Origin of the sequence: Niallia sp. HCP3S3_B10 (assembly GCF_052064465.1) — a bacterium.
In the GTDB taxonomy this organism is placed as follows: Bacteria; Bacillota; Bacilli; order Bacillales; family Cytobacillaceae; genus Niallia; species Niallia hominis.
In genome coordinates, this window is record NZ_JBQHVO010000043.1 from 1 (window position 1) to 48,172 (window position 48,172).

Below are 48,172 nucleotides of genomic sequence, written 5' to 3' on the forward strand. Positions count from 1 at the left end.
GAGCCAGGATCAAACTCTCCAATAAAGAGTTGATTAGCTCATTGCTAAACTCTAGCTTTTTATTACTTGTTGTCATTCTATAACATTCGTTGTAAAACGATTATTGTTGACGTTTGTTTGTTCAGTTTTCAAAGAGCAATCTCACAAGAGACAACTTTCAAACAATAACACATTTTCACTTATTTAGTCAATATGTTTTTTAAAAGTTTTTTCAATGTTCTCTTGCTGACTTGTATTATTATAGCAACGTTTATACATGTATGCAATAGTTTTTTAAAAAGTTTTTCAAAAAGATTACGTATTTCTTTCTAATAGATTCTTTTTCACTTTGTCCATTTGTTCTATCGTATCATTTACCTACATTAATAGACATCCCTTTCTTAAGGGAATATCTATTTTCTCTATAAATTGCAAGGTGACTAATTCTCTGTTTTCTAATCTTTTTATCAATACTCTAAAATCTCTTCTATGAATAGATGTCTATTTTTTTCTAAATCAAGAATCAAATCATTTTGTAATGTTTTAACAAGCGGTCTTGTCGGAGTGCTACTTATAAATAAAATTTCTGCTTTTTCTCCATTGGATAATCTAATTTTGCTTCCTGTAGTAAATTGAGTAATAGCATTGCTTAGTGATTGTAATATAGTTAAATCAAATTTTCCAAAATGATCTTGATGCATTTGTTCCATTACACGAAAAGGAGATTGCTTCTTCCGATATAATCTCTCCGATGTCATTGCATGAAATGTATCAGCTACAGCTATAATCTTGGCAAAGGCATGTATCTTATTATCTGCATTCCCCATTGGATATCCGCTTCCATCAATTCTTTCATGATGCTGATAAATTGCAAGGCGCGTTTCATTTTTTAATAAAGTATGTTCAGGAATCATTTCTAAACTATATCTTGTATGTTTTTTCACTTCATTAAATTCTTCTTCTGTTAAAGGTTCTATCTTATTTAATAATCGTTGATTAATCTTAGCCATTCCAGCATCGCTTAAACAACCTGCTAGAGCAACTTGAATCATATCTCTATAGCTATAGTTCATTTTTTGCGCTATAAGTGCACTAATAACGGAAACTGCAATAGAGTGCTGATACAAATATTCCTTTTTGTTTGATAAGTGATAAAGAGAAAAAATTTCTTTTGAAACAGTTTCTAGTTCTTCTAATAATGGTAAAAGGATCGTTCTAACATTTGCTATATTCACTGGTAATCCAGATTGCCAAGAAATAAATTCCTTTTTATATAATTGAACCGTCTGCAAAAATAGAGACAAAAAATCATTTTTCTCTTCTTCTCTAGTTTGATTGTGAATAGATGGCGTAGATTCGATCATAATCGTACCATCTATTTGCGTATTTTCGATGGCAACTTCCTTTACTAAGAAAGCTTTTAATATCTTTATGTGTTCACCCGCTAATACCGTTCTCGCAGTAATTATTGGTCTATTTGTTCGTACATATATATCTTCTGCTAAAATACTTCCTGGATTTAACTCTTCCACATTTATAATCATTTGAAACCACCTTATAATAACGGACTTTTTTACTATTTTAATGTATTTTTTTTGAAATACAACCCCATTCAAATAAGACTATACACCTAAAATGATTTATAAATGATTTTTTTATAGCAATGCACGATGTTTTACGTAAATCTTAAAATATTTTTTTACCTCTAAAGAACATAAAAAAATGCCTTAAGGTTTCCCCTAAGACATTCAAAGTATATTACTCGTTTGAATCCGCATCATTTTCTAAAGACTCTTGTTGCGTTTCTTCAGAAAGTTCATCCGCTTCCTCTATTTCATCTTCTTTTTCTACAATAGCAACAGTAGCAACAAATTCATTCTCATTTTCATTTAATTTAATCAATCGAACACCTTGTGTGCTTCTGCCCATAGTTGAGATATCACTTACAGCCATTCTGATTAAAACGCCACCTGTTGTGATAATCATTAAATCTTCTTCCCCGTTCACTACTTTCATTGAAACAAGGGTTCCATTCTTATCGGTGATATTACATGTTTTGATCCCTTTTCCGCCTCTACCTTGAACTCTATATTCATTGATTGGCGTTCTTTTTCCGTATCCATATTTAGTTACAACTAGAATTTCGGAATTTTCTTCAAGTACTTCCATTCCTACCACTTCATCATCAGATGATAAAGTAATACCTTTTACCCCTGTTGCCGTTCTACCCATGGAACGTACATCTGTTTCTGGGAATCGAATAAGCAAACCATTTTTCGTTCCAATAATCATTTCCTTTGATCCATCTGTTAAGCGTACAGAGATTAACTCATCGCCCTCTCTTAAATTAACAGCGATTAGACCATTATTTCTTATATTAGCAAACGAAGATAATGGAGAACGTTTAGAGATTCCTTCTTTTGTGGTAAAGAATAGGTACCAATCATCTACAAATTCGGAAACAGGAATAATCGCATTTACCCACTCGTCTTTTTCCACACCTAAAAGGTTAATAATTGGGATACCTTTGGCTGTACGGCTGAATTCTGGAATTTCATACCCTTTCAAACGGTATACTTTCCCTTTATTCGTAAAGAATAGGATAGTATCATGGGTCGATGTGGAGCTTAGCTGTTCAACAAAGTCATCCTCATTTGTTCCCATTCCCTGAATTCCGCGTCCACCACGTCTTTGCGCTCGGTAAGTAGAAGCTGGTAGTCTCTTAATATAACCATTGTGAGTTAACGTAATGATAATATTTTCTTCCGGAATTAGATCTTCATCTTCTATTGTTTCAATTCCGCCAGCAACAATTTCTGTACGACGATTATCGTTAAAGCGCTCTTTTACTTCTAAAAGCTCTTCGCGGATAATTTCTAAGATTTTTTCTTCATCTGCTAGAATTGCTTTTAATTCAGCAATTAACTTCACTAATTCTCGATATTCGTCCTCGATTTTCTCTCTTTCCAAGCCAGTTAATCTTTGTAGACGCATATCTAGAATTGCTTGTGCTTGTTTTTCAGAAAGATTAAAATTCGTCATTAATCCTTCACGAGCAATATCTGTTGTACGAGAACTACGAATCAAGCTAATCACTTCATCTAAATGATCAAGCGCAATCCGCAAACCTTCTAAGATATGCGCTCTTGCTTCTGCTTTTCTTAATTCAAATTCTGTTCTTCTACGTATAATTACCTTTTGATGATCTAGATAATAAGCTAGACATTGTTTTAAGTTAAGTACCTTTGGTTGTCCATCTACTAGTGCAAGTAAATTGATACCAAAGCTTGTCTGCATAGCTGTATGCTTGTATAGGTTATTTAATAATACATTTGCATTTGCGTCTTTTCGAACTTCAATAACAATACGCATTCCAGTTCGGTCAGATTCGTCTCGTAAATCCGTGATGCCGTCAATTTTCTTATCACGTACTAGTTCTGCAATGCGTTCTACTAGTCTCGCTTTATTGACTTGATAAGGAATTTCTTTCACAATAATAACTTCCTTACCACTAGGCTTCACTTCAATTTCTACTCTAGCACGTAAAATAATAGAGCCTCTACCAGTTTCATACGCTTTTCTAATTCCACTTCTACCAACAATCATCCCATATGTAGGGAAGTCTGGTCCTGGTATGATTTCCATTAATTCAGGAATAGTGATATCTGGATTTTTACTAACTTCAAGAACACCGTCAATAATTTCTCCCAATTGATGTGGAGGAATATTGGTAGCCATTCCAACAGCTATCCCACTCGTACCATTTACAAGTAAATTGGGGAAACGAGAAGGTAATACTACTGGTTCTTTCTCTTCTCCATCAAAGTTTGGCTTATAATCAATTGTGTCTTTATTAATATCTCGCAATAACTCCATCGCTATTTTAGACATTCTAGCTTCTGTATAACGCATTGCCGCAGCTGAATCACCATCTACGGAACCAAAGTTTCCATGTCCATCAACGAGCATATAACGATAGTTGAAATCTTGTGCCATACGCACCATTGTTTCATAAACAGCACTATCACCATGTGGATGATACTTCCCGATTACTTCTCCAACAATACGTGCAGATTTCTTGAACGGTTTATCTGAGTGCATTCCAAGATCATGCATTGCATATAAAATACGTCGATGCACGGGCTTTAAGCCATCTCGTACATCTGGAAGTGCACGAGAAACAATAACACTCATCGCATAATCTAAAAAGGAATCACGCATTTCTTTACTTATATTTCTATCTTTAATTTGAGAATTTGGCATATCAGCCATGGAAAGGAACCTCCTTAAGAAAACATTAGATTTTCTGCCTCATCTTAACGAATAGACGTAAGAGAAAAAGTCAAGTCTAATCGAATTCCTCATAATTAATAGGAATAACTAACGTCTAAAGAAATACACAAGGTGCCAATTAAATCAGCACCAAATTTCTTTCCCTATCTTTTAAACATCTAGATTTTTAACATAAGTTGCATTTTCTTCGATAAAGTTTCTCCGTGGCTCTACTTTATCACCCATAAGCATTTCGAATGTTTCATCTGCTTCAATCACATCATCTAAGCTTACCTGTAAAAGTACCCTTTTCTCAGGATCCATTGTTGTATCCCATAATTGCTCTGCATTCATTTCCCCTAATCCTTTATAACGTTGAATATTCGGCTTAGGATTAGCTGGCAAGTTGCTTAAAACTTGTTGCAATTGCGGATCACTATAGGCATATTCAAGCTTTTTCCCTTGTTTAATACTATATAAAGGTGGCTGTGCAATATAGATGTAGCCAGCTTCAACTATTTTTCTCATATAACGATAGAAGAAGGTTAACAATAGTGTTCGAATATGTGCTCCATCGACATCGGCATCTGTCATAATGACAATTTTATGATATCTTGCTTTCGATATATCATAATCATCACCAATTCCAGTACCAATTGCAGTAATCATGGAACGAACTTCATTATTGGACAAAATCCGATCTAATCTCGCCTTTTCTACGTTAAGGATTTTCCCTCTTAAAGGAAGTATCGCTTGGAAATGACGATCTCTCCCTGATTTTGCGGAACCACCTGCAGAGTCACCCTCTACAATGAATAGTTCGCTAATTTTGGGATCTCTTGAGGAGCAATCTGCCAATTTACCAGGTAAACTCGAAACTTCCAGTGCACTTTTTCGACGTGTTAATTCTCTTGCCTTCTTTGCTGCTATTCTTGCTCGTAAAGCCATTTGACCTTTATCGACAATTTTGCGAGCTACTGTGGGATTTTCTAAAAGGAATTTCTCCAGATGTTCTGAAAATACAGTATCTGTAATGGCACGGACTTCTGAATTTCCTAATTTCGTTTTTGTTTGTCCTTCAAATTGTGGGTCTGGATGCTTAACGGAAACAATTGCAACGATTCCTTCCCTAACATCCTCTCCAGAAAGATTTACATCCGATTCCTTTAATAGGCTGTTTTTTCTTGCATAATCATTAATCACACGAGTAAGTGCTGTTTTGAAACCAGACTCATGCGTTCCACCTTCATGTGTATTAATATTGTTAGCAAATGAAAAAATATTTCCTGTATATCCATCATTATATTGGAAAGAGATTTCAATGTTTATACCGTCTTTTTCTCCTTCAATATAAATTGGTTCCTCGAAAAGCACCTCTTTATTTCGATTTAAATGCTCTACATAAGATTTTATACCACCCTCATAATGGTATTCTTTCCTTTTTTCCATTCCTTCACGCGCATCTTCAATGGTAATCCGAATATCGCGATTTAAGAAAGCAAGTTCTCTGATACGGTTGGCCAATATTTCAAAATCATACTCTAACGTTTCTTTAAAAATATCACCATCTGGCTTAAAACGAGTAGTTGTACCAGTACGGTCTGTTTCACCGATAATTTTTAAATCAGCAACAGGAACACCCTTTTGATATTTTTGGTAATAGACATTTCCATCACGATGAACAAAAACCTCTAATTCAGTTGAAAGAGCATTTACAACAGAAGCACCAACACCATGAAGTCCTCCAGAAACTTTATAGCCTCCACCGCCAAATTTTCCTCCGGCATGAAGAACAGTCATGATTACTTCTACAGCAGGTCTTCCCATTTTCTCCTGAATACCAACAGGAATTCCGCGCCCATTATCTTTAACAGTAATACTATTATCCTTTTCAATGATGACATTAATCTCATTACAAAAACCAGCTAATGCCTCATCGATACTGTTGTCGACAATTTCCCAAACTAAATGGTGCAGACCTCGACTACTTGTTGACCCAATATACATTCCTGGTCTTTTTCTAACAGCCTCTAGGCCCTCTAAAACCTGTATCTGACTTTCATCATAAGATTGTTGTTCAACTGGATTTTGTTCCGTTGACATATTGATCACCTAACTTTCCATTAACATCGAAAAATTTTAACATTATTTTTTTGCATCCATTAGTACTCTTGAACAGTTAACTGGACTGTTCGCTTTTTTAACGTATTAGAAGCAATCGGTGAAAAATAGATAGTATTCTTCGTAATTACAATAGATTTATAAGATGAACCTTTCCCATTAGTCATTGCTTTTTGTCTATCTAAAAATTCTTTTGAAATAGGAGATGACTCTACCGTTTGTTTATCTAGTATAGTAATAATTTCTGAAGTTCGCACAAGAATATTTTCTCCAATATGAACGTACACTTTTTCACCTCAAAGCTATTGAATCTTTTTAATCGTTCCTGATTCAACCTGAAAAGTTGCTGCTTCTTTTAAAGTATGATGGTCTATACCATCAACACTGGTTGTTGTAACAAAGGTCTGAACCTTTCCTTGAATGGTATTTAACAAATGAGATTGACGATAATCATCTAATTCAGAAAGCACATCATCTAAAAGTAGAATGGGATATTCTCGTATTTCTGAATAAATTAGTTCAATCTCTGCCATTTTAATGGATAACGCAGTTGTTCTTTGCTGTCCTTGTGAACCAAAAGTTTGCACATCTCTATTATTCACATAAAACAGCATATCATCACGATGAGGTCCAAATAAAGATATCCCTCGATCAATTTCTCTTTTTTTTAGACTTTGGAATTTTTCTTCGTATACACTCTTCATTTTCGACAAATCCTGATCTTCTGATACATCAACAGACGGTTTATAGCGAATTTCCAGTGTTTCTAGCCCCCGAGATATACCCTTATGAATCGGAACTGCCCACTTTTCCAGTAAGTGCAGGAATTCAAAACGCTTCGCTACCACTTTAACTGCCATATCTATAAATTGCTCTGTTAAAATCTCAAGCATTGTATGATCGGTTTGTTTATTTGTTTGTAGTTGTTTTAAGTAGGTATTTCGCTGGTGTAAAATTTTTTGATATTGTCCCATATCATGCAAATATATTGGTGATATTTGCCCTATTTCCATATCAATAAATCTTCTTCTAATTTGTGGGCTGCCTTTTACTAAGTTTAAATCTTCAGGTGCGAACATAACTACGTTCATATTGCCAATATATTGACTCAATTTCCGCTGCTCTATATGATTAAATTTTGCTTTTTTCCCTTTTTTGGCCACAACTAACTGCATGGGTACTTTCCCATGTGCTTTGACTAATCTACCTTCTATTTTAGCATACTCTTTGTCCCAATAAATAAGTTCTTTATCATTTGAGGTCCGATGAGATTTTGCCATTGCTAGAACATAGATAGATTCCATCACATTGGTTTTCCCTTGTGCATTTTCTCCTAGTATTACATTTACCTTATTCTCGAAAGAAATATCCAGTTCCTCATAATTCCGGTAATTTCTTAAAAGCAACTCATCAATATACATTTGGGTTCACCCTTTTTTATAAAACAGTGTACTTGCCAAATGAAGGAATATTAATTTCATCACCACTTCTTAACTTTCTGCCTCTGCGCTGATCCTGTTCCCCATTAACAAATACCTCATATTCCCCTAGGAACCATTTTGCCATTCCACCTGATTGTATTAACTCTGCTACTTTTAAAAATTGACCCAATGTAATGTAATCCGTATCAATCTTAATTTGATTATCCATTTTTTCACTCTCTCAACTTTAGTCGTATCTATCTATTCTACTAAATAATTAATTGATACACAAAGAAAAGTGTAATATTTCTATAAATAGATAGGTAATATTCTAAATAGTGGGGGGAAAACAGTTTAAATAACACTTATTCCCTCTAGTGCATATTCATACATCTGCTAAATATAAAGGAAATTGGGTGTTCATTAAAAAGAACACCCAATACTTTTAATAAGTTCTAACCGGTAATATAAGCTGTAAAGTGGAGTCATCATTTGTTGGATGAATAACAAACGGTCTCATCGCTCCAGTAAAACTAATTTTAACTTCAGATCCTTCAAGAACTTTTAATGCATCCATCATAAATTTCGCACTGAATGATATCTTTAACTCTTCCCCGCTAACAGATTCACTTACTAATTCTTCAATAACTTTCCCTATCTCAGGTGTAAAAGAAGAAATTTCTATTACATTTTCACCCATTGTCGAAAATTTAACGACATTATTTCGACCTTCACGCGCTAACAAAGAAGCACGATCAATTGATTGAAGAAATTCCTTAGAGTTTACAATGATATCTGTTTTACTTTCGGTTGGAATCAATCGATTTGTATCAGGGTAATTTCCTTCTAACAAACGAGAGAAGAAAAGAATATGCTTTGTTTTAAATAATATTTGATTTTCTGTTACTAGAATTTCAACTGGTTCATCATGGTCATCCAAAATACGATTGAGCTCATTTAAACTTTTTCCTGGAATAACAATATTAAAAGTTTGCTCTGTTTCTGTTTCTATTTTTGCCTTTCTTAAAGCAAGGCGATGACTATCTGTTGCAATACAGATCAGGTCGTTATTTTCAATTTTCCAGTTTACTCCTGTCAACACTGGTCGTGTTTCTGAGGTGGACACTGCAAAAACAGTTTGTTTAATAATATTTTTTAATAAATCTGTTGGGACTTTTATCGAATTTTGTTCCGCGATTTGAGGTAAATGCGGATATTCTTCTGAATCGAGCCCATTTAGATTAAATTCTGATTTTCCTGAACGGATAGTAGTTTGCAAATTATCAACGACAATTTCAACTTGGTTGGTAGGAAGCTTTTTTACAATCTCACTAAAGAACTTTGCTTGCAATACGATGGAACCGGCTTGTTGGATCTCCACAATTTCTTGTTCATCTTCTTCTTTAGGAATGAAAGATTCAATCGAAATATCGGAGTCACTTCCAGTTAATGTTACTCCTTCTTCACTTGCGACAATTTTGATACCAGTAAGAATAGGAATGGTTGTTCTACTAGTGATTGCTTTCATAACATCTTGCACACTTTGAACAAGATTCTCTTTTTGGATGATGAATTTCATTAATTAATCCTCCGATTTAAATAATTTTTAAATGCAGTTCTAACTGCTTTTTTTAATAATATATTGTTTTAAAAAATAGTAGTAAAAGTAGTAGGTCCTGTTAGTATGTGGATAACTAGGTTCAAGCAAGGAAACACAGTCTATCCACATGTTGATAGACTGTGTCTAAAGTAAGGTAAGTTATACACACTATCCTATCTAAACTTTTAAGAGTTCATTTATTTCTTTTAATTGCTTTTGAAGAAGTGAATCAGTTAAAAGCATTTTTGATATCTTTTCATGGGCATGAATAACAGTAGTATGATCTCGACCGCCAAACTCTTCACCGATTTTTGGTAAGGAGAAATCGGTTAATTCTCTTGATAGATACATAGCGATTTGTCTTGGAAATGCAATGGATTTTGTGCGTTTTTTTGCTTTAAAGTCCTCTAATTTAATATTAAACTGCTCTCCAACTATCTTTTGAATATCATGAATGGTTATTACTCGAGGTTTAGAGCTTGGAACAATATCCTTTAATGCTTCAGCTGCTAAATCAGCATTAATATCTTTATTAATTAAAGAAGAATAAGCAACAACGCGAATAAGTGCACCTTCTAACTCACGAATATTAGTATCAATTTGATTAGCAATATAAAGCATCACTTCATTTGGAATATCTAGTCCGTCGGCTTTAGCTTTTTTTCTCAAAATAGCAATCCGTGTCTCTAAGTCTGGTGGTGTAATATCTGTGATAAGACCCCATTCAAAGCGCGAGCGTAAGCGATCCTCTAGTGTTGGAATCTCTTTTGGAGGGCGGTCACTAGAGATGATAATTTGTTTGCTTTCCTCATGTAATGTGTTAAAAGTATGGAAAAATTCTTCTTGTGTTGATTCTTTTCCAGCAAGAAATTGAATATCATCTATTAAAAGTACATCTACATTTCGATATTTATCACGAAATTCGGCACCTTTGTTGTCACGGATACTATTAATAAATTCATTTGTGAATTTTTCAGAAGATAAATATACAACTTTAGCAGATGGATTATGATCTAAAACATAATGACCGATTGCATGCATTAAGTGCGTTTTTCCAAGTCCAACTCCTCCATAAATAAATAGAGGATTGTAGGCTTTTGCAGGCGCTTCGGCAACAGCAAGGGAAGCAGCGTGAGCAAAACGATTGCCAGATCCAATTACAAAAGTATCAAAAGTATACTTTGAATTTAAGATTGTTTGCTCAGTAACTTCCTCTTCCTTTTTCTTATGCTTTACAGAAATTTGCTGATCAAACTCCTCTTCTTTTTGATTCTGAGGAATAATAAATTTTACCAGAAGTTCTTCACCGGTAATTTCATATAGTATTTCAGCAATAAGCTGAGAATATCTTTCTTCTAACCAATCTCGTGCAAACTCATTAGGTGCTGTAACAACTAGTAAATCTCCCTGCAAAGAGTGGGCTTTTGTTGGTTTAAGCCATGTATCAAAACTGGGTTTGCTGATCTTTGTTTCAATCGTATTCAATGCATTATTCCAAAGATCTGTTATATTGTTCAAGTTATCCTCGCCTCCTTTACCTAAAGTTAAACGTTATTAGCCTTATTATTCTACTAACGAGCAGATCTATCTTAAACATGCAGAAAAAGACATATTTTCATGTCGAATTTGTTTAAAAAACTTCGTGATTACTTCAAAAAAGATCAAAAAACAAAAAAAGAGCCTTAAAGCCTTAAGATAAAACTTCTAAAAAAACAAAAAAATAGACCAATCGATGCAATAATCGCTTATAGGATTTTATTTGTTCGATGGCTAACCAACTTAAATAATTTTTTACAAAAGACCATATTTCTTTATCCAAATTGTCCAATTCCTACAAAATAGGAATCATAAAAAAAGATTTTAGACAAAATAGTGCACCCTTGTGCATGCCAATATACAAGATTACAAGGAGCTTGTCCTTTTCATATGTGGAAAAATATATTATAAGGAAGATTAGTGGTATTTCGACAGTATCCACGGATTGTGGACAACTCTGTTCAGACACATAGAATAAGATGTCCACAGTTTATCCACAGATTGTGGATAATATAGTTATGCACAGATTTTATTCAGATGTGAAAACAAAACTATAATATCAAAAATTCATAAGAACTGCAATGCTTTTTAATATCTTATCCACAAGATAACTAGGTTGTTAGTAATAAATGTCCACAAGGTATTAGTTTGTTGAAAAGTTGTAAATAACGATTGTGGAAAAAATAATCCCGTCGAAAATTATCCACAATCGTCGAAAAGATAGGAAAAACGACATAATAATAACTTGGTTTGTTTGAAAATATAATCAGAGCGAAGAGCTAGTTTTTCATTTTGAATTTTTATATCGTTTTTTTTACATAAAAATTGAAAGAAGAATTTTTGTAGAATAACCTAAATGATAAAAAATATTCGTTGGAAAATAGAATAGTTGGGAAGGATATGAAGTAGAATAGAAAATTATGTGGTATACTATTTTAATGACCTTAGAAATAGAAAGGGAAAGATCACTGAAGTTAACGTGATCTATAAATAATGAAAATAAAAATGAATAGTTGACAATTAATTATCTATGTTTATATAATTGTAAGGACTGTCTATAACAGCTATTCCTCAGGGAGGTGTCATATACAATGAAAAGAACTTATCAACCAAATAAACGTAAAAGAAGTAAAGTTCACGGATTCCGTAGCCGCATGAGCAGCTCAAATGGACGTAATGTCTTAGCTCGCCGTCGACGCAAAGGAAGAAAAGTATTATCAGCTTAGGCCACTGAAACGTCAGTGGTCTTTTTTCAATTAAAAGGGAAGGGAATGCTTTTAATAGAAGGACAGCCCTTCCTTTTTTTACAATATACTCATTTACTTACGTTATTATGCCTGTCTAATTTTCTTTCAAGGCTGTTTTTTTAAAATTGGTATTTTTCAATTGGGAAAAATTTATTAAAATAACTAGCAGTTGAGTTACGAAGACGCTAGGGGGAGCAGGGAGACCTAAAATTGGTTTTACCGAGGTGCTAAAGTCTACCCCTATGATAACCGGTGATAGGAAGGCTGCTGGTCACTGGCAACAAACTTTACGAAAAAGCCTCTTTTACAAAGAGAAGAATGTTAACTTGAAGGAATTGAAGGAGTTATAAACGTTGAGAAAAGAATTCAGAATAAAAAAAAATAAAGAATTTCAGTCGGTTTTTAAAAAAGGACAATCCTTTGCTAATCGGCAGTTTGTTATTTATAAATTGGAAAAAGTGGATCAAGAGCATTTCCGAATCGGCCTTTCTGTCAGCAAAAAGATTGGAAACGCAGTTAAGCGAAATCAGATAAAACGCTATATTAGACAAGCGTTCCTTGAATTTGAAGATAAGTTGGAAAATAAGTATGATTATGTCATAATTGTAAGAAAGCCTGTTGCTGATATGGGTTTTGAAGAAGTAAAAAAGAGTCTTATCCATATTTTAAAAATAGCAAGGGTTCTATCCAAAAAGAATTAAGAGGAAAATCGCAGTTAAGCGTTTCCTATGATTCGTTTATCGGTTACAATACTTAATAAGTTAGATTTGAAAATCATGTTAAACAGGAGGATTTGCAGCTTGAATAAGAAATTTTTATTGATAGTTGGTCTGCTTTTTTTAATGACCATTTTAACAGGATGTACAGAGTTTAATCAACCGATAACTTCTGAAAGTGATGGAATCTGGAATGAGTTCATCGTATATCCACTATCTCAACTGATAATAAAGACAGCAGCCTTTGCTGGAGGTAGTTATGGTATTTCCATTATTATCGTAACTATATTAGTTAGACTAGTTATATTGCCGCTTATGATTAAACAAACGAAAAATAGTAAAGCAATGCAAGCAATTCAGCCGCAGATGAAAGAACTGCAACAAAAATATAGCTCTAAAGATCAAAAGACACAACAAAAGCTCCAAGAAGAAACGATGAAGCTTTTCCAAGAAAATAAAGTAAACCCATTGTCAGGATGCTTCCCTCTAATAGTACAAATGCCGATACTGATTGGGTTTTATCATGCTATTTCTCGTACAAGAGAAATTGCTTCTCATGATTTCTTATGGTTCAGTCTAGGGCAGCCAGATCCAATTTACTTATTGCCAATCTTAGCTGGTGTAACGACATTTTTCCAAACAAAATTATCGATGGCTGGAGCACCGCCAAATCCACAAATGCAAATGATGGTTTGGATAATGCCAGTTATGATTTTAGTATTTGCTATTAATTTCCCTGCTGCATTATCACTTTACTGGGTAGTAGGTAATATCTTTACCATTATACAAACGTATTTTATTAAAGGTCCTGAAATTAAAAATGCTGGTCAAACTAGCAAAGCAGGAGGAGCGAAGAAGTGAAAGAAATTACTGCCGTAGGACAAACAGTCGACGCAGCAGTGGAGTCAGCTTTAGCTCAGCTTAAGACAACAAAGAATCAGGTTGAAGTCATTGTTGTTGATGAAGGAAGAAAAGGATTTCTCGGTTTTGGTTCTAGATCTGCGAAAGTAATAGTAAAGAAAAAGGTAGATCCAGTTGAATCCGTAAAAAATTTTTTAAAAGATGTTAGTGAAAAAATGGGCGTTCCTATTGAAATTCGAGTGAAGCAAAATGGAAAAAATATTCTATATGAATTATCTGGTGAAAAAATTGCTTTGCTGATAGGAAAAAGAGGACAAACTCTTAATTCTATTCAATATTTAGCACAATTGGTAATTAATAGAGAATCTACAGGATATTTTAAAGTGATATTAGATGCGGAAGGTTATCGAGAACGTAGAAAACAAGCTTTAATTCATTTAGCCGAAAGAATAGCCTATAAAGCGGTGAAGATTGGAAAAGAAATCCCGCTTGAACCGATGCCTGCAGATGAAAGAAAAACGATTCATGCTGCGCTGGTTTCCTTTAAAGGTGTAAAAACGTATTCCTCAGGAGAGGATGCGAAGCGACATATTATTGTTGCGCCAATAAGGGGAAAAAAATAGTTTTAAAAAAAGATCGTCTTTCCAAATGGGAAACGATCTTTTTTTTGTATAAAAATCTCCTCATCTTGTCTGCCTCTGCATGGCAATGTAATATTTTTTCAAAAAATTTTAAGCCTCCTAATGCATATATTCTAGCGAAATATTATGTTCGAATAATATTCTGTTTAAATAAAAATGAATAAGAAAAAAAGCATGCTCTTTGTTTCTCATTTTAGCTGTTAGGTAGATTGCTGAAGAACAGGATAATGGAAATAACACAAAAAAAGTGAAGTCCTTCGGTTTTGTAATTTTATTTTTCGTTTTATTGTTATTCACATGTGGATAAGATAGAATGGTATATAACGATAAAAGAGAATGTGGATAAGTGTGCGGATTTTTTTCTTTTTTTACATTTGTGGATATGTTAATCTAATCTAATGTAATCATGTCAAAGGTGAATACAATCATTTTATATAGATATTTTTTTTTGAATTGAGGTGAAAAAGATGGAATTGGATACAATTGCTGCGATATCGACTCCAATGGGTGAGGGAGCGATCGCAATTGTTCGAATGAGTGGTCCAGATTCAATTAAAATTGCAGACAAGCTCTTCAAAAGTATAGGTAATAAAAAGTTAATGGAGGTAGCAAGTCATACAATCAATTATGGGCATATTATAGATCCAGCAACAGACGAGGTTGTGGAAGAAGTAATGGTATCGTTGATGAGAGGACCGAAAACTTTTACCAAAGAGGATGTTATTGAAATTAACTGTCATGGCGGATTAGCTTCTGTAAATCGATTATTGCAATTGACAACTTCTTATGGTGCTAGAATTGCAGAACCTGGGGAATTTACCAAAAGGGCTTTTTTAAATGGACGAATCGATCTTTCTCAAGCAGAAGCGGTAATGGATTTAATAAGAGCTAAAACAGATCGTGCGATGAATGTTGCGCTTGGTCAAATGGAAGGAAGGTTATCAAAATTAATTAGACATTTGCGCCAAGAAATCTTAGAAACATTAGCACAAGTAGAGGTTAATATTGATTATCCAGAATACGATGATGTAGAAGAAATGACACAAAAAGTCATGATTGAAAAATCGGCGTATATCAAAACAGAGATTGAAAAGCTATTACAGACCTCTCAACAAGGTAAGATTCTCCGCGAAGGACTGGCAACCGTTATTGTTGGCAGACCGAATGTTGGAAAATCCTCTTTATTGAACAGTTTAGTACAAGAAAATAAAGCAATCGTAACAGACATTCCAGGTACAACGAGAGATGTAATTGAAGAATATGTGAATGTACGCGGAGTTCCACTTCGTTTGCTAGATACAGCAGGAATTCGGGAAACAGAAGATATCGTAGAACGAATTGGCGTCGAAAAGTCACGAAAAGTGTTAAGAGAAGCGGATTTAATTTTACTTGTCCTAAATTATGCAGATGAATTAACCGAAGAGGATAAGAATATCTTCAAGGCTACAGAAGGCATGGATTATATAGTAATCGTCAATAAAACAGATTTACCTCAAAAAATTGATTTGGAGAAAGTAAGAGAACTTGCGGGAAATCGCAAAGTTATCACAACATCTTTAGTAGAAGAAAACGGAGTCGACTTATTAGAGGAAGCGATATCTAGTCTATTTTTTGCAGGCTCTATTGAAGCAAGTGATATGACTTATGTTTCTAATTCAAGACATATTTCCTTATTAAGCCAAGCGATGCGGGCGATAAGCGATGCAATTGAAGGAGCAGAAAATGGCACACCTATAGATATTGTACAAATTGATTTAACAAGAACCTGGGAGATACTTGGTGAAATTATTGGTGAGAGTGTGCACGAAAGTTTAATCAATCAGTTGTTTTCTCAGTTCTGTTTAGGGAAATAAGTGATTTTAATGAGAACACTGAAAAAGTAAGTTTCTCCAAATTAAATACGGATTTATGTATTTGAAAAAAGAAATACCTAAATTTAAAAGTTGGCCACCGACATTATGATTAAATGGCAGTTTTTCAGTGGCCTCTATGGAAATGAAGCAGAGTCTTGAGAAATAGAATACCAGCTAATTTAGCCATCAATAAAAGTAACTAAAAACGTATTTCTTAAAAGAAAGTTTAGAAAGAAGGAGGCATCATGATGCAGTACGAAGCTGGAAATTATGATGTGATTGTCATTGGTGCAGGTCATGCTGGCTGTGAGGCTGGCCTTGCAGCAGCTAGAATAGGTGCCAAAACATTAATGTTAACGATAAATTTAGATATGGTCGCATTTATGCCATGTAATCCATCTGTCGGAGGACCCGCAAAAGGGATTGTTGTAAGGGAAATTGACGCACTTGGCGGCGAGATGGGGAAAAATATAGATAAAACATATATTCAAATGAGAATGCTAAACACAGGAAAAGGTCCTGCTGTACGTGCCTTAAGAGCTCAGGCAGATAAATATATGTATCAACATGAAATGAAGAAGACGTTAGAAAATGAACCAAATCTAACGTTGATTCAAGGAATGGTAGAAGAACTAATCGTTGAGGATCAAGTTGTCAAAGGAGTTATTACGAAAACAGGTGCTACGTATCGAGCAAAAACGATTGTCGTAACTACTGGTACATACCTTCGTGGAGAAATTATTTTAGGAGAGCTTAAATACTCCAGCGGTCCGAATAATCAACAGCCTTCCATCCGTTTATCGGAGCACTTAGAAGCACTAGGATTTGATTTAGTGCGTTTTAAAACCGGAACACCACCTCGTGTAAATAGTCATTCTATTGACTACTCTAAGACTGAAATACAGCCTGGTGATGATGTTCCAAGAGCCTTTTCTTATGAAACAACCAAATTTATTACAGATCAGCTTCCTTGTTGGTTAACATATACCAATGAAAAGACACATCAAATTATTGATTCGAATTTACATCGTTCCCCAATGTATTCAGGAATGATCAAAGGGACAGGACCACGCTATTGTCCATCAATTGAAGATAAAGTGGTCCGATTCAATGATAAACCAAGACATCAAATTTTCTTAGAGCCAGAGGGGAAAAATACACAAGAAGTTTATGTTCAAGGATTATCGACAAGCTTACCTGAAGATGTTCAACAGGAAATATTAAGAACAATCCCAGGTTTAGAAAATGTCCAAATGATGCGAGCGGGATATGCAATTGAATATGATGCCATTGTTCCTACACAATTATGGCCAACATTAGAAACGAAGAAGATTAAAAATCTATATACTGCTGGTCAAATTAATGGAACTTCAGGATATGAAGAAGCTGCAGGCCAAGGTTTAATGGCTGGTATTAATGCTGGTTTAAATGCAATAGGAAAAGAGGAAGTTATCTTAAGCCGCTCTGATGCATACATCGGTGTTTTAATTGATGACTTAGTAACAAAAGGCACAAACGAGCCATATCGACTCTTAACATCAAGAGCAGAATACCGCTTACTACTTCGTCATGATAACGCAGATTTACGTTTAACAGATATTGGATATAAAATTGGTCTTATATCTGAAGAGCGCTTTATGAAATTCTCTGATAAAAAGCAATTAATCGAACAAGAGAAGCAACGTTTAAGCGAAGTAATGCTAAAGCCAAATGAGCAAGTTCAAAATCTGATTAAAGAGCAAGGTGGAAGCGAATTAAAAGATGGTATAAGAGCAGGAGATTTATTAAAACGCCCTGAAATGAATTATAGCCATATTGAACAGCTTGCACCAAGCGAAATAGATTTAACAGAAGATATCAAAGAACAAGTAGAAATTCAAATTAAATATGAAGGATATATCGAGAAATCCTTACAGCAAGTGGAAAGACTAAAGAAAATGGAAAACAAGAAAATTCCTGAGAATATTGATTATGATGCGATCTCTAGTCTTGCAACGGAAGCGGTACAGAAATTAAAAAAAGTTCGTCCATTATCCATTGCACAGGCATCGAGAATTTCTGGTGTAAACCCAGCAGATATATCTATTTTATTAGTTTATTTAGAACAAGGAAAAATAGCTCGTGTTTAATCTCTGAATAGAAAGGGTTCATGCATGAAAACGGAAGATTTTATTCAAATGTTGTCTGATAAAGGAATTACTTTATCAGACCATCAAATAAAACAGTTTGAGCTCTACTTTGAAACATTGGTAGAGTGGAATGAAAAAATGAATTTAACAGCAATTACAGAAAAATCGGATGTTTATTTAAAGCATTTCTATGATTCCATCACTGCTGGATTTTACTATAATGGGTTTCACGATGCTGTACATGTATGCGACGTTGGTGCAGGGGCAGGTTTTCCAAGCATCCCTTTAAAAATTGTTTTTCCTGATTTAAAGGTGACGATTGTCGATTCTTTGAAAAAAAGAATTCATTTTCTTGAACACTTAGCATCTCAACTAGAGCTGAAAGAGGTTAACTTTATTCATGACCGAGCAGAAACATTTGGCCAAAATAAAGCATATCGTGAATCCTTTGATATTGTAACTGCACGAGCAGTAGCACGACTCTCTGTTTTAAGTGAACTTTGTTTGCCACTAGCAAAGGTTGGAGGTACTTTTGTTGCAATGAAAGCAGCAAGTGCCAAAGAGGAAATCGAAGCGGGGAAAAAGGCTGTAAGTCTATTAGGAGGAAAGATTCAAACAACACACTCCTTTTTATTGCCAGTTGAAGAAAGTGAAAGAAATATTATCATAATTGAAAAAGAAAAGCCAACACCTAAAAAGTATCCAAGAAAACCTGGAACTCCTAATAAAGAACCAATTGAATAGGTGAAAGCACAGATTTATGTCTGATAATTTAGTTTCTGAAGTTATCCGATTCTTTATATGATATTCTTCCATCCCTTCCTGCGTGAAGTAGGGATGGGAGCTTATTAATAAGACGGGAAAAATAATTATTTTATATTAGGTTGTTTTCAAAAAGATTGATTTTCATTCATAAAAGATATAATTATAGAGAAAATTAAGGAGCAGGCTCATGGTAAGAGTCTGGTAATAGCAACAACTTTATGAAAACAGCTATAAGTTATTACGAAAGAAATAAGAGAATGATATAATCATTCATAAGATTAGAACTATATCAACTATCATATCTACTATATAATATACCTATAATTGTCATATTCTATGAAATTTCGAGAAGTTTCTACTTTAAGTTAGATGACTTTGCAGGGATTAATGTTTCATATAGAGAATAACTAATAGGGAGTTTTGTAAAGGTGGTGCAGGGTGATGAAGCCTTCTTTCTCACGATTTTTTGGACTAGGCGAAAAAGGAGAGCAAATAGAAGATGCTAGTCAAATAAGTGCAGATGCTGCTCAAGAGGAGATCGAGAGTATGGGAAGTAATGAAGAAGTTAGACGAATCCCAATTAATCAGATTGTTCCTAACCGTTTTCAACCAAGAACGGTATTTGATGATGAAAAAATTGAAGAATTAGCTCGTACAATCCATACACATGGTATTATACAACCCATCGTATTAAGAGAATATGAAGAAGATAAATTTGAAATCATTGCTGGAGAACGAAGATGGAGAGCAATGAAAAAACTTGGTTGGGAAGAAGCGCCAGCAATTATAAAAAACATGAGCGACACAGAAACTGCTTCTGTTGCACTTATAGAGAATCTTCAAAGGGAAGAGCTTTCTCCAATTGAAGAAGCGATTGCCTATGGCAAATTATTAGAGCTCCACAATCTTACCCAAGAGGCACTTGCCCAAAGATTAGGCAAAGGGCAGTCGACTGTAGCAAATAAATTAAGACTTCTTAAATTGCCAGAAGAAATTCAAGAAGCATTATTAAATAAAGAGATTTCTGAGCGTCATGCTCGTTCCATGATTCCTTTAAAAGAACGGGAAAAACAAATCCAGCTATTACAAGAAATCATGGAAAAGAGCTTAAATGTAAAGCAAACAGAAGAGCGTGTCGTGAAAATGCTTGAACAATCAAAGCAGAAACCGAAGCCAAAAAGAAAGGCATTTAGCAAAGATATGCGGATTGCAGTAAATACCATTCGTCAGTCGCTGAATATGGTTTCTGATAGTGGAATTAATTTAAATGCCGAAGAAGAAGAGTTTGAAGATTTTTATCAATTTACGATAAAAATTCCGAAAAAGAAATAATACTTAAATAGCTTCTTATCTAGAATTATAATTTGTACTTATTTATAGATTTTGGGCTCTGTTAAATCCAACTCCATAAAAGATAGTAAAAATACTTATTTAACAGAGCATATTTTTTTGTGAGAATAATAGCCATTTATGCTGGTTCTCACTTTTTTATATGATTTTATTCCTCAAAGGATAACCACAAGTATAAAATGAAACCTCCATTTCTGATTTTAATAGGATTTTTTCTAAGCGAAATAACTAGTTGAATCCTTGTTAAATGCTTGAAATAATAGGCTTTATAACTTCTTTCATACTATTAATATATTTATATTTTCCTCCACTAATTCAGATTAACAGAAAAAGTGACGATATTTAGAAGTTTTCATGATAAAATAATATACGTGATTACAATAGGCATGGAATTGGCCATGTTGTAATCTATTCATGTTTTTTAACCAATAAATTGTCTTATAGTTTAAAAGGCTATAAACGATTCAATCTTTTTATATTAAGCAGCCATCTTGCGTCGATTATATATTTCGTAGCTCGTATGGAATTAAAGGTAGGTGACATCATGGGTAAAATTATTACTGTTGCTAACCAAAAGGGCGGAGTTGGAAAAACAACTACATCGGTTAATCTTGGCTCTTGTTTAGCATATATCGGAAAAAGAGTGCTATTAGTAGATATTGATCCACAAGGAAATGCTACTAGTGGTGTAGGCATTGAAAAAGCTGATGTTGATCATTGTATCTATGATGTGTTAGTGGATGATCTAGAGGCAAGAATGGTGATAAAACAGACAAATGTGGAGAATTTGGATGTTATACCTGCAACGATTCAATTAGCTGGAGCGGAAATAGAGCTTGTTTCTACTATTTCCAGAGAAGTAAGATTGAAAAGAGCTTTAGACGAGGTCAAACACAATTATGATTATATTTTAATAGATTGTCCTCCTTCTTTAGGATTATTAACGATTAATGCGTTGACTGCATCGGACGCAGTATTGATACCTGTTCAATGTGAATATTACGCTTTAGAAGGATTAAGTCAGCTATTAAATACGGTTCGACTTGTTCAAAAGCATTTAAATCATGACTTGGCAATTGAGGGTGTGTTGCTAACAATGCTAGATGCTAGAACAAATCTAGGTTTACAAGTTATTGAGGAAGTTAAAAAGTATTTCCAAGATAAAGTCTATAAAACAATTATTCCGAGAAATATTCGATTATCAGAAGCGCCGAGTCATGGGGAACCAATAATCATTTATGATCCAAAATCACGTGGCGCTGAAGTATATTTGGATCTTGCGAAGGAAGTGGTTACTAGTGGCTAAAGGACTTGGAAAAGGGTTAGATGCATTCTTTCCTAAATTAGATGCCGAGAAGGAAGAAATTGTGCAGGAAATAAGCATCAATGAATTGCGACCTAATCCTTATCAGCCTAGAAAATTCTTCGATGAGGAAGCAATTGAGGAATTGAGGCTTTCTATTCTAGAACATGGGATTCTTCAACCAATTATTGTTCGAAAAAGCATCAAAGGCTATGAAATAGTTGTTGGGGAACGCAGATATCGTGCTGCTAAAGAGGCTAAACTAGCGACTATCCCTGCAGTTGTTCGGCAACTATCGGAACAGCAAATGATGGAATTAGCAGTACTCGAGAACCTTCAAAGAGAAGATTTATCACCAATTGAAGAAGGTCATGCCTATCAGACATTGATGAAAAAATTAAAGCTGACACAAGAAGAGCTAGCAAAACGTTTAGGGAAAAGCAGACCACATATTGCCAATCATGTTCGTTTACTATCACTTCCAAAAGCTGTTCAAAATTATATTTCTGACGGTAAAATATCAATGGGACATGGAAGAACTTTATTAGGCTTGAAAAATAAAGATAAGCTTCCAGCAATAGTTGATAAAGTTATTAAAGAGGGATTAAATGTACGCCAGTTGGAACAATTAATTCAGCTTTTAAATGAGAATGTTTCACGTGAAACAAAAAAAGAAAAACCCGCACAGAAAAATATTTTTATTAAAGAGCAGGAGTCCTTTCTTCGTGAAAGATTTGGAACAACCGTTCATATTAAGCAAAAGAAAAATAAAGGGAAAATTGAAATTGAATTTTTCTCAGAAGAGGATTTGGCACGCATTCTCCATTTGTTTGAATTAGAAAATGAAAATTAAAAAAAGCCTCTAAAAAAAGATATGTTACAATCGGCAAGCTGTAACAACGATCTTTTTTTAGAGGCTTTTTATTGTATACCATAAGATTGGAATTAGTTATACAGGTTCTTCTTTGATTTCGTATTCCTCTAATTTTGCAGAATGCATATATCGAAGACTGGTATGATAAATACCCTTTGAAATGATTTTTGCCATATTCAATACTAGGCTTAATCTAGTATTCTGAAGAACTAGAAATTCCATAAATCCGCTTATATTAACAATTCCCGTAATATGAATATTTCCAACAGGAGGAAGCTCTTTTTTTACGCCGCTTCCTGGTTTAACAGGTCCATCTCCTATTTGAATTACACCAACGCTTTTCATTCTGCCTAGACAGGCATCTATTCCGATAATATAAGGATTATGATGTTTTTCATGTATTTCCTTTAATTTATCCTCTAAATTAAGTGCATGAATTGGTTCGTCTAATGTTCCATAGACATGAAAAGGAGATATATTCTTTTCACTTAATAGAGTTCCAATAAGCGGACCTAATGAATCTCCAGTAGAACGATCGGTTCCAATACAAACAAAGACAATTGGTCGAGTAACAGAAACAGATGGTAAATGTTTAGATAATGAATCGGCAATTTTAAAAGCTGCTAACTGTTCATCATGTGCTATTCTAATGGGAAGTTCGTTTTTTTCGAAAAGGCTGGAATATAAGGTCATTGAATCTACTCCTTTATCATTTAAGATTCGATAAAATCTATAAAGAAAGCAATTATCGTGATCAGTTAGATTCTGTTAAGTACCTATCAATTAAGAGGAAATCTATCGAACCATGAGATATTTTTATGCAGAATAATTGTAGTATTCAGTATATGGAAAAGAGACAAATTCTATACATATACATAAAAATAAAGGAAAAAAGAGTGATACAGTAAGCGGATAATCCATTATAATAAGGGCAAAAGTCCTGCATTTATTAGGGTGCTTACTACTACAAAGCATGTAGAAAAACTGTTAAAATAAACTTACCCAATATGAAGGCTGTTAAAGAGTAAAATAGAAAAATAGTTAGCATTATTTTCATTCCATAAAACATAGAGCATTAATACGTAAATTATGTTGTATGAACAGAGAAAAAAAGGAAGATAATTTAGTAGAAGTTTATATTTAGAGGTGTCTAGATGGATGAGAGTATAAAAGAAGGTATAGATAATCTCATGAATGAGAATTTTTGGAGTAGTCTTGGGTTTGGGGCATTAAAGATTGTACTTATATTTCTAATTAGTGGAATGATTATTAGAATTGGAAAAGCAGCGGTACGAAATATATTTAAAGTAAGAACTCATTCTTCCTTACGCGTATCAGAGAGAAGAGAAGCAACATTAATTAAACTTTTGGAAAATACAATTACTTATGTCGTTTATTTTATGGCAATCATGATGGCGTTATCTGTTTTTAATATTGACGTTAAGGCCTTGTTAGCAGGAGCGGGAATTGTTGGCCTTGCGGTAGGTTTTGGTGCCCAAAGCCTTGTTAAAGACATTATTACAGGATTCTTTATTATCTTTGAAGATCAATTTTCTGTCGGAGACCAAGTACGTATTGGGACCTACGAGGGAGTAGTAGAAGAGATTGGATTAAGGACAACAAAAATCAAAGGCTTTACAGGAGAAGTGAATATTATTCCTAATGGAAGCATTATAGAAGTAACTAATTTTTCTATAAACAATAGTAAAGCAATTGTAGATGTAAGTATTGCCTATCAAGGTGATATCAATCGGGCAGAAAAGGTTATACAGGAATTGATTGAAAAACTACCAGAGCAATATGAGGATATTGTCGGTGTTCCAGAATTATTAGGTGTACAAAACATCCAAGCATCAGAGGTTATTATTCGTATAGTTGCAGAAACTTTGCCAATGAAGCACCATGCCATCGCAAGGATTTTAAGAAAAGAAATAAAGAATGTTCTAGATGAAAATGGTATTGAGAGTCCTTTCCCAAAATTAGTCATGTATTCACAACCACAATAGTTTGTTCAAGGAGGAAATATGGAACAGAAAGAGTTTGGTCTAAATGATGTAGTTGAGATGAAAAAAGCCCATCCTTGCGGTACAAATCGCTGGAAAATAATTCGGTTAGGGATGGATATCCGAATTAAATGTGAAGGATGCGAACATAGTGTTCTCATTCCAAGAAGAGAGTTTGCAAGGAAAATGAAAAAAGTTTTAGTAAAGCATGAAGAATAGTACTTTTTATCGGAAAGGCAGCAAATAAAGATAGTTGTTGTCTTTTTTGGTTCGAGGAAAAGGAACACTACTTGTCTTTTTCCCTCGTTAAAACTATAATTGTTAAAGGTTTAGAATAATAATGAAATTACTTTCTATTTTGTACGATGGAGATAGATAGTTTATATAAGGGAGTGGCATAATGGCGTTAACTGCTGGAATAGTTGGTTTGCCTAACGTTGGTAAATCTACATTGTTTAATGCAATTACACAAGCAGGTGCAGAATCAGCGAACTATCCGTTCTGTACAATTGATCCAAACGTTGGAATTGTAGAAGTACCAGATCAACGTTTAACAAAATTAACAGAATTAGTACAACCGAAAAAAACAGTACCTACAACTTTTGAATTTACAGATATTGCCGGAATTGTAAAAGGGGCAAGTAAAGGGGAAGGTCTTGGCAATAAGTTTTTATCTCATATTCGTGAAGTAGATGCTATCTGCCAAGTAGTACGTTGTTTTGCAGATGATAACATTACCCATGTATCAGGAAAAGTAGACCCCATTTCTGATATAGAAACAATCAACTTAGAATTAATTCTTGCTGATTTAGAATCAGTAGAGAAAAGAATTGGCCGAGTTGGAAAAATGGCGAAGCAAAAAGATAAAGAAGCTGTTGCTGAATTAGAAGTATTAGAATTACTTAAGGCTGCTTTTGAAGAAGAAAAACCAGCAAGAACGGTTGAGTTTACAGAAGAACAGGCGAAAATTGCTAAAGGACTACATCTTTTAACAATTAAGCCTGTATTATATGTTGCGAATGTAGGCGAGGATGAAATCGTAGATGCAGCGAATAATGAATATGTAAAACGTGTAAAGGATTTTGCAGCAAATGAAGGTGCTGAAGTAATTGTCATCTGTGCGAAAATTGAAGAAGAGATTGCAGAGCTTGAAGGAGAAGAAAAGGAAATGTTCCTGCAAGAGCTTGGAATCGAAGAATCTGGTTTAGATCAGTTAATTCGTGCAGCATACCATCTTCTTGGATTAGCTACTTACTTTACAGCAGGCGTTCAAGAAGTTCGTGCATGGACATTTGTACAAGGGATGAAAGCACCACAATGTGCAGGAATTATTCATTCTGATTTTGAAAGAGGCTTTATCCGTGCGGAAACTGTTTCATATGATGATTTATTAGCAAGTGGCAATATGGTTGCTGCAAAAGAAGCTGGTAAAGTTCGTTTAGAAGGTAAAGAATATATAGTTAGAGACGGCGATATTATCCATTTCCGTTTTAACGTATAAGGAAAAATTAAGGCGCTGTGAATTGTAGCAACAAACTTTACGAAAACAGCCCCATGAATTAGAACAACACGCATAAAAAAGATTACTTTAGTACATTTATGGTGCTAATAAATCTTTTAATGCGTGTTTTTTTTGTAAATAATAATGTACACTCTTTTTACAATTCTTTAAAACTATCCAAGCATGGCAATGGTAAGCTAGGAATAGCTATAACTAACTTGATAAAAAGGGAGTGGAGTTTTTGAAAATTGCCATTTTCACAGACACTTATTTTCCTCAAGTGAATGGTGTTGCACAGACGTTGAAGAGGCTTAGTAACCATTTGGAAAAAAAGCAAATTTCCTATCAAGTATATTCTCCAGAAAATAAATCTTCTACTACATCCCCAAATATCAACCAATTTCCTAGTCTTCCATTTTTTGTTTATCCAGAGTGCCGGACAGTTATTACGAACCCAAGAAAGATAGAAAATAATCTAAAACAGTTTAAACCAGATCTAATTCATCTGGCTACACCTTATATGATGGGACTGTATGGATTATTCGCTGCCAAAAAATTAAATATCCCAGTTGTTTCTTCTTATCACACTAATTTTGATCAATATCTTAAATATTATCATGCTTCCTTACTAGAGCCATTTTTATGGAAATATTTAAAATGGTTCCATCAATCAACAGAAAGAATTTTTGTTCCCAGTAACGAAACCCAAAGAAAATTAGAGTCATTGGATTTTCGAGAATTAAAAGTTTGGGGAAGAGGGATTGATTCTAAACTTTTCACGCCAAACATCGATGCGAAAGAACAAATTAGAAGGAAGTACCATATCAGAGAAAACCATATTTTATTGTATGTAGGGAGATTAGCTCCAGAGAAAGATTTGGCTACATTAAATGATATCGTGGATAAATTGCCCTCGAATATAAAGGAATCAGTCCATTGGCTAATAGTTGGAGATGGACCAAATAAGGAGGCTTGGAGAGAAAAGGAAAAGTCACAACAAAATATTACATTGACTGGTTATATAAAAGGGGATGACTTGGCAAGGATATATGCAGGAGCCGACCTTTTCGTTTTCCCATCCTATACAGAAACCTTTGGAAATGTTGTATTAGAAGCAATGGCTTGTGGAACTCCAGCAATTGTTGCTAATGAGGGTGGCGTAAAAGACTTTGTCATAGATCATATCAATGGCAGAATATGCAAAAAACAAAATGCTGAAAGCTTTCTTCAAGCTATTAGCGAATTGTTATTTGATGAAAAGATGAGAGTGAGCATGGGGAGAGAAGCTAGAATCTATGCGTTAACGCAATCATGGGACACAATTTTTGATGGATTGTTATGCGAGTATTGTGAAGTACTTCAAACCCGACAAGGATTAAATAAAAAGTATGCATAAAAGTCTAATTAAACGAAGATAAAATAGTAATAACTTATGTTATTTTTAGTACATTGCTATTTGAAACGAAGTATGCTATACTTTTACCTTGTGAGTAATGTATAGTTGCTCCTTGCCCAACTATGGGCCGTCTAGACCAAAAGGAGGTGAAAGTGATGAAAAAGTACGAAATTATGTACATCATCCGTCCAAATATTGAAGATGAGGCTAAGAAAACACTTGTTGAGCGTTTCAACGCTATTCTTACAGATAATGGAGCGGAATTAGCAGAATCAAAAGAGTGGGGTAAACGTCGCCTTGCATATGAAATCAATGATTTCCGCGATGGTTACTATCAATTAGTAAAAGTTAACGCTGCACCAGTAGCGGTTGAAGAATTCTCTCGTTTAGCTAAGATCAACGAAGATATCATTCGCCACATCGTAGTTAAAGATGAAGCAAAATAATATATAAACAATGTTTCACGTGAAACATTTTAGATGGAAGGGAGTTGAAACTGATGATGAATCGGGTAGTTCTTGTTGGCCGTTTAACTAAGGATCCGGAGTTGCGCTATACACCAAGTGGAGTTGCCGTTGCAACGTTCACACTTGCTGTTAACCGTACCTTTACAAATCAGCAAGGTGAAAGAGAAGCAGACTTCATTAACTGTGTTATTTGGAGAAAACCAGCAGAAAACGTTGCTAACTACTTAAAAAAAGGAAGTTTAGCGGGTGTCGATGGTCGTATTCAAACGCGTAGCTATGATGGACAAGACGGAAAGCGTGTATATGTAACCGAAGTATTAGCAGAAAGTGTTCAGTTCTTAGAACCTAGAAACAGCTCTGCTAATAATAGAAGTGACAACATGAATTATGGTGCCCCAAGAGAACAAGATAATCCTTTTGGAGGATCAAATAATTATCAGAATCAGCGACCTCAAACAAATAGAAATAATCAGGATTATACGAAAGTGGATGAAGATCCATTTGCAAATAGCGGTCAAATCGATATTTCAGATGATGATTTACCATTCTAATATAATTTTGATGATCAAAAAAGGAGGTTAATCTCATGGCAATGGGTGGACGCAGAGGTGGCCGTGCTAAACGTCGTAAAGTATGTTACTTTACAGCTAACGGCATCACTAAAATCGATTATAAAGATGTAGATTTACTAAAAAAATTCATCTCAGAACGCGGTAAAATTTTACCTCGTCGTGTAACAGGTACAAGCGCTAAATACCAACGTAAATTAACGATTGCTATTAAACGTGCACGTACTATGGCTTTACTACCATACGTTAGTGGAGAATAATTAGCCTATAAAAAACCCTATTAGACTTTTGTTTAATAGGGTTTTTGTATTATTTTGGGAAAATGAACCACTCTGTCGCATTTTTTTCTGTCCAATACAATACATACATCATTATTTGGAAAAGCTTCTTTTTTTGTACTGCTTATGTCCTAAAGATGTCTGCTTTATTTTTATTCTAGTATTTCTTCTGAGTAACTTCGTTGAAGAAGAATCAGAATGATAGTAAAATATTAAGTGATGATGCAAACCCTTTCTGGTTATGTATATCCTATATCCTATATCCTCTATTATTTGGATAACCGAAGAGGGATAGACCTTTTTATATTTTAATTTAGTTTAATGGGGTATAATAGTATCAGGTATAAAGAATACATAGCAAGGATTATGTGAAATCTCACGAGTTTTAGGAGGAGAAAAATTGCCTACTTTTTTAGAGAAAGGATCCATACGGTATCCATTAATATGTTTAATCGGTATTACCATTATCATGCTTGGAATCCTCTCTTTTTATAACTGGGTATTTTCCTTAATTGGGTTAGTCCTTTTTGTTACCCCTTTTTATTTCATCTTACGAATAGAAAGTCGTCAAAGAAAGGAAACGGAAGAGTATATAACGACTCTTTCCTACCGAGTCAAAAAGGTGGGGGAAGAGGCCCTAATGGAAATGCCGATAGGAATCATGCTTATAAATGATGACTATTATATTGAATGGACCAATCCCTTTTTGGCATCTTGTTTTGCAGAGGATACACTTGTTGGAAGGTCATTATATGATGTTTCACCATCGATTATCCCCTTAATTAAACAAGAGGTCGAAACAGAAATCATTACATTGCATGAAAGGAAATTTCGAGTTATTCATAAAGTGGAAGAGCGCCTTTTATATTTTTTCGATGTTACAGAGCAAACGCAAATTGAGAAGCTTTATGAAGATGAACGTACTGCAATTGCGATTATCTTTTTAGATAACTATGATGATTTAACACAAGGGATGGATGACCAGACGAGAAGTAGCATCAATAATACTGTTACTGCCATTTTAAATAAATGGGCTACAGATAATGGAGTATTATTAAAACGAATATCTTCTGATCGCTTCATTGCTATTTTTAATGAACATATTTTACAAAGCTTGGAGAAAGGGAAATTCACCATATTAGATGATGTTAGAGAATTAACAACAAAGCAGAATGTTCCTTTAACACTCAGTATTGGGGTAGGATCAGGCGTATCCTCCTTGCCAGAGCTAGGGAATATTGCGCAATCTAGCCTTGATTTAGCCCTAGGAAGAGGCGGAGATCAGGTTGCGATTAAACAGCCGAATGGTAAAGTGAAATTCTATGGTGGAAAAACTAATCCAGTAGAAAAACGAACAAGAGTTAGAGCCAGAGTTATTTCCCATGCTTTAAAAGAATTAGTCTTAGATAGTGACAAAGTTATTATAATGGGACATAAAAATCCTGACATGGATGCTATTGGCGCAGCAATTGGAATTCATAAAGTTGCTCAAATGAATCAAAAAGATGCATTTATCGTCATTAATTTTCAGGAAATAGATACAGCTGTTAGAAGGCTGCTAGAAGAAATTAAAAAGCAAGAGTCTCTATTTATGAAATTTATTACACCTGATCAAGCTTTAGAGATGGCAACAGGGGATACTTTGCTAGTAGTTGTTGATACACATAAGCCTTCTCTAGTGATAGAAGAGCATTTGTTGAATAAAATAGAAGATGTAGTAGTAATTGACCATCATCGACGAGGTGAGGAATTTATTGAGAATCCACTTCTTGTCTATATGGAACCATATGCTTCTTCAACTGCTGAACTTGTTACTGAATTATTAGAATATCAACCAAAAAGTGTTAAAATTGAAATGCTAGAAGCAACAGCTCTGTTAGCAGGAATTATTGTTGATACGAAAAGCTTTACCTTAAGAACAGGAGCTCGAACCTTTGATGCAGCGTCCTATTTAAGAGGACAAGGAGCAGATACAGTTCTTGTTCAGAAGTTTCTCAAAGAGGACATTGAAAACTATGTGAAAAGAGCGAAAATAATTGAAAATGTTCAATTTTATAAAGAGGGTATTGCAATAGCCACTGCCAAAGAAGGCGAAGTAGTGGATAGTGTTCTGATTGCACAAACAGCAGATACTTTATTAACAATGGATGGAATCATTGCCTCGTTTGTAATAGCTCCTAGAGGAGAAACAATGATGGGTATAAGTGCTCGCTCTTTAGGAGAAATCAATGTCCAAATTATTATGGAAAGCTTACATGGTGGAGGCCATTTAACCAATGCAGCTACCCAGCTTTCAAATATGCCAATGGAAGAAGTAGAAGCAAGACTAAAGCTAGCAATAGATGAGTATTTCGAAGGGAGAAGAAAAGAATGAAAGTAATTTTTCTAAAAGATGTAAAAGGTAAAGGGAAAAAAGGCGAAGTGAAAAACGTTGCAGATGGTTATGCACATAACTTTCTTTTAAAACAGGGATTGGCTGTCGAAGCAAATGCATCAGCAGTTAGTACGCTAAATGCTCAAAAGAAAAAAGAAGAGAAACAAGCGATGGAAGAACTAGAAAAAGCAAAAGAATTAAAAGAAAAGCTGGAAAAAGTAACAGTTGAGCTGCATGCCAAATCAGGTGAAGGCGGCAGATTGTTTGGATCTATTACAAGTAAGCAAATTGCAGATGAATTAAATAAAAAGCATCAAATTAAAATCGATAAAAGAAAAATTGATTTAAATGATGCTATTCGTTCTCTAGGCGTGACAAAGGTTCCCGTAAAGCTTCACCATGAGGTTTCAGCAACTTTAAATGTACATGTTAAGGAATTAAGCTAATATTGGAAGTTCCATTTATCTCTAAACATGTTAAAATAGAATAAGCTTAAGAAAATGTGATACAGGTTTAGCTGGTCACATTTTTTGTTTGACTGATTTTTAACAAAAAATGTAGATGAATATTAGAGCTTTATAAAAAGATATATCATTTTAAATAGGTAATTGGAAAGAAGAGAAAAAGGAACAGCTGTTACAAAAATACCTTTCTTTAGCAGGAAGGATGCTCTTTTTGTAAAATAGATTGTTGCTTTTTTTAATCTAGGCTATGTTTTTTATCATATCCTCTCATTTTAAGGAGGTTTTATAGATTGAGTGAAGTTTTAAATGATCGAATGCCCCCACAGAATATTGAGGCAGAACAAGCTGTACTCGGGGCCATTTTCCTTGAACCACAAAGTTTAACATTAGCTTCTGAGATCCTTATACCAGAAGATTTTTATAGAGGCGCACATCAAAGAATATATACGACAATGCTGAAATTAAATGACGAAGGAAAAGCAGTCGATTTAATTACAGTGACATCAGAGTTAGCAGCAACCAATAATTTGGAGGATACAGGTGGAGTCAGCTATTTAAGTGAGTTGGCTGCTTCGGTACCTACTGCTGCAAATATAGAATATTATGCAAAAATTGTGGAAGAAAAGTCATTGTTGCGCCGCTTAATTCGAACAGCAACGAATATTGCCCAAGATGGGTATTCACGTGAAGATGAAGTAGAAGCTTTATTAAGTGAAGCAGAAAAGAATATTTTAGAAGTAGCACAGCGGAAAAACGCTGGGGCGTTTCATAATATCAAAGATGTTCTTGTTCGAACATACGATAATATTGAAGAAATGCATAATCGCAAAGGCGATATTACAGGGATAGCAACAGGGTTTGCTGAACTTGATAAAATGACGGCAGGATTTCAGCGAAATGACTTAATTATCGTTGGAGCAAGACCATCTGTTGGTAAAACGGCCTTTGCCTTAAATATCGCTCAGAATGTTGCTGTAAAAACAGGTGAAAATGTAGCCATTTTTAGTTTGGAGATGGGAGCAGAGCAGCTTGTCATGCGTATGCTATGTGCAGAAGGGAATATAGATGCCCAGCGTCTACGTACAGGATCGTTAACAGATGAGGACTGGGGAAAGCTAACGATGGCAATGGGAAGCTTGTCCAATGCAGGTATTTTCATTGATGATACACCAGGGGTAAAGATTACAGATATAAGAGCAAAATGCCGTCGTCTAAAGCAAGAACACGGCTTAGGAATGATATTAATTGATTACTTACAGCTAATCTTGGGAAGTGGCCGTGCTGGTGAAAATAGACAGCAAGAGGTATCGGAAATTTCTCGTTCCTTAAAACAGCTTGCACGTGAACTTCAAGTGCCTGTCATTGCCTTATCTCAGTTATCACGGGGTGTAGAGCAAAGACAAGATAAGCGTCCGATGATGTCCGATATCAGGGAATCAGGAAGTATTGAGCAGGATGCGGATATTGTAGCCTTCTTATATCGTGATGATTACTATGATAAAGAATCAGAAAGCAAGAATATTATCGAAATCATTATTGCGAAACAGCGTAATGGTCCGACTGGAACCGTACAGCTAGCCTTTGTAAAAGAATACAATAAATTCGTTAATCTAGAACGGCGTTTTGAGGATGGTGCGATGCCGACAGGGGCCTAATAAAAAAGATTAGTAGTTTTAAAGCTACTAATCTTTTTTTATGCTTTTTTTAGATGAATAAATGCATCAATAGGAGCAAATACTACAAAATTATCTATCTTTATTTATCAGTTTTTACGAACATAACTTTAATTGATTAAAAAGATTGTTCGTGTTTTGTTGACTTTTATGTTAAAAAGTTGGTAAAATAGGAATGTTTGATTAAGGATATAATAAAAAGATATAGAAACCTGTGGAGGTGCTCTAGGATATGTCATCAGTAGTGGTGGTAGGAACGCAGTGGGGAGACGAAGGAAAAGGTAAAATTACCGATTTTCTATCTGAAAATGCAGAAGTGATTGCACGTTATCAAGGTGGTAACAATGCAGGACATACAATTAAGTTTAATGGCGAAACGTATAAATTACACTTAATTCCATCTGGGATATTTTATAAAGAAAAAATTAGTGTTGTTGGAAACGGTATGGTAGTGGATCCAAAAGCAATTATTGCGGAGTTAAAGTACTTACATGACCGTAATGTTACAACAGATAACTTACGAATTAGCAATCGTGCACATGTTATTCTTCCTTATCATCTGAAATTAGATGAAGTGGAAGAAGAAAGCAAAGGTGCTAACAAAATTGGAACAACGAAAAAAGGCATTGGACCAGCTTATATGGATAAAGCTGCACGTATTGGTATCCGTATTGCTGATTTATTAGATAGAGAAGTATTTGAAGAAAAACTTGCAAGAAACTTAGTGGAAAAAAATCGTCTGTTAGAGCGCATCTATGAAACAGAAGGCTTTAAATTAGAGGATATTTTAAATGAATATTATGAATATGGTCAACAAATTAAGCAATATGTTTGTGACACTTCTGTTGTATTAAATGATGCATTAGATGATGGACGCAGAGTTCTTTTTGAAGGTGCTCAAGGGGTAATGCTTGATATTGACCAAGGTACTTATCCATTTGTCACTTCTTCTAATCCAGTAGCTGGAGGCGTAACAATTGGTTCAGGTGTTGGGCCAACTAAAATTAAACATGTTGTAGGTGTATCAAAGGCCTATACATCAAGAGTTGGAGACGGACCTTTCCCAACAGAATTAAATGATGAAATTGGAAACCAAATTAGAGAAGTTGGTCGTGAATATGGAACAACAACTGGTAGACCACGTCGTGTTGGCTGGTTTGATAGTGTAGTAGTTCGACATGCTCGTCGTGTTAGTGGTATTACAGATCTTTCTCTAAATTCCATTGACGTTTTAACAGGAATTGAAACGTTAAAAATTTGTGTTGCTTATAAATACAAAGGGGAAGTAATGGAAGAGTTCCCAGCAAGCCTAAAAGTATTAGCAGAATGTGAGCCAGTATATGAAGAGCTACCAGGCTGGACAGAAGACATTACTAGCTGTAAAACACTAAGCGATCTTCCGGCAAATGCTCGTCATTATTTAGAAAGAGTATCACAGTTAACTGGGATTCCATTATCTATGTTCTCTGTTGGGCCGGATCGTACACAAACAAATATTATACACAGCCCTTGGAGACAAATCTAAACATGAAAATAAAGGTCGTTCTAAATTTTGAACGACCTTTGTTTTTCCAAGTAGATAGATGGGTATGAGAGAATACAGACTACTTTGTTTGAATTAAAGAGACGATTAACTTATTCTTAATGGTTGTTGGCTAGCATTTGAATTTGCGATAATGGTAAGGTTGTGGATTTATAAACAAACGCAAAAAAGTACATTAATCTTAAAAGGAAATGTAGCTTAGAGCAAAATAAAAAAAATTTAAAAAAGTTTTAAGAAAAGTATTGCTTTTTATTTTGATAATATGCTAATATAAAAAGCGTCGCAAATGACAAAAACAAAAGAGACAAGCTCATAATAGGAGCCATTAGCTCAGTCGGTAGAGCATCTGACTTTTAATCAGAGGGTCGGAGGTTCGAATCCTCCATGGCTCACCATTTATAGATATCAATCATGGCCCATTGGTCAAGCGGTTAAGACACCGCCCTTTCACGGCGGTAACACGGGTTCGAATCCCGTATGGGTCATAATATCTTTTAGAGATATTATGCAAAAAATGGTCCGGTAGTTCAGTTGGTTAGAATGCCTGCCTGTCACGCAGGAGGTCGCGGGTTCGAGTCCCGTCCGGACCGCCATTTTTTCTTCCTATGCATTTGCATATTTTATATACATTTATCTTATACATAATGAAGACAAGTAAATAACGACCTTTGCTTAAATGTTAGAGCTAAGCATTTGTCACCATAGTTTGGCTCAGTAGCTCAGTCGGTAGAGCAAAGGACTGAAAATCCTTGTGTCGGCGGTTCGATTCCGTCCTGAGCCACCTTGATTTTGTATTCACAACGAATGTTCGTTGTTTTTTTTATGCCCAAATTATTTCCCTGTAAATAAACCGCGAAAGATCCTTTCTATTACAAATCTCTGCATAACATGATAATAATACAACAATTTCATTACAATATAATAGCAAAACATTATTTCCTTTAAATATATGCTAAAGTAAATGTATATGCCTTCTTCATAATAATCTTTATATATAAAGTGAATTACTAGCAGGGAGGGGAATTATTTTACTGTCTAGTGAAGAATAAGTAGAGGCTATAATAGATAAAAAAAGGACAAGGAAATCCATTCTAGGAAAGGATTTCCTTGTCAAAATTAAGGGAAAATGAAACTCATATATATAGACGATTATCTAGTATAAAAGGTTTCAATAATTTAGCTATCTTCATTTGTATTTTTTTCTTATAGTAAAATGAGGCTCTTTCTATTGCTATAGTATGAATTGAGGGCATATACAATAGCCTAAAAAGGATGTTTCGATAATGAATGATGCAGGGAGATTTCCCATGCATTGGAATGAAGTAGAATAATCGGAAATGGTAACCCTCTCTTATAGAGGGATTTTTTAATCCTCAATGGATGAAAGATTCAGTGGGCTTATAGAGAAAGCTTCACTGTCTTTTTTATTTGTGGCTATTTAGAGGATAAAGCAATGATGAGAAAGTAGTCATCAAGCGATCTAAACAAAGAGGGTAAAGCTAACGTATCACTAAACTTATAATAGAAAAAAAGTGATTATATAAATTTAAAATGGTAAAGTAGACAGTAGAAGTAAACAATAAAAGTATGGAAGTTACGATAGATAAACTTTGATAGAAGGAGAATACCTGAATGAATAAAAAGATTTTAGTTGTAGATGATGAAAAACCAATTGCAGATATTCTGCAATTTAATTTGAAGAAAGAAGGCTTCGAAGTGTATTGTGCTTATGATGGCAATGAAGCCCTAGAGAAAGTGGAAGAAATCCAGCCAGATTTAGTATTGCTTGATATTATGCTTCCGCAAAGAGATGGCATGGAAGTATGTCGTGAAGTCAGAAAGAAATATGAAATGCCCATCATTATGTTAACGGCAAAGGATTCAGAAATAGATAAGGTTTTAGGGCTAGAATTAGGTGCAGATGACTATGTGACAAAGCCTTTTAGTACAAGAGAGTTAATTGCACGTGTAAAGGCAAATCTTAGACGACATCAGCAAGTTTCATCTGCTGCAGAAGAAGAAAAAGAAACGAATGAAATTGAAGTTGGTTCCCTTATTATTCATCCAGATGCTTACATCGTTTCAAAAAGAGGCGAAATGATCGAGCTAACGCATCGTGAGTTTGAATTACTTTATTATTTAGCAAAACATATAGGACAAGTTATGACTAGAGAGCACTTGCTTCAAACAGTATGGGGCTATGACTACTATGGTGATGTACGAACAGTCGATGTAACGGTAAGAAGATTAAGAGAAAAGATTGAAGATAATCCCAGTCATCCGACTTGGATCGTGACAAGAAGAGGCGTTGGCTACTATTTAAGAAATCCTGAGCAGGAGTAAATTTATTAATGAAAAAAGTAAGTTTTTTTCGTTCTATTCATTTGAAGCTTGTATTAGTTATTGTTTTGCTTATTCTTATTTCTATTCAGATAATTGGGGTTTATTTTGTAAAAACCCTACAAACAACGCTATTAGACAGTTTTAAAATATCGATTCAAGAGAAAGTAAATATTTTATCTATCTATTTAGAAGAGCAGCTCGTAAAGGAACGATTTGTTGAAAACGGTGATTCAACATTAGAGGAAGATATCAAAAGAATTTTAAGTGATAATAATTCATCTGATATTAAAGAAATCAGAGTTGTTAATAGTAATGGCATTATCGTTGGAACCTCTGATCCGGAAAACCAACATTTGGTCGGCCAGAAAATGGTTGATGTTTCGGTAAGGAGAGTTCTCTCAAACTCATCTCAACCGGATAATCCAATTAAGCAGAAAAACGGTGAGAAAATCTATGAGCTGATTACGCCTATAAAAACAAATGGGGATGAAATAGTCGGAGCCATTTATTTAGAGGGCAAGATTGAGAATGTCTATAAACAAATTGATAAGATCAATCAAATCTTTCAAAAAGGAACGATTATCACTTTATTTGTAACGGCAATATTAGGAGTCTTATTAGCAAGAACGATTACAAAGCCTATTTCAGATATGCAAAAGCATGCCTTTGCTTTATCGAAGGGGAATTTCTCCAGAAAGGTTAAAGTATATGGTTTTGATGAGATTGGACAATTAGCAATCACGTTTAATAATTTAACAAAGAAGCTTCAAGAATCACAGGCAACAACAGAAAGTGAGCGGCGAAAATTATCATCTGTTTTAGCCTATATGACAGATGGAGTAATTGCAACAGATCGAAAAGGGCGAATTATTCTTATAAATGAGCCAGCTGCAAAGATGCTAGATGTTTCACGTGAAACAGTACTCTCGGAGCCAATTATTAATCTCCTTGATCTTAATGGGAAATATACATTTGAGGAGCTATTGGAGGAAAGAGAATCGGTTATTTTGGATTATAGTACTCATTATGAGCCATATATTTTACGGGCTAATTTTTCGGTTATACAAAAAGAGACAGGGTTTGTTAATGGTTTGATTACGGTCCTCCATGATATTACGGAGCAGGAAAAAATTGATATGGAAAGAAAAGAATTTGTAGCGAATGTTTCCCATGAATTGCGTACCCCGTTAACTACGATGCGCAGTTATGTAGAAGCTTTATATGATGGAGCTTGGAAAGATGAAGAATTGGCTCCAAAATTCTTAAATGTCACCCAAAATGAGACCGAGAGAATGATACGCTTAGTAAATGACTTATTGCAGCTTTCTAAATTAGATAGCCGTGATTATCAGTTAAATAAAGAACTTGTTGATTTTATCGTTTTTTATAATCGAATTATTGACCGTTTTGAATTGACGAAACAACAAAATGTTAGCTTCATAAGAAAATTGCCAAAGAAAGCAGCATTTGTTGAAATTGATGAAGATAAATTAACACAAGTACTAGATAATATAATTTCCAATGCAATGAAGTACTCTCCTGAAGGTGGAAACATTACCTTCTCCATTAAGGAACAGGAACAGCAAATAATCGTAAGTGTATCAGATAATGGTGTTGGTATACCGAAAGAAAATATTGATAAAATATTTGATCGTTTCTATCGTGTTGATAAAGCGAGAACACGAAAGCTCGGTGGAACTGGACTTGGCCTTGCAATCGCAAAAGAAATGGTAGAAGCACATGGGGGAAGAATTTGGGCATCCAGTAAAGAAGGCAAAGGAACAAAAATATCTTTCACCCTACCGTATATTCAATCTGAAGAGGATGATTGGGGATGAAATATGAGAGTGTAAAAAGCGGTATTTTAATCTTTCTCGTAGCTTTAAGTGTGTTATTATATTATCTCCTTTGGACAGATCAGGGTGGGGAATTTGATTCAATTGGTAGTGGGTCAACTACTGCTCTGGAGGAATTAGGAGAAACAAAGGAAGTAAGTGAAGTTGTAAAGCCAGACGGAATTTACCAACACATAGATGGGAATCATTATGGTACAATTTCAAGGGAAGAAATAGATTCTATTATCCAGAAGCTTAAAGAATTTGAGTATGGAGATTTTCGTAATATAACTTCAAAAGTAGAAAGTGTAGCAAGCTTTTTAGAAGAGCAGGATAATAGTTTGGAAATAAGATTTCCAGGACAAGTTCCTTTTCGAATTTACAAAGATATTTTAAGAGTAGATCAGGATAATTCCTTTGATTTTGATACGATTTTGTTTTCATATAAGGATGGAAAGGTTTATTTTCTGTCTAAAGAAACGGGGAAAGTATATGAAACATCGGTACGATCGAAATATGTTGAGGAACTGAATCAATTTAAAGATAGTGTCTTTAATGAAAAAACAGTGTATTCTACCTATTTTTCGTATAAACCAAATGATCAGTATTTAATTTACTTACCTAGTGAGAAAAGGGAAGTCAATAAATACAAATATTTTACGAGACAAATCGAATCTATTCGATTGAAAAGAGCATTATTTACTAATCCTAGTATCGCCCAAAAAGAAATTTTAACAAATTGGGAAGAGTATACAGACGATTCGGGTTTACTTAGAATATATAAAGATACCCATATTGTCAGCTTCTTTAAACCTTCTGGCATTTCGAACGAAACGATTCAGAAGCATATCATTAATAATAGTATCGATCTAATCAATCAGAGAGGTGGCTGGATTAATGACTATTTATATGTGGGACGAGATGAAGACAGAAAGATAACCTTTCGTTTATACAACACAAATGGAATGCCTGTGTTTAATTTGAAAACAGAACTATCTGATATTCGTTTGTTCTGGGAAAATAATAAGGCGAAGCGCCTTTTAACTAGTAATTTAATTATTATTAATACAACTACTCCGTTTGATTTTTCAAAAGAGACGGTTTCGTCAGGAGAAGAGGTTTTACAATATCTCCAAAATAATAAAAAGTTAAAGACAGAAAAACTCCAGAATATTGTGATGGGATATGATATGCAGGTCGATTCGCAAAATATCGTTTCCTTAGAACCAACCTGGTTTTACCAATATGATAATAAATGGTATACCTTATATTCGGAAGGAACAGGAGGCAACTTAGATGGACTGGAGTAAGATAAAGACCATATTTATTATTGCCTTCTTAATATTGGATGTATATCTAATTTATGAATATATAAAGATTAAAGAATACCAACGGGCGGATGACTATACAACAGAGCCAACGACCAATACGCTTTCACGGTTAGGAATTAAATATGATAAAGAAAAGCTTCCAGTCAATAACCAAAAGGATCAATATTTATCAGCGAAGTCGAAGAAATTCACGGATGATGAGATCAAAAAGATGGAAAAAGGGCTATTAAGTGGTCAAGAAATTACCGTAAGAGATAGCATATATCTTCAAGCAGTGTTAGTGGAGCCAATTAGTATTAAAGAAGATTTTGACCCAGAGGAGTTAACTGAATTTCTGTTTAATCAAGTGCTTAACGGTTCAGAGTATCGCTTTTGGGAAAAGAGTGGGAATACCATTACGTATTATCAACAGCATGCTGGAAAGACATTATATCGAAATCCAAAGGGTGAAATTACCTTTAATGTAAATGAAGAGAACAAAATCGTTTCCTATAACCAGACGTATTTGGAAAAAATTCAAGAAATGGATGAAAAAGAAAACATTATTCAGCCGTTGGATGTTATTCTGAACTTATTTACAAATAACTTCATAGAAAGTGATTCGTATGTAAGCTATGTAGAATTAGGCTATTATACACAGCTTGATACATCTGCACAATTGCTTGCTCCAACTTGGAAAGTAACAGTGGATGAAGAAGACTTTTATGTAAATGCTTTGGACGGGGCAGTTATTCAACCAGAAACAGAGGAAATGAAATTGGAGTGAGAGAAAAATGCGGTTTAGTGTTCTCGCAAGTGGCAGTACAGGAAATGCCATCTTTGTTGAAACAGAAGATCATTCCTTTTTAGTTGATGCTGGATTAAGCGGAAAGCAAATGGAAGGCTTATTTCAAGGCATTGAACGGAAAATGAGTGATTTAAAAGGGATATTAGTGACACATGAGCATAGTGACCATATTAAAGGGGTAGGAATTGTTGCAAGAAAATATAAATTACCTATCTATGCAAATGAAAAAACGTGGAAAGCAATGGATCCCTTAATCGGCGAAATTCCCACAGAGCAGAAATTTCAATTTGATATGGAAACCGTTAAGACATTTGGCAATTTATCCATTGAATCCTTTGGCGTATCCCATGATGCGGCAGAGCCAATGTTTTATGTATTCCATGAAGGAGAGAAAAAGCTCGTACTAATCACAGATACAGGTTATGTTAGTGATCGAATGAAAGGAATCATTTCCAATGCAGATTCCTATGTGTTTGAAAGCAACCATGATGTGCAGATGCTGAGGATGGGAAAATATCCATGGAATATTAAAAGACGTATTTTAAGCGATGTAGGGCATGTCTGTAATGAAGATGCAGCAATTGCAATGAGCGAGGTAATTGGAGATCGCACAAAGCATATTTATCTTGCTCACCTAAGCTTAGATAATAATATGAAGGATTTAGCCAGAATGTCAGTTGGACAGACATTGGAAAGCCGTGGAGTCGGGTTAGGGGAACAGGTTACTTTATTTGATACAGATCCTAGAATACCGACAAAAATGATGGCAATATAAGTGGATAAAAAAAGCGGATACTTGGTTATTCGCTTTTTTTTATGGAAAAATGGAAGTATGCTATCAACGCTTTTGGGTATCATATGGTGAAAACATCTCTAAGTAGTTCGTTTGTTTTTTTAAAAAAAAGGAAAAATAATAAAGAATATGTTAGAAAAGTATTTAGATAATGTCTGTAGAAAGGAATGAAGCTCGTGGATTACGATTATGGGAATCAGGGAGATGGGCAGAAGAAAAGGTCACGAAAAGGATATTTCTTCTCTGGATTTATTGGTGCAATTATTGGTGCAGTACTTGTTTTATTAATTAGCCCACGGTTAACAGATTTAGCGATTCTTCCGAATAAGGAAGAAGGCGGGAGTGTGATAAGCAATTCGGAAGGGGTAAAAACGCAGAATGTCTCATTGAATGTCGAAACAGATGTCACAAAGGCAGTTGATAAAGCAGCTGATTCAGTTGTTGGAATTACCAATCTGCAGTCCTCTAATTTCTGGGCAGATGAAACGACGGCAGAAGAGGCTGGTACAGGTTCAGGTGTTATATATAAAAAAAGTGATGGCAAGGCATATATTGTTACAAATAATCATGTCGTGCAAGGTGCGACAGAGCTAGAGGTTACTTTATCAAACGGAAAGAAAATTAGTGCGGAACTAATTGGTGCTGATATTTGGACAGATTTAGCAGTAGTCGAAGTAGATGCAAGCGAAATAACAAAGATAGCGGAATTTGGTAATTCAGATACGCTGAAAGCAGGTGAACCTGTCATTGCAATTGGTAATCCATTAGGGTTAACCTTTTCTGGATCGGTTACACAAGGAATTGTTTCCGGATTAGAAAGAACGATTCCAGTTGATATTAATGAGGACGGGACACCAGATTGGCAATCAGAGGTTATTCAAACAGATGCTGCTATTAACCCAGGAAATAGTGGTGGAGCCCTTGTTAATATTGAAGGTCAACTTATCGGTATCAATAGTATGAAAATTGCCGAATCTGCTGTAGAAGGGATTGGGCTTGCGATACCAATTAATTCAGCGATACCAATTATTGAAGATTTAGAAGAACATGGAGAAGTACAAAGACCCTACATGGGAGTTGAGTTGCAATCTGTTAGCGATATTCCGGGCTACTATCAGCAGGAAGCATTAAAGTTACCAGAGGATGTCACTACAGGTGTAGCAATTAAAGATGTTTCACCAAATTCACCAGCTCAAAAAGCAGGATTAAAAGAGCTAGATGTTATTGTGGAACTAGATGGCAAAGAAATAGTGGACTTAATTGATTTAAGAAAGCATTTATATAATGAAAAGAAAATTGGCGATTCCATGGAAGTAAAATATTATCGCAATGGAAAGTTAGAAACAGCAGAGCTAACGTTATCGGAAGATCAAATGTAAAAAAGAAAAGTAGAGCAAAACTGACAAAAGTTTTGCTCTACTTTTTTATTAAAGGAGAATAAGGAGAAATATTTTTTTCCAAAAATAATGATGTTGTTTGTGGATAAGGTCTTATCGTGAAAAGTAAATGAATTTTGTTAGAGTGGTTGCAGTTTTTGGGTAGAATGATAAGATGGAATGTGGATAACTAATAATTGGATTAGAAAAAATGATTATCCACAATTATTTTTAGAAAAATGAAAAAAGCAATCGCTAAAAGGAGAAGGAAAAATGATTTATAGTTGTGCTGAACACGTTGATATAGCAATAGATTCTGTGGTAAATGAGTTTGAAACATTTCCGATTTTGGAACAAATTTCAGATAAAGAAAAGTTATCAACAACCTGTGAATATTGTAAAAATAACGCCATATATATGGTGGCGAACAAGTGATTCCATACTATATGTGGATTAAAAATGTGGATATGTGGATAACTTGTGTGGATATCTTGTTTGTAAAGTGAGGAAAGCATGTGAATATCTCAATTGTTACAGTTGGAAAATTAAAAGAAAAATACTTAAAGCTTGGAATCGAAGAATATACAAAAAGACTTTCAAGCTATTCTAAAATAGAAATCATTGAAGTTCCAGACGAAAAAGCACCAGAAATCTTAAGTGATGCAGAAATGCTGCAAGTAAAGAAAAAAGAAGGCGAACGAATCCTTGCCAAAGTCCCAGCTGATGCACATGTTATCGCACTAGCTATAGAAGGTAAGCAAAAGTCTTCAGAGGAGCTAGCCGATACCATTGATAAGCTAGGGACATATGGAAAAAGCAAGGTTACTTTTATTATTGGTGGATCTTTGGGGCTTAGTGATGAGGTGCTAAAGAGAGCAGATGATAAGCTTTCGTTTAGTAGGATGACGTTTCCTCATCAGTTGATGCGGTTGATTTTGGTGGAGCAGGTTTATCGGGCTTTTCGGATTAATAGGGGTGAACCGTATCATAAATAGAGGCAAAAAAATTTGAAGATAAGGTGGATTTTTGTCTTTATATTCAAGACTTGAAGATGAGTTTTCCTCCAAATGGCCGGATTCAAGATATAGTATATGAATAAGTGTAAATGTCTTGGATAGATTGACTTCGGAAAAGTCAAAATTGAGTTCTATTTTATCCACAGACCGAGAACGATCTTCGGATTGTTTGATGGTGATCTTATTTAGCAAGAGCTGAAAGAGCTGTTTTTTCTTTTCTCTCGAAGACTGTTGAAATGCTTGAACATACTTTTCTAATAATTGCTTAACCACGTCGGGTGGAATAATTTTTGAATCGGATGAACTTAGTTGAACGCTAAGTTCATTTTTCTTTTGTTCTAAGTCATTCTTCGATTTAGCTAACTTCTGTAATCTTTCCTGTAAAATGGATACAGGGAAGAGATTTTGCTCAAAAGCTTCCATATACTTTTCTTGCATAGCTTTGGTTTCTTTAAACTCAGTTTCAATTATCTCTAACTGATCTTTTAGTTTCACATTAGTATAAACCGTGTCTTTATTAATATTTCCTATGATTTGATTTAAACCAGCTGAATCGGTTAAGAAGTCTTTTATACGATTAATGACAACATCTTCTGCATCATAGGCTTTAATTGAATTTGCTTTACAAGCAGATGATCCTTTGTTGTGGAATACACTACATACATAATAGCGATGTTTTCGTTTGCTACCATCTTTTCGAGTATAAGTAGTGATAGATGGAACCATACCTTGACCACAATCAGGACATCGAAGGATGCTACTTAATAGGAACGGCTCGTTGGACTGCCGCTGCTTAAAGGACTTACTTTGTCGTCGGGCTTGGACAACATTCCAAAGCTCATCGGAAATAATGGCTTCGTGTTTTCCTTCGACTAGAATGGGATTAGCATTTTTACCACGCCTTCTCTTTTTATCCCAGTTCTCAACTTGTAACCATCGTATTTTACCAACGTAGATAGGATTATCTAATATTGTAGCAATACCATTAATAGAGAAGAGCTTCCCATGTTTAGTCCGATATCCTGCTTTATTTAAGTGATTAGCTATCGCCTTTAGACCCTTCCCATCTGCATATATAGTAAAGATAAGTTGGACAGTTTCTGCTTCCTTGGGATTAACAATAAGTTCTTTTTCTACAGAATCATATCCGAAAACTATCCCACCATTCCAGTTGCCTTCTTTTGCTCTCTGTGTCATACCTAGCTTCACATTCTCTGAAAGAGTATTTCTTTCCATTTCAGCGATAGAAGCCATCAGTTGGACGACAAGTTTGCCAATCGGACTAGATGTATCGAAGTTCTCAGAGTAGGATATAAACTTTACATCATATTCTTCGAATTTGTCTAAGAGCACAAGAGTATCCAACATGTTTCTTGAAAGAGGTGATATCTTCCATACCAATACAGCTTGGAATTTGTCCTTCTCTACATCCAATATCATTCTTTGCATTGCTGGTCGGCCCTTTATATCTTTACCACTAATGCCTTCGTCAACGTATTCTTCTGCAATCTGCCAATCATAAAGATGAGCATATTGACGTAAAGTTTGTAATTGTGCAGAAATACTATAGCCTTCACTTGCTTGTTCTTCAGTGCTGACACGAACATAAATTGCCACCTTTTTTATTTCAATCACTTTGATCCCTCCTTTAGCTTTTTTAACAGTATTGGTAATAAAGGAGGTGAAAAATACCTAACTAAATTAGAGATTTATTAGTACTCAGATGAGTAGTTAAAGGTAATGCTATAAAAAAACTGAAGTCGTTATAAGAACACATGTTTTTCAAGTCCTGGAGGTATATAACAATAGTTGTCGAATTATGTTTTAGAGTGATTGACTGACTAGTAGGAAAAAGGGAGTTGTTCGAACTTTATATGATTACAAAGGAAGATGTTCTTTACTATTAGAGATGAGGACAAAGGAGAAGATACATGAAAAAAAGCGCTATTATAAAATAATAAAGGAGCGAGAATCACAAGAATATAAAAAGTTCATTAATGTCTACCAAGAAAATAAGGGTGTTTTATCAGATAAAGAACAATTAATCTTAGATTCTATATATGGGGTCAGTAGTGAACCTATGAAATATAGGGAGGTAGGATTAATGTTAAACCTAACCCCTGAAAGAATTAGGCAGCTTATATATAAAGGGGAAAGAAAATTAACATCAGCTTTACGAAAAAAATATAACATTAAAATGATGGAATTTAAGAATTTTAGATGATCTCTATAGCATGAATTATTTTAATATATTAGTGTTTATATTAAATTCATTTGATTATAACGAGATATTTGTGGGGGAAAGCGGGTCCTATACATCCTGCTTCTTTTTTTGTAATCTGTTGCACAGTAGACATATACTGCGCAACAACTATTGGAATAATTTTTGGGAATTAGAACCGTAATCTGGTATTTTTTTGGTATGATTTTAGTATGAAAATTTCTGATATTGTGAAGGTTTTCACTTAAACTAACGAAGCAGGTTACTACAAGAAGGATTTTTGAGTAATGAAGTTGAATAAGACACATATTCATTTTTAAAAATAAGGAGAAATAATAATATGTGGAAGGAATTTATCTCTTCTATTTCGAATGAACATCATTTTAAAGAACCGGCAACAAATTATGAAATTGCTCAAATTCAAAAAGAAATAAATGTTCAATTGCCAGAAGAATTAGCTGAGTTATTTAATGAAACAAATGGAGTATTCGACAATTGGAATTGTCCTTTGGTTTGGTCAACTTCCCAAATTATTGAGGACAATTTGTTTTTTAGAAATTTTGAAGACTATAAAGATATTTATATGCCATTTGATAATCTTTTCTTTTTCTCGGACGCAGGAAATGGCGATTTATTTTGCTATGCAATATTAAAGAATGGGACCATAGATAAAACCGATATATTTGTTTGGAATCACGAGGATGATAGTCGGACCTGGGTAGCTGCTTCATTAAAACATTTTATTGAAGGTTGGCTTACTGATCGGATTGGTGTTTAGGAAAGGGAAAAGGTGATATTTTGAAAATTCTAAGAAAGTCTTTTTTGTATTCACTCTTTTTTAATTTTAGTCTATTTATTTTAGGATATGGGGTCATAAAATTCATCGAATCTCAAATTTCAGGTAGTTTCAATTTTTCCATTGGGTATGTAGGACCTTTTAATAATAATATATTTTTATTGCTGTTAACCCTGATTATTTGTTCAATCATTATTTTTACTGTTTTCTTTTTGATGGCTTTTTCTTTGGTACGACTGATAAAAACAAGATAATAAAAAAACAGTTTTTACTATGTTGTTTTCTGAAAGGCTTAGCTCATCAAAAAACAACTTTTATTTTGGGCTGAAATTTGAGATTGTGAAGGGTTGTACTTAAGCTAACGGGTGCTTTAGTTGAAGTAGACTGTGATTTTAGAGCAAAAGGATTAGATTTTTTCTGATCCTTTTTATGTTGTATTTGTATTCTAATTAGCTTGCTAAACAAGTTTTGATTAACCTGCGATTTAACGTTTTCTTCCTCTCAACCGAACGGGTTGTAACCGTCAAGTAGTTTTGAACACTTTTTGCTAATTAATTTTGAACACTTTCTCTTTCAAAAATTGTTGTTCTATTCTTTATTCTGTAGCTGTCATTTTCGTTCATTTGAATAACCTCTACTCTATGTAGTAATCGGTCCAATATGGCTGTTGTAATCCCTTGGTCTCCCATTAATTCACCCCATTCTTCGGGGCCCTTATTGGAGGTAAGAATAATAGAA

41 protein-coding genes, 4 tRNA genes and 1 pseudogene are annotated in these 48,172 nt (G+C 34.5%); 35 read left to right on the plus strand and 11 right to left on the minus strand.

Annotation, left to right across the window (positions count from 1 at the left end):
- Window positions 1-446: 446 nt before the first annotated feature.
- The 8 genes from ACTNDN_RS17020 to dnaA all read right to left on the minus strand — a co-directional run bounded on the left by ACTNDN_RS17020 (window position 447) and on the right by dnaA (window position 10,911).
- On the minus strand, window positions 447-1,523 hold the full coding sequence (locus ACTNDN_RS17020; RefSeq protein ID WP_031535632.1) for an HD-GYP domain-containing protein: 1,077 nt from the start codon (window positions 1,521-1,523) through the stop codon (window positions 447-449).
- A gap of 214 nt (window positions 1,524-1,737) precedes the next feature.
- A complete protein-coding gene (gene gyrA, locus ACTNDN_RS17025; RefSeq protein WP_109768480.1) occupies window positions 1,738-4,251 on the minus strand; it encodes a DNA gyrase subunit A in 2,514 nt (837 codons plus the stop codon).
- 171 nt (window positions 4,252-4,422) lie between these two features.
- A complete protein-coding gene (gene gyrB / locus ACTNDN_RS17030) occupies window positions 4,423-6,354 on the minus strand; it encodes a DNA topoisomerase (ATP-hydrolyzing) subunit B (protein WP_031535627.1) in 1,932 nt (643 codons plus the stop codon).
- A 59-nt stretch (window positions 6,355-6,413) separates the two neighbouring features.
- Window positions 6,414-6,659: an extracellular matrix regulator RemB gene (gene remB / locus ACTNDN_RS17035; RefSeq protein WP_031535625.1), complete on the minus strand. Its 246-nt coding sequence runs from the start codon at window positions 6,657-6,659 to the stop codon at window positions 6,414-6,416.
- A gap of 15 nt (window positions 6,660-6,674) precedes the next feature.
- The gene (gene recF, locus ACTNDN_RS17040; protein ID WP_031535623.1) at window positions 6,675-7,793 is read right to left on the minus strand and encodes a DNA replication/repair protein RecF; all 1,119 of its coding nucleotides are present in this window, start codon (window positions 7,791-7,793) and stop codon (window positions 6,675-6,677) included.
- A 16-nt stretch (window positions 7,794-7,809) separates the two neighbouring features.
- Window positions 7,810-8,022 carry a S4 domain-containing protein YaaA gene (yaaA, locus tag ACTNDN_RS17045; protein ID WP_031535621.1) on the minus strand — a complete coding sequence of 71 codons (213 nt, stop codon included), beginning with the start codon at window positions 8,020-8,022 and terminating at the stop codon, window positions 7,810-7,812.
- A 216-nt stretch (window positions 8,023-8,238) separates the two neighbouring features.
- On the minus strand, window positions 8,239-9,372 hold the full coding sequence (gene dnaN / locus ACTNDN_RS17050) for a DNA polymerase III subunit beta (RefSeq protein ID WP_031535619.1): 1,134 nt from the start codon (window positions 9,370-9,372) through the stop codon (window positions 8,239-8,241).
- A gap of 198 nt (window positions 9,373-9,570) precedes the next feature.
- A complete protein-coding gene (gene dnaA / locus ACTNDN_RS17055) occupies window positions 9,571-10,911 on the minus strand; it encodes a chromosomal replication initiator protein DnaA (RefSeq protein WP_031535617.1) in 1,341 nt (446 codons plus the stop codon).
- A 1,109-nt stretch (window positions 10,912-12,020) separates the two neighbouring features.
- On the opposite strand from dnaA, the gene rpmH reads away from it, so the two are divergent.
- The 10 genes from rpmH (at window position 12,021) to ACTNDN_RS17105 (ending at window position 22,647) form a co-directional block, all read left to right on the plus strand.
- A complete protein-coding gene (gene rpmH, locus ACTNDN_RS17060) occupies window positions 12,021-12,155 on the plus strand; it encodes a 50S ribosomal protein L34 (RefSeq protein WP_016201470.1) in 135 nt (44 codons plus the stop codon).
- 374 nt (window positions 12,156-12,529) lie between these two features.
- Complete coding sequence (rnpA, locus tag ACTNDN_RS17065; RefSeq protein ID WP_048718118.1) at window positions 12,530-12,877, plus strand: ribonuclease P protein component; 348 nt, start codon at window positions 12,530-12,532, stop codon at window positions 12,875-12,877.
- A 141-nt stretch (window positions 12,878-13,018) separates the two neighbouring features.
- Window positions 13,019-13,753 carry a YidC family membrane integrase SpoIIIJ gene (spoIIIJ, locus tag ACTNDN_RS17070; RefSeq protein ID WP_396953903.1) on the plus strand — a complete coding sequence of 245 codons (735 nt, stop codon included), beginning with the start codon at window positions 13,019-13,021 and terminating at the stop codon, window positions 13,751-13,753.
- The gene (gene jag / locus ACTNDN_RS17075; RefSeq protein ID WP_109768481.1) at window positions 13,750-14,376 is read left to right on the plus strand and encodes an RNA-binding cell elongation regulator Jag/EloR; all 627 of its coding nucleotides are present in this window, start codon (window positions 13,750-13,752) and stop codon (window positions 14,374-14,376) included. The genes spoIIIJ and jag overlap by 4 nt, the downstream gene beginning before the upstream one ends.
- 485 nt (window positions 14,377-14,861) lie before the next feature.
- Window positions 14,862-16,247 (plus strand): tRNA uridine-5-carboxymethylaminomethyl(34) synthesis GTPase MnmE, encoded by a 1,386-nt coding sequence (gene mnmE / locus ACTNDN_RS17080; protein ID WP_441131615.1) that lies wholly within the window; start codon window positions 14,862-14,864, stop codon window positions 16,245-16,247.
- Between the two features lie 248 nt (window positions 16,248-16,495).
- Window positions 16,496-18,376 (plus strand): tRNA uridine-5-carboxymethylaminomethyl(34) synthesis enzyme MnmG, encoded by a 1,881-nt coding sequence (mnmG, locus tag ACTNDN_RS17085; RefSeq protein WP_031535604.1) that lies wholly within the window; start codon window positions 16,496-16,498, stop codon window positions 18,374-18,376.
- Window positions 18,377-18,400: 24 nt separating this feature from the next.
- Window positions 18,401-19,120 (plus strand): 16S rRNA (guanine(527)-N(7))-methyltransferase RsmG, encoded by a 720-nt coding sequence (gene rsmG / locus ACTNDN_RS17090; RefSeq protein WP_048718123.1) that lies wholly within the window; start codon window positions 18,401-18,403, stop codon window positions 19,118-19,120.
- A 462-nt stretch (window positions 19,121-19,582) separates the two neighbouring features.
- Window positions 19,583-20,473 (plus strand): nucleoid occlusion protein, encoded by an 891-nt coding sequence (gene noc, locus ACTNDN_RS17095; RefSeq protein WP_048718125.1) that lies wholly within the window; start codon window positions 19,583-19,585, stop codon window positions 20,471-20,473.
- Window positions 20,474-21,035: 562 nt separating this feature from the next.
- Entirely contained in the window at window positions 21,036-21,797 is a 762-nt protein-coding gene (locus ACTNDN_RS17100; protein ID WP_031535598.1) for a ParA family protein, read from the plus strand.
- Window positions 21,790-22,647, plus strand: a complete 858-nt coding sequence (locus ACTNDN_RS17105; protein WP_048718127.1) for a ParB/RepB/Spo0J family partition protein — start codon at window positions 21,790-21,792, stop codon at window positions 22,645-22,647. The genes ACTNDN_RS17100 and ACTNDN_RS17105 overlap by 8 nt, the downstream gene beginning before the upstream one ends.
- Before the next feature lie 96 nt (window positions 22,648-22,743).
- Here the strand turns inward: ACTNDN_RS17105 and yyaC are convergent, their stop codons facing one another.
- Window positions 22,744-23,361 carry a spore protease YyaC gene (gene yyaC, locus ACTNDN_RS17110; protein WP_035416036.1) on the minus strand — a complete coding sequence of 206 codons (618 nt, stop codon included), beginning with the start codon at window positions 23,359-23,361 and terminating at the stop codon, window positions 22,744-22,746.
- A gap of 461 nt (window positions 23,362-23,822) precedes the next feature.
- Here yyaC and ACTNDN_RS17115 point away from each other — a divergent pair, with 461 nt between their 5' ends.
- From ACTNDN_RS17115 to rlmH, 23 genes are all read left to right on the plus strand, one after another.
- Entirely contained in the window at window positions 23,823-24,674 is an 852-nt protein-coding gene (locus tag ACTNDN_RS17115) for a mechanosensitive ion channel family protein (RefSeq protein WP_048718130.1), read from the plus strand.
- An 18-nt stretch (window positions 24,675-24,692) separates the two neighbouring features.
- Window positions 24,693-24,890, plus strand: a complete 198-nt coding sequence (locus ACTNDN_RS17120; RefSeq protein ID WP_031535589.1) for a DUF951 domain-containing protein — start codon at window positions 24,693-24,695, stop codon at window positions 24,888-24,890.
- Between the two features lie 181 nt (window positions 24,891-25,071).
- On the plus strand, window positions 25,072-26,172 hold the full coding sequence (gene ychF / locus ACTNDN_RS17125) for a redox-regulated ATPase YchF (protein WP_109768483.1): 1,101 nt from the start codon (window positions 25,072-25,074) through the stop codon (window positions 26,170-26,172).
- 241 nt (window positions 26,173-26,413) lie between these two features.
- Window positions 26,414-27,568 (plus strand): glycosyltransferase family 4 protein, encoded by a 1,155-nt coding sequence (locus ACTNDN_RS17130; RefSeq protein ID WP_109768484.1) that lies wholly within the window; start codon window positions 26,414-26,416, stop codon window positions 27,566-27,568.
- Window positions 27,569-27,723: 155 nt separating this feature from the next.
- Window positions 27,724-28,014 (plus strand): 30S ribosomal protein S6, encoded by a 291-nt coding sequence (rpsF, locus tag ACTNDN_RS17135; RefSeq protein WP_031535583.1) that lies wholly within the window; start codon window positions 27,724-27,726, stop codon window positions 28,012-28,014.
- 53 nt (window positions 28,015-28,067) lie between these two features.
- Window positions 28,068-28,586 carry a single-stranded DNA-binding protein gene (gene ssb / locus ACTNDN_RS17140; protein ID WP_109768485.1) on the plus strand — a complete coding sequence of 173 codons (519 nt, stop codon included), beginning with the start codon at window positions 28,068-28,070 and terminating at the stop codon, window positions 28,584-28,586.
- A gap of 41 nt (window positions 28,587-28,627) precedes the next feature.
- Window positions 28,628-28,864, plus strand: coding sequence for a 30S ribosomal protein S18 (rpsR, locus tag ACTNDN_RS17145; protein ID WP_031535579.1), 237 nt, complete (start codon window positions 28,628-28,630; stop codon window positions 28,862-28,864).
- A 418-nt stretch (window positions 28,865-29,282) separates the two neighbouring features.
- On the plus strand, window positions 29,283-31,256 hold the full coding sequence (locus ACTNDN_RS17150; RefSeq protein WP_048718139.1) for a DHH family phosphoesterase: 1,974 nt from the start codon (window positions 29,283-29,285) through the stop codon (window positions 31,254-31,256).
- Window positions 31,253-31,702 (plus strand): 50S ribosomal protein L9, encoded by a 450-nt coding sequence (rplI, locus tag ACTNDN_RS17155; RefSeq protein ID WP_109768486.1) that lies wholly within the window; start codon window positions 31,253-31,255, stop codon window positions 31,700-31,702. Before ACTNDN_RS17150 ends, rplI begins: the two co-directional genes overlap by 4 nt.
- Window positions 31,703-32,010: 308 nt before the next feature.
- Window positions 32,011-33,375: a replicative DNA helicase gene (gene dnaB / locus ACTNDN_RS17160; protein ID WP_031535572.1), complete on the plus strand. Its 1,365-nt coding sequence runs from the start codon at window positions 32,011-32,013 to the stop codon at window positions 33,373-33,375.
- A gap of 250 nt (window positions 33,376-33,625) precedes the next feature.
- Window positions 33,626-34,918, plus strand: a complete 1,293-nt coding sequence (locus tag ACTNDN_RS17165; protein ID WP_031535569.1) for an adenylosuccinate synthase — start codon at window positions 33,626-33,628, stop codon at window positions 34,916-34,918.
- A 337-nt stretch (window positions 34,919-35,255) separates the two neighbouring features.
- A tRNA-Lys gene (locus ACTNDN_RS17170) sits at window positions 35,256-35,331 on the plus strand.
- An 18-nt stretch (window positions 35,332-35,349) separates the two neighbouring features.
- Window positions 35,350-35,421 (plus strand) — tRNA-Glu (locus tag ACTNDN_RS17175).
- A gap of 31 nt (window positions 35,422-35,452) precedes the next feature.
- Window positions 35,453-35,529 (plus strand) — tRNA-Asp (locus ACTNDN_RS17180).
- A 115-nt stretch (window positions 35,530-35,644) separates the two neighbouring features.
- Window positions 35,645-35,717: transfer RNA gene (locus tag ACTNDN_RS17185), tRNA-Phe, on the plus strand.
- 851 nt (window positions 35,718-36,568) lie between these two features.
- Window positions 36,569-37,279: a response regulator YycF gene (yycF, locus tag ACTNDN_RS17190; protein WP_048718265.1), complete on the plus strand. Its 711-nt coding sequence runs from the start codon at window positions 36,569-36,571 to the stop codon at window positions 37,277-37,279.
- A gap of 8 nt (window positions 37,280-37,287) precedes the next feature.
- Window positions 37,288-39,117, plus strand: coding sequence for a cell wall metabolism sensor histidine kinase WalK (gene walK, locus ACTNDN_RS17195; RefSeq protein ID WP_048718267.1), 1,830 nt, complete (start codon window positions 37,288-37,290; stop codon window positions 39,115-39,117).
- Window positions 39,114-40,424 carry a YycH family regulatory protein gene (locus ACTNDN_RS17200; protein WP_154708542.1) on the plus strand — a complete coding sequence of 437 codons (1,311 nt, stop codon included), beginning with the start codon at window positions 39,114-39,116 and terminating at the stop codon, window positions 40,422-40,424. The genes walK and ACTNDN_RS17200 overlap by 4 nt, the downstream gene beginning before the upstream one ends.
- On the plus strand, window positions 40,411-41,211 hold the full coding sequence (locus tag ACTNDN_RS17205; protein ID WP_031535564.1) for a two-component system regulatory protein YycI: 801 nt from the start codon (window positions 40,411-40,413) through the stop codon (window positions 41,209-41,211). The genes ACTNDN_RS17200 and ACTNDN_RS17205 overlap by 14 nt, the downstream gene beginning before the upstream one ends.
- A gap of 7 nt (window positions 41,212-41,218) precedes the next feature.
- Complete coding sequence (locus tag ACTNDN_RS17210; protein ID WP_031535561.1) at window positions 41,219-42,007, plus strand: MBL fold metallo-hydrolase; 789 nt, start codon at window positions 41,219-41,221, stop codon at window positions 42,005-42,007.
- 185 nt (window positions 42,008-42,192) lie between these two features.
- Entirely contained in the window at window positions 42,193-43,404 is a 1,212-nt protein-coding gene (locus ACTNDN_RS17215; RefSeq protein ID WP_109768488.1) for a S1C family serine protease, read from the plus strand.
- A gap of 270 nt (window positions 43,405-43,674) precedes the next feature.
- The gene (locus ACTNDN_RS17220; protein WP_065429117.1) at window positions 43,675-43,836 is read left to right on the plus strand and encodes a CxxH/CxxC protein; all 162 of its coding nucleotides are present in this window, start codon (window positions 43,675-43,677) and stop codon (window positions 43,834-43,836) included.
- Between the two features lie 80 nt (window positions 43,837-43,916).
- Window positions 43,917-44,396 (plus strand): 23S rRNA (pseudouridine(1915)-N(3))-methyltransferase RlmH, encoded by a 480-nt coding sequence (rlmH, locus tag ACTNDN_RS17225; protein ID WP_082169280.1) that lies wholly within the window; start codon window positions 43,917-43,919, stop codon window positions 44,394-44,396.
- Between the two features lie 648 nt (window positions 44,397-45,044).
- On the opposite strand, the pseudogene ACTNDN_RS17230 reads toward rlmH, so the two are convergent.
- Window positions 45,045-46,052, minus strand: a pseudogene (locus ACTNDN_RS17230) (recombinase family protein); the annotation flags it as partial.
- Between the two features lie 274 nt (window positions 46,053-46,326).
- Here ACTNDN_RS17230 and ACTNDN_RS17235 point away from each other — a divergent pair.
- Complete coding sequence (locus ACTNDN_RS17235; RefSeq protein WP_396953900.1) at window positions 46,327-46,641, plus strand: sigma factor-like helix-turn-helix DNA-binding protein; 315 nt, start codon at window positions 46,327-46,329, stop codon at window positions 46,639-46,641.
- Between the two features lie 337 nt (window positions 46,642-46,978).
- Entirely contained in the window at window positions 46,979-47,416 is a 438-nt protein-coding gene (locus tag ACTNDN_RS17240) for an SMI1/KNR4 family protein (RefSeq protein WP_251629746.1), read from the plus strand.
- A gap of 569 nt (window positions 47,417-47,985) precedes the next feature.
- Here the strand turns inward: ACTNDN_RS17240 and ACTNDN_RS17245 are convergent.
- The coding region (locus tag ACTNDN_RS17245) for an ATP-binding protein (RefSeq protein ID WP_441131616.1) at window positions 47,986-48,172 on the minus strand (187 nt) is incomplete at its 5' end.

Coding starts and splice junctions, on each gene's coding strand:
- ACTNDN_RS17210 (WP_031535561.1), top strand. CDS start 41,219: ATGCGGTTTAGTGTTCTCGCAAGTGGCAGTACAGGAAATGCCATCTTT.
- spoIIIJ (WP_396953903.1), top strand. CDS start 13,019: ATGACCATTTTAACAGGATGTACAGAGTTTAATCAACCGATAACTTCT.
- ACTNDN_RS17020 (WP_031535632.1), bottom strand. CDS start 1,523: ATGATTATAAATGTGGAAGAGTTAAATCCAGGAAGTATTTTAGCAGAA.
- ACTNDN_RS17215 (WP_109768488.1), top strand. CDS start 42,193: ATGAAGCTCGTGGATTACGATTATGGGAATCAGGGAGATGGGCAGAAG.
- ACTNDN_RS17200 (WP_154708542.1), top strand. CDS start 39,114: ATGAAATATGAGAGTGTAAAAAGCGGTATTTTAATCTTTCTCGTAGCT.
- yyaC (WP_035416036.1), bottom strand. CDS start 23,361: ATGACCTTATATTCCAGCCTTTTCGAAAAAAACGAACTTCCCATTAGA.
- yycF (WP_048718265.1), top strand. CDS start 36,569: ATGAATAAAAAGATTTTAGTTGTAGATGATGAAAAACCAATTGCAGAT.
- gyrB (WP_031535627.1), bottom strand. CDS start 6,354: ATGTCAACGGAACAAAATCCAGTTGAACAACAATCTTATGATGAAAGT.
- ACTNDN_RS17165 (WP_031535569.1), top strand. CDS start 33,626: ATGTCATCAGTAGTGGTGGTAGGAACGCAGTGGGGAGACGAAGGAAAA.
- yaaA (WP_031535621.1), bottom strand. CDS start 8,022: ATGGATAATCAAATTAAGATTGATACGGATTACATTACATTGGGTCAA.
- ACTNDN_RS17220 (WP_065429117.1), top strand. CDS start 43,675: ATGATTTATAGTTGTGCTGAACACGTTGATATAGCAATAGATTCTGTG.
- rpmH (WP_016201470.1), top strand. CDS start 12,021: ATGAAAAGAACTTATCAACCAAATAAACGTAAAAGAAGTAAAGTTCAC.
- rpsF (WP_031535583.1), top strand. CDS start 27,724: ATGAAAAAGTACGAAATTATGTACATCATCCGTCCAAATATTGAAGAT.
- noc (WP_048718125.1), top strand. CDS start 19,583: ATGAAGCCTTCTTTCTCACGATTTTTTGGACTAGGCGAAAAAGGAGAG.
- mnmE (WP_441131615.1), top strand. CDS start 14,862: ATGGAATTGGATACAATTGCTGCGATATCGACTCCAATGGGTGAGGGA.
- ssb (WP_109768485.1), top strand. CDS start 28,068: ATGATGAATCGGGTAGTTCTTGTTGGCCGTTTAACTAAGGATCCGGAG.
- ACTNDN_RS17115 (WP_048718130.1), top strand. CDS start 23,823: ATGGATGAGAGTATAAAAGAAGGTATAGATAATCTCATGAATGAGAAT.
- ychF (WP_109768483.1), top strand. CDS start 25,072: ATGGCGTTAACTGCTGGAATAGTTGGTTTGCCTAACGTTGGTAAATCT.
- recF (WP_031535623.1), bottom strand. CDS start 7,793: ATGTATATTGATGAGTTGCTTTTAAGAAATTACCGGAATTATGAGGAA.
- walK (WP_048718267.1), top strand. CDS start 37,288: ATGAAAAAAGTAAGTTTTTTTCGTTCTATTCATTTGAAGCTTGTATTA.
- mnmG (WP_031535604.1), top strand. CDS start 16,496: ATGCAGTACGAAGCTGGAAATTATGATGTGATTGTCATTGGTGCAGGT.
- rpsR (WP_031535579.1), top strand. CDS start 28,628: ATGGGTGGACGCAGAGGTGGCCGTGCTAAACGTCGTAAAGTATGTTAC.
- dnaN (WP_031535619.1), bottom strand. CDS start 9,372: ATGAAATTCATCATCCAAAAAGAGAATCTTGTTCAAAGTGTGCAAGAT.
- ACTNDN_RS17120 (WP_031535589.1), top strand. CDS start 24,693: ATGGAACAGAAAGAGTTTGGTCTAAATGATGTAGTTGAGATGAAAAAA.
- ACTNDN_RS17205 (WP_031535564.1), top strand. CDS start 40,411: ATGGACTGGAGTAAGATAAAGACCATATTTATTATTGCCTTCTTAATA.
- gyrA (WP_109768480.1), bottom strand. CDS start 4,251: ATGGCTGATATGCCAAATTCTCAAATTAAAGATAGAAATATAAGTAAA.
- ACTNDN_RS17100 (WP_031535598.1), top strand. CDS start 21,036: ATGGGTAAAATTATTACTGTTGCTAACCAAAAGGGCGGAGTTGGAAAA.
- rsmG (WP_048718123.1), top strand. CDS start 18,401: ATGAAAACGGAAGATTTTATTCAAATGTTGTCTGATAAAGGAATTACT.
- rplI (WP_109768486.1), top strand. CDS start 31,253: ATGAAAGTAATTTTTCTAAAAGATGTAAAAGGTAAAGGGAAAAAAGGC.
- ACTNDN_RS17240 (WP_251629746.1), top strand. CDS start 46,979: ATGTGGAAGGAATTTATCTCTTCTATTTCGAATGAACATCATTTTAAA.
- ACTNDN_RS17235 (WP_396953900.1), top strand. CDS start 46,327: ATGAGGACAAAGGAGAAGATACATGAAAAAAAGCGCTATTATAAAATA.